Origin of the sequence: Brachybacterium sp. AOP3-A1-3, from assembly GCF_052378285.1 — a bacterium.
Classification (GTDB): Bacteria; Actinomycetota; Actinomycetes; order Actinomycetales; family Dermabacteraceae; genus Brachybacterium.
Genome location: NZ_JBQSXM010000007.1, coordinates 56362 through 113334, shown reverse-complemented (window position 1 = coordinate 113334; position 56973 = coordinate 56362). Strand labels below are relative to the sequence as shown.

Genomic DNA, 56973 nt, shown 5'->3' with positions numbered 1-56973 from the left:
ACCCCGGAGAGGTCACGGGCCTTGACGATGTGCAGCTCGCTGGTGCTGGTGCTGGTGCCGGCACCCTGCTTGCTCTGCTGCTTCTTCTCGCCGACGACCTCGACCTTCGTGCCGGCGGTGAGGTACAGGCCCGCCTCGACCACGCTGTCGTCACCGAGCGCGATGCCGATGCCTGCCTCGGCGCCCACGAGGGCGCGCTTGCCGATGCGCACGCGCTCGGTGCCGCCGCCGGAGAGGGTGCCCATGGTGGAGGCGCCGCCGCCCACGTCGGACCCGTCCTCGACGATGACGCCCTGGGAGATGCGGCCCTCGACCATCGAGGTGCCCAGCGTGCCGGCGTTGAAGTTCACGAAGCCCTCGTGCATGACGGTGGTGCCCTCGGCGAGGTGGGCGCCCAGGCGCACCCGGTCCGCATCGCCGATGCGCACCCCGGAGGGCAGGACGTAGTCGACCATGCGCGGGAACTTGTCGACGCTGAACACGGTGGGGGTGCGGCCGGCGGCGATCAGGCGCAGACGGGTCTCCTCGAAGCCGACCACGGCGCACGGGCCCTCGGAGGTCCACACGACGTTGGTGAGCTTCGCGAAGAGCCCGTCGAGGTTCTGGACGTTGGGCTGCACGAGACGATGGGAGAGCAGGTGCAGGCGCAGGTAGGCATCGGGGGCGTCCTCCGGGGCGGAGGCGAGGTCGATCGTGCGCACCACGACCTCCTGGGTGGTGGCGCGCAGGTCGTCGGCGCGGGCGGAGACGGCCAGCTGCGCGTGGAGCGGCTCGGACTCCGGGTCGCTAGGGGCCTTCCCGAGATGCGGGGCGGGGTACCAGGTGTCCAGCGTGGAGCCGTCGGCGGCGAGCGTGGCTAGGCCGATGCCCCAGGCGTGGGTGGCGGGAGAGGGCGTCGTCGAGGTCATGGGGTCAGTTTACGAAGCACGAGCGGGGGAATGCCCGTTCTGCCCTACGGTCAGCGGGGAACAGCACATCGTGGGTGCGGCCCGGGATGAGACGCGGGCCGGGTGGGGCCGCTCTCTCCCCGGGATCGCGGACTGTCCGGAACGGCTCGGATCAGCCGTCGTCCTGGCCGGTGGGCTCACCTGCGGTCGACCGATGCGGGACAGCCGCCCAGAGGACCTGGTAGTGGAAGGCGGCGTCCTCGGAGTCCGGGTCGCCGGGGATCTCGACTCCCTGCCCATCGCGGTTGAGCGTGTTGTAGTCCGCGAGCGTGGTCTGGATGAGCGAGTTCAACTCCCTCGCCTGCTTCACCGAGAGGCGGAGATCCGTCGTGTAGAGCGAGGTGAGGTCCTCGCCGCCCGGAGCCGCGGACTGCCGGGCGATCTCGGCGCTCCAGGCCGAACGCATCCGCTCGAAGGCCGCGAGAGACGTGGCTCCCGAGGCGGCGAGATAGTCGGCATCGGTGCTGTGCGGATCGTTGGCCGAGCGCTTGCCGTCGTGGAAGTGGAACGAGCTCTGGGTCAGCTTCCACACCCGGTCCCGACGGTCCCGTGCTGCTTCGGGAGCCTCCTCGATCACTCCACCGCGGGCCAAAATGCGCAGGTGGTAGCTCACCGAGTTCGCCGGGACGGAGAGGTCTGCGGCGATATCCGCCGCACGGGCGGTCCCGTGGCGGCCCACTCGCTCGACGATGTCCAGGCGCAGGGGATGGGCGAGCGCTCGCAGCTGCTCCTGGCTGGCATGTCGTGGGGGAGTGGTCGCGTCGTCGTCCGGGGTGGTGCTGCTCATGGGATGAGTGTACGGAGATCGGCGATGCGTGCACCATTCGATGCGCACGGGATGCTGCGCACGGATTCCTGCACGATATCGAGTTCGCGCCATCTGATGCGCACTATGTGTTGCGCATGATGTGTTGCTGGACTACGGTTCTCGACATGACGACCATCGCCCCCGCTCCTCAGCCCTTGCGGCGCAACGCCGAATACCGCCGCTGGCTGCTCGGCGACATCAGCCTCTCCCTCGGCACCGGGATCGGCACGTTCGCCTTCCCGCTCGTGACCTACGCCGTGACCGGCTCGCTGGGAGCGACGGGCCTGGTGGGCATGATCCAGGGGATCGGCGGCCTGCTGGGGATGATCCCCGGCGGGCTGCTCGCCGACCGCTTCGGCAGGCGCCGCCTGCGCCTCCTGGCCGGAACGACCGGCGCGATCCTGCAGGCCGTTCTGATCGCGGTGCTCCTGGCGGGCTGGGGGAGCGTCGCGGTGCTCGCGACGATCGCGTTCCTGGATCGATTCCGCGCCGCCCTGCTGGGCGCCGCCTCGGACGCGATGCTCAAGCAGCTGGTCCCGCCGGCCCAGCTGGCGCGTGCCGCCGCCGTCAACGAAGGTCGCGACGCCGCGGTCGAGATGGCCTCCGGCCCGCTCGGCGGGTTGCTCGTCGGCCTCGCCGTGGTGTTCCCTCCGCTCGCCCAGCTGCTGGGGAATCTCGGTTCCGTGCTCGCCACCTGGACGATGCGCGGCCACTATCTCCCGCGCGTCGAGGATTCCGCGCCCACCAGGATCCGGGACGATCTGCGCGAGGCCGTGGCCTGGACCCTCTCGCAACGCGTGCGGCTGCAGCTGCTCGGCGTGGCCACGCTGGTGAACCTGGGCATGAACGGCATCCTGCTGACGGTGCTGCTGCACCTCACGGCGAGCGGGATTCCGACCGGACGCATCGGCCTGCTGAACACGGTGCTGGCGGCATCGATCCTGCTCGGAGCCGTCCTTGCGCCGCGCCTGGTGGATCGGGTGTCCACCGGAGTGCTGGTGACGGTTCCGATCCTGCTCATGACGGCGGCCGGAGTGTTCATCCCGTTCGCGCCGGGACTGCTGGCGATCGCCGCGGCCTATGTGGTGATGGGGATCGGTCTCGCCCCGCTGAACGCCGCTGCGCAGGGCTTCTTCATGCACATCACCCCGGTCTCCATGCAGGGACGGATCGGTGCGCTGATGGGGATGGTCGCGATGGGGCTCATGCCGCTCGCCCCGGCTCTCGCCGGGTGGGGGCTCGAGCTGGCCGGTCCACGTCCCACCATGCTTCTCTTCGCCGTCATCATCGGGCTCGGTGCCCTCGTGGTGTTCGTCGGGAAGGACCTGCGCCGCGTCCCGGTCGCCTCACGATGGGAGTCCTATGCCCGTGAGCACGGGCTGGCCGCGGAGGACCGAGAGCCTGCGGAGGACTGAGAGCCGGCGGAGGACTGGGAGCCTGCGGAGGACTGGGGGCTCGCGGAGGATCGGGCCCCAGTGCCGGGTGCGGGGACTGCTCGGTGGGGGCGGGGGCTCATGACTCCGCGAGCCCGGTGTCGTCGAGCAGGTCCGGGTCCTGCTCTGCGTCCAGCTCCGCGCCCTGGGCGCCGAACCACTCCGCGGCGCGGGCCCGGCGCACGATCTGCTCGAGCCGTCGGCCGCGCAGCTGCACCGCGATCACGGCCAGGAGCAGGGCGAGCACCCCGCCGCCCAGCAGCCACAGGGCGAGCGTGGTGGCGTCGGAGTCGGCGTCGCTGAGCAGCGTGATCAGGAGGATGGCGGCGCCCACGCAGATCGCGATGATCCCGCTCGCGACGAGGACGGCGGGGCCCACCCCGCGCAGGAGAGCGGGTCCCACGGAGCCGCCCTGCAGCGGTCGGCGCAGCGGGAGGCCGCGACCCAGCTGACCGGGCCGGGAGACCGCCCAGTCCAGCAGCAGGCTGTCGCGCCGGCGGGTCGCGACAGCGCCCACCACGGCCGCCGCGATCAGGCACAGCCCGGTGCCCACGAGGAGCGGGACGAGGCCGGCGGGCAGGGCGTCACGGCTCATTCCGGCGCCGTACTCGGTGCGCAGGGCCGCGACCGCGAAGAAGGCCAGGGCGCCGAGCGCCAGGAGCGTCTCGAGGATCCGCAGGGGGAGCTGCCGTGCGGTGCGCTCCGCTCGGGATGCGGAGTCCAGCTCGTCGGCGTGCGGATCGGCGCCCTCCTCGAGCACCACTCGGCGCTCATCGGCCAGATGTTCCACGAAGTCCTCGCCCCGCCCCTCGGCGCGCAGGGAGGGCGCGTACCGGGCACGCTGGGTCGTGGTCAGCCATGCCGTCATGACGATCGCATCGGCCCGCGCACGCTCCGTGGGCAGCTGGCTCGAGCTCGCGATCGCCCGGATCCGTGCAGCGTGCTTCCCGCCGAACGGGCCCGCGGGAACGGCAGGAGCACCGTGCTGGAGGTGCTTCGGCGGCGGCAGCGGGATGTTCGTCATGCCACATATTCTCCCAGACAGGGACCGTCCAGGAGCGGATCTGCTCGCGCCATACTGGTCCAATGACCGCCGCCACCGACCCCGCCCGCACCGTCGCCGTGATCGGTGCCGGTCCGCGGGGGACAGCGATCATCGAGCGCCTGGTCGCGGCCTCCCATCGGGAGGACTGGCACGGCGGGCTCACCGTGCACCTCATCGATCCCTACGTCGGCCGCGGCGGCGCCGTCTGGCGGCACGACCAGCCCGACGTGCTGCTGATGAACACCACCACCTGCCAGACCACGATGTATCCCGATGCCTCCTGCCACCCGCTGGTGCCCGCGCCGCGCACCGAGACCCTGGCCGATCATCTCGCCGCGGAGGGCCTCGGCCCGAGCGACTTCGCCTCCCGCGCGGCCCACGGCCGCTATCTCGCCCACGTGCTGGCGACCGCCGAGGCCGACGCCGACCCCGCTCGCCTGCGGATCGTGCAGCACGCCGCCGAGGCCGTCGACGTCACCGGACCGGCCGACGGGATCCAGCGGGTGCGGCTGGACGACGGGCGCGTGCTGCGCGCCGACGCCGTCGCGCTCGCCCTGGGCCACCTGCCCACCGCGCTGGGGCCCCGCTCCCAGCAGCTCGCGGATGCCGCCGAGCGCCACGGCCTGGTGCACCTCGCGCCCGCCAACCCCCTGGACGTGGACTACGCCGCTCTGCTGGGCCGGGAGACGGTCGCCGTGCAGGGGATGGGACTGAACTTCTACGACGCGGTCGGCATGCTCACCGCCGTCGCCGGCGGCCGGTTCGTCCCCGATGACACGACGCCGTCGGGCCTGCGCTACCTCCCGGGCGGGCAGGAACCGGTGCTGATCGTCGGCTCGCGCTCCGGCATGGTCTACCGGCCCAAGCCCGACCTCGGGGCGGAGGTGCCCGCGCCCTACACGCCGCAGATCCTCACCGGTGAGCGGGTGCTCGAGATCGCGGTGCGCTCCGCCGGCGTGGACCACGAACGCGACGTCATGCCGCTCATGCTCGCCGAGCTGCGGCGCGCGCTGGACGAGGCGGGCCACAGCGAGCTCGCCACCGACGACGCCCTGCTGCACCTGCTGTTCCCCTTCGGCCGGCGCGGCGGGGGCAGCGCCGATCCGCACCGGCACACGCGCGACGTGCTGCGGCGGGCTCTGGACGATGCGACGCGGCCGGACCCTGCCTGGCTGCTCGTGTACCGGGTGCTGATCGCCCTGCGCGTCCAGGTCAACCGCCTGGTCGACCTCGGCGCTTACACCACGGAATCGGTGCGCGGCGACATCGACAAGCACCTGCGCAACGCCTTCGCCTCCTGGGCCTCGGGGCCTCCGGTGCTGCGAGCCCGGCAGGTGCTCGCCCTCGAGGAGACCGGGCTGGTCCGGTTCGCCGGCCCGCGGATGCACCTGGACATCGATGACGAGGCGGGGCGCTTCGTGGTGCGCTCGGCCGACGGGGAGACCACGCTGTGCGACGGCGTGCTCGAGGCCCACCTGCCGCCGGTGGACCTGCCCGCCTATCGCAGCCCGCTCCTAGGCGCCTGGCGCGAGCGCGGCGAGGTCCAGAAGGACTCCTGGGCCTCCCGCGGCAGCCGGCGCCGGATGCTCACCGGGTCGATCGCGGTGGACGGACTGTACGCGCCCGTCGGCCTCGACGACACCGTCTACGAGCGTCGGCTCCTGGTGGGCGTGCCCGTGAGCACCGCGCAGCCCGGCTCGGCGATCAGCGCGGAGCCGGGAACGTCCGCCCAGCTCCTGCGCCATGCCGAGGCGGTCGCCCTGCGGCTCGCCCGTGCCGGAGGGGCGCTGGGCGCGGACTGAGCCCCACCTTCCCGAAGCCCGCGCTCGCGAGACCCGCGACCGGTGGGGCACACCCGGAGGGGTGCGACGGAGGGGTGCAACCGGAGGGGCGAAACGGGAGGGGCGCAACGGGAGGGGCACAATGGCCGCATGCACAACAGCGTCGCCCCTGCCCTGGACCCCCACGCCGACATCGTCGAGCTCACCGCCGCGATCGTCGACATCGAATCCGTCTCCGGGAACGAGGGGGCGCTCGCCGACGCGGTCGAGGCCGCGCTGCGTGAGCACGCGGACCATCTCGAGGTGATCCGCGACGGCGACACCGTCATCGCCCGCACCGATCGCGGCCTCGAGCGCCGCGTGCTGCTGGCCGGTCACCTGGACACCGTCCCCGTCGCCGACAACCTCCCCTCCTCCCGCCGCACCCGCGACGGCCGCGAGGAGCTCGTGGGGCGCGGGACGTGCGACATGAAGGGCGGCGACGCGGTGTTCCTCAAGCTCGCCGTGGAGGCCGACGCCGCCCCGGTGGACCTCACCTGGATCTTCTACGACCACGAGGAGGTCGCCGCGGCGGACAACTCCCTGACCCGCATCGCCGCCGAGCATCCCGAGCATCTCGAGGCGGACTTCGCGATCCTCGGCGAGCCCACCTCGGCGGGCGTCGAGGGCGGCTGCAAGGGCACCATGAAGCTCGAGGTCACCGCCCGTGGGACCGCCGCGCATTCGGCGCGGGACTGGGTGGGGGACAACGCGATCCACCACCTCGCCCCCGTGCTCGAGCGGCTCGCGGCCTACGAGGCGCGCCGCGCCGTGATCGACGGCCTCGAGTACCGCGAGTGCCTCAACGCCGTCGCGATCTCCGGGGGCATCGCCGGGAACGTCATCCCCGATCTCGCCCGCATGACCCTGAACTACCGCTTCGCCCCGGACACCACCCCGGAGCAGGCCGAGGCGCATGTGCGCGAGGTGCTCACCGGACTCGACCTCGACATCGTGGTCACCGACTCCGCCGCGGGCGCCCTGCCCGGCCTCGGCGACGACGCGGCCCGCGAGTTCCTCGCCGCCCTCGGCGACGTGCCCGTCTCCGCCAAGCAGGGCTGGACCGACGTGGCCCGCTTCTCGGCGCTCGGGACCCCGGCGGTGAACTACGGGCCCGGCGACCCGCTGCTCGCCCACACCGATGACGAGCACGTGCCGCTCGAGGATCTCCGGGTGGCGCTCGCCGCGCTGCGTCGGTGGCTGGGTGTGACCGCACGGTGAGCGGACAGCGCGCGAACGGTCGCGACGCTGCCAGCGGCTCCGGCCCCGCCACCGGTTCCGGACCCTCGACGGAGATCTCCGACTCCGGCCTGCGGCGCAGCATCAGCCTGCCGCAGCTGCTCGCCTACGGCCTCGTGTTCATCGGCCCGGCGGCCGCCGTGGGGGTCTGGGGCACGCTGGACGCGAAGTCCGGCGGCGTGGTGCCGGTGGTCTATCTGGTCGCCACGCTCGTGATGGCCCTGACCGCCTCGAGCTACGCGCTGATGTCCGCCGCGGTGCCGCGTGCCGGCAGCGTCTTCGCCTACGCCTCCGAGGGCATCAGCCGCTCTGTGGGGCATATGGGCGGCTGGATGATGCTCCTGGACTACCTGCTGATCCCGTCGGTCGCCTATCTCTTCAGCGGCATCGCCCTGCACTCGCTGTTCCCGCAGATCCCGGTCTGGGTGCTGGTGCTGGTCGCGGTCGTCGTCTCCACGGGACTCAACCTCGCCGGGGTCACCGTCACCGCGTGGGTCTCGACCGTGGTCGTGCTGGTGGAGGTGGTCGTGCTCGCTGCGGTCGTCGTCGCCGGGACCGTGGTGCTCGCGACCAGCGGGCCGGTGCGCGGCTGGCTGGATCCCTTCACCGGGGGAACGGCCGGGCTCGATCCGCGGCTCGTGCTCGGCGCCGTGAGCGTCGCCGTGCTGTCCTACCTCGGCTTCGACGCCCTCGCGACCTTCGCGGAGGAGACCCGCGGCCGGGTCTCGATCGTGGGCCGGGCGACGCTGATCTGCCTGATCGTCGCCGGTTCGCTGTTCATGATCCAGACCTACCTCGGCGCCCTGCTCTCCCCGGTGACCACGGCCGAGCTGCAGGCCGACCCCTCCCTCCAGGGCGATGCCTACTACGCGATGGTCGACTCCTCGATCTCCCCGCTGCTGCACTGGCTGCTCGCGCTCGCGAAGGCGATCGGCGCGATCTTCAGCGCCCTCGTGGGCCAGGCGGCCGCGAGCCGCATCATCTGGGACATGGGCCGCTCCGGGTCCCTCCCGTCCATCTTCTCCCGGGTCTCGGCCCGCACCGGGGTGCCGATCGTCGGCCTGCTCGTGGCCGCCACCGGCAACGTCCTGATCGCCGTGTGGGCCGCGAGCCGGGGCGACGGGCTGGACATCGTGTCCTCGATGGTCGACGTCGGCGCGATCACCGGATTCGTGCTCGTGCACGCCTCGGTGATCGGCTACTTCGTGGTGCGACGCCGCGGTGGCCCGGTGCGCCCGCTGCGTCACGTCATCGTTCCCATCGTCGGCGCCGGACTGCTGATCGCCGTGCTCACCGCCTCGAGCCCTCTCGCGCTGATCGTGGGGGCGATCTGGGCGGTGCTCGGCGCGGTGGTGCTGCTGCTGCGCCGCCGCCGGATCGCCGCGGCAGCGGTTACGCTCGCCCCATGACTCCCGAGGAACGAGAACGGCACCGCAAAGGGCCCGTGACCCTGCGCGGCACCCAGCGCCCCACCCGCACCACGGACCAGCGGCTGCTGGAGGAGAACGCACCCGGTGAGTGGGTGCATTCGGACCCGTGGCGGGTGATGCGCATCCAGTCGGAGTTCGTGGAGGGCTTCGGGGCCCTCGCCGAGCTGGGGCCGGCCATCTCGATCTTCGGCTCCGCGAGGCTGCGCGAGGACGACCCGTCCTACCAGTGCGCGCTCGAGATCGCCCGGGGCGTCGTGGATCTCGGCTACGCCGTGATCACCGGCGGAGGCCCCGGCATCATGGAGGCGGGAAACCGGGGCGCCCAGGAGGCGGGCGGGATCTCCGTGGGCCTCGGGATCGAGCTGCCCCATGAACAGGGGATGAACGAGTATGTCGACCTCGGCGTCGACTTCCGGTACTTCTTCGCCCGCAAGACGATGTTCGTGAAGTACTCCAGCGGCTTCGTGGTGATGCCCGGCGGCTTCGGCACCTTCGACGAGCTGTTCGAGGCGCTGTGCCTCATGCAGACCCACAAGATCGACATGTTCCCCGTGGTGCTCGTGGGCCGCGCCTACTGGCAGGGCCTGATCGACTGGCTGACCAGCGCTGTTCTCGACGGTGGCACGATCAACCCCGGCGACATCGACCTGCTGCGCGTGGTCGACACCGCGCAGGAAGCTCTCGACGTGCTGCGCGACGCGGCTCGGAGATGACCGCAGCCACCCCCATCGTGCTGCTGCTCCTGCTGGTCGCAGCGGTGGTCGCCGTGCTCATGGTGCTGCTCGCGACAGGCCGGATCGGGGCCGGAATCGAGGCTCCGCGGAGGCGTCGGCGGGCAAGGCGCTCGATCCGGTCGAAGAACCTGAGATAATAGCCACCGTACGCGCGCTGCCGGAGGCCCCGTCCGGGGGAGCCACTCTGGGCAGCGACACCATCAAGGAGGCACGCCATGGCTGCTATGAAGCCGCGCACCGGGGACGGTCCGCTCGAGGTCGTGGAAGAGGGACGCAGCATCATCATGCGGGTTCCGCTCGAGGGAGGCGGCCGTCTGGTCGTCGAGATCGCCGCGTCGGAAGCCGTGGAGCTTCGTGACGCCCTGCAGGGCGTCATCCCGTCCTGACAGCCGGGCCAGGCCGCCGTCGACAGCCCCGCACCTACCAGGTGCGGGGCTGTCGTCGTCCGTGCTGGGCCAGCTGGGTGGCCCGATCCCATCAGGTCCGATCTGAACAGCCGTGTTCCATCAGGCCCGAAATGATCAGGTCGCGTCGGTCCCCGTCCGAGCTGATCGCCTCAGACCGGACGACAACGGCTCAGACTGGAGGGCGGCCGCTCAGGCCGAGACGGGACGCAGGACCGCGGCGAGCACTCCGTCGCCGCTGCCCGCGAGCGCGGGCACCAGGTCCTCGGAGTCGGCGACGGCCTTGAGCAGGGCGCGCACGGAACGGGTGTCCGCATCACGCGCGGCCGGATCCGCGACCCGGTCGTGGAACAGCGCGTGGGGGATCACCAGGACGCCGCCCGGGCGCAGCAGCCGACGGGCATGGGCGAGCAGATCCAGCGCGTGCGGGGCCTGCGCGGGGAAGCTCACCAGGTCATAGGCGTGATCGGTGAGGCGACCGACGACATCGCGAGGGTTGCCCGCGATCGTGCGCACCCGCGGTGAACGGATCTTCGCCTCGGTGAACGACTGACGCGCCGCCCGCTGGTTCTCCACCTCGGGGTCGATCGTGGTCAGCACGCCGTCCGGATGCATACCGGAGAGCAGATAGAGGGAGCCGACGCCGCTGCCGGTGCCGATCTCGACGGCCGACTTCGCCTGCACGGCCGCGGCGAGCACGCGCATCAGCGCACCGGCCCCGGGGAGCACGGGAGTCGCTCCGAGCTCGTTGCCCCTCTCCCTGGCACGGGCGAGGACGCCGTCGTCGGCGAAGAGGATCGCCTCGTCGACGAACTCCTCACCATGGGCCCAGCTGGCCACCTTTCCCGACGACATGACTGCATCCTTTCCGTGGGCCCGTACGATCTGGCCCAGACTATGTCAGGAACCTGGCGAGGCTGGGAACCCGCAGCCGTGTGCGATGCCATAATGGCACTGCATACCAGCGGACGACACGTACAGGTGGGACATGGGCGGCACCGGATTCATGGGACTCGGCGGGTGGGAGTTCGTCATTCTCATCATCGTGTTCCTCGTGATCGTCGGCCCGCAGCGGCTCCCGGACGTCACGCGCCAGCTCGTGCAGTGGGTCCGTCAGGCGCGTCGCTGGGTCGATGATTCCCGGGCGACCGTCGAGGACGAGATGGGCATCGCCATGGAGGATCTCAAGAAGTACGATCCTCGCCAGTACGATCCCCGTCGCATCATCCGTGAAGCCTGGGGCGACACGGACATCGAGGAGCTGCTGCCCAGCAAGGAGTCGCTCTCCGTCGCCGCCGGGGCCGGAGCGGCAGGTGCGGCGTCGAAGTCCAAGTCCAAGTCCTCCAAGGGCTCGAAGGATGACGGCCCCAAGCGGGCCCCCTTCGACCCCGAGGCCACCTGAGCCTCAGCACCCTGCACCCTGCACCCTGCACCCAGCACCCAGCACTCAGGACCCGGCCCTCTGCACCACCCGGCAGTCAGCACCTCGTGCCTGCACCGGGTGACCCCGCGTGCGGCGTGATGCTCAGTGCCGCGCCACGGTCAGCGGCAGCTTCATCCCCTCCAGGCCGCGCGGCTTGCGCACCAGCGCCCGGGCGACGCCCTTGAGCGCCATCGACGTGGGGGAGTCCGGGGAGGAGAGCACCAGCGGGATCCCCTGATCGGCGCCCTCGCGCAGAGCAGGATCCAGGCCGATACGGCCCAGCACGGGCACGTCATGACCGACTGCCCCCGCCAGGGTCTCGGCGACCCGGTCGCCGCCACCGGAGCCGAAGACGTCCATCACCGTGCCGTCGGGCAGGGTGAGGCCGGCCATGTTCTCGACCACCCCGGCGATCTCCTGCTCCGTGGAGCTCGCGAGCGAGCCGACCCGCTCCGCGACCGAGGCGGCGGACTGCTGCGGAGTGGTCACCACGACCATCTGGGCCCCGGGCAGCAGCTGCGCGACCGAGATCGCCACATCGCCGGTGCCCGGCGGCAGGTCCAGCAGCAGCACGTCCAGGTCACCCCAGAACACGTCGGAGGCGAACTGCTCGATCGCCCGATGCATCTTCGGGCCGCGCCACACTACGGCCTGGCCCTCCGGCACGAACATCCCGATGCTCATGACGGCCACGCCGTGCGCCTCGGGCGGCATCAGCAGATCGGAGACCTTGGTGGGCTGGTCGGTGATGCCGAACATGCCGGGCATCGAGAAACCGTGGATGTCGGCGTCGATGACCCCGACCCGCATCCCGTCGGCGGCCATCGCGGCGGCGAGGTTCGCGGTCACCGTCGACTTGCCGACACCGCCCTTGCCGGAGGAGATCGCGTAGATCCGGGTGAGCGAACCGGGCTGGTTGAAGGGGATCTGGCGGCGCCCCTGGCGCAGCCGGTCCGTGAGCTCGCGCCGCTGCTCCTCGGTCATGGCGCTCGTGCTCACCTCGACCCGGCTGAGCCCGGGGACCGTCGCGGTCGCCTCGGCGGTGTCCCGCTCGATGCGATCGCGCATGGGGCAGCCCTCGATGGTGAGCAGCACCTGCACGCGGGCGATGCCCTCGTCATCCACGGTCACCGAGTCGACCATCCCGAGCTCGGTGATGGGCCGATGGATCTCGGGGTCGATCACCCCGGCCAGCGCCTCATGGATCTGGGCGACACGGTCGTCGGCGGGCACGGAATCAGCGGTGGTCACAGAGTGTTCTGCTCCTTCGGGAGTTCGATCGGGAGGCCGGCGGTGCCGGAACTGTCGGAGGCGTCGGAAGAGCCGGTGCGTTCGCGCTCGCTCAGCACGGCATCGATCTCCTCACGCAGGATGGTGCGCAGCGAGTCCGCGTCCAGCGGGCCAGCGGCGCCGCGGTCCCCCCGGGAGCCGCGCCCGCCGACCGCGTTGCGGCCCTCGGTCCCCGACTGGTCCGCTTCGAGGTCCTCGAGCAGATCGCGCAGCTCGCCGCGCACGAAGTCGCGCGTGGCGACGTCGTTGAGCGCGAGACGCAGCGAGGCGATCTCGCGGGTGATGAAGTCCGTGGTCGCATGGTTGCGATCGTTGGACTGGCGGTCCTGCTCGGCCTGCACCCGGTCGCGGTCGTCCTGGCGGTTCTGCGCGAGCAGCAGCAGGGGCGCGGCGTAGGAGGCCTGCAGGGACAGGATCAGCGTGAGCAGGGTGAAGTTCAGCGCGCGCGGATCGAACTGCGCGGAGACCGGGGCCAGGGAGTTCCAGGTCAGCCAGATCGCGCAGAACAGCGTCATCCCGACCAGGAAGGCCGGGGTGCCCATCATGCGGGCGAACCCTTCGGCGCCGCGGCCGAAGGCATCTCCGCGGAACGGGTTGCGCAGGAGGGCGGTGCGGCGGGGCGACGGATCATCGAGCGGTGCAGGGTTGTGCTCGGCCATCATCAGCCCTCCTTCGCGGTATCACGGGCGGTGGCCCGGGCGATCTCGGACAGGTCGATCTGTCCGGTGGTGGGAACGGGTTCGTCCTGCTCGCGCCAGTCATCGGGGAGCATGTGGTCCAGCACGTCATCGACGGTGACCGCCCCCAGCAGGCGGCCCTCCTCGTCGATCACCGGGATCGAGACGAGGTTGTAGGTGGCCATCTCGCGGGTCACCGCGGACAGCGGTGCGGTGGGGCGGACGGCGACCTTGTCGTTGTCGAGGATCTCGCCCACGGGCCGGTCGGGACGCTCCCGCAGCAGCTGCTGGAAATGGACGATGCCCAGCAGCTTCCCGCTCGGGGTCTCCAGCGGGGAGCGGCACACGTGCACGGTCGAGGCCAGGGCGGCGTGCAGCGCCTCTCGGCTGATCATGGCCAGGCAGTGCGCGACCGGGGTCTCCGGGGCCACGATGAGCGGTTCCGTGGTCATCATGCCGCCGGCGGTGTACTCGTCATAGGCCAGGAGCCGACGGACGTCCTCGGCCTCCTCCGGCTCCATGAGGTTCAGCAGCTGGGAGGCGACCTGCTCGGGAAGCTCCTGGACGAGGTCCGCGGCGTCGTCGGGGTCCATCGCGTCGAGGATGTCCGCCGCACGGGTGGCGTCCAGCCCGGTGACGACCTCGACCCGGATGTCCTCGGGCAGCTCCTCGAGCACGTTCGCCAGGCGCTCGTCGGCCAGCTCCCCGGCCAGTTCGATGCGGCGCTTCGCGTCGAGCTCCTGGAGGATCTCGGCGAGGTCGGCGGGGTTGAGGTCCTGGTAGGACGCGGCCAGCAGATGCGCGGACTGCTCCTCCTGGGTGCCGTAGAGGCCGGTGACCTCGTTCAGCTCCACCGTGAGTGTCTCGCCGCGGGACACGAGACGGCTCAAGGAGCTGCCACGGCGAGGGCGCCGGAGGTGCAGCCGGGAGACCTCCCAGTCCTTGTGCCGGTTCTGGTCCAGCGCGATGTCCAGCACCGTCGCCCCGCCGGTGCCGTCGGTCAGGGTCACCGCACGATCGAGCAGGTCGCCCACCACCAGGAGCTCACCGGAGCGCTTCTCGAAACGGCGCACGTTGAGCACCCCGGTGGAGATCACCTGGCCCGGGGAGATGGCGGTGACACGGGTGATCGGGAGGAACACGCGTCGCTTGCCGGCGACCTCGACCACGAGGCCGACGGCGCGCGCCGCGCCGCGCGACTGCGGGAGCACGACGATGTCCCGCACCCGTGCGACGGCATCCCCGAGGGGATCGAAGACGGTGGTGCCGACCAGACGTGCCGCGTAGAAGCGCGGCGGCGACGTGGTGCTCACCGCCGGAGCTCTGCGATCCAGCGCTCGACGTCCTCGACCCGGCGCGGGGCGGCGGCGGAGAGGTTCTCCACGCCGTCCTCGGTCACCAGGACGTCGTCCTCGATACGCACGCCGATGCCCCGCAGCTCCTCGGGGACCAGCAGGTCGTTCTCCTTGAAGTACAGCCCCGGCTCGATGGTGAAGACCATGCCGGGCTCGAGCTCGGCGTCGAGGTACATCTCGCGGCGGGCCTGGGCGCAGTCGTGCACGTCCATGCCCAGGTGGTGGCTGGTGCCATGGGGCATCCAGCGACGGTGCCACTGGCCCTCGGGGGAGAGCGACTCCGCGGCGGTGCCGGGCAGCAGGTCCCACTCCTCGAGGCGGGCGGCGAGGACCGTCATCGCCGCGGTGTGCAGATCACGGAAGTGCAGACCCGGGCGGGCGACGGCGAAGGCGGCGTCGGCGGCCTCGAGCACGGCCTCGTAGACTCTGCGCTGGACGGGGGAGAAGCTCCCCGAGACCGGGAGGGTACGGGTGACGTCCGCCGTGTACAGCGAATCGATCTCGACGCCGGCGTCGATCAGCACCAGCTCGTCCCCGCGCACCGCCCCGGTGTTGCGGGTCCAGTGCAGGGTGCAGGCGTGGTCGCCGGCGGCGGCGATGGTGTCATAGCCGACGCCGTTGCCCTCGGCGCGCGCGGCGGCCGCGAAGACGCCCTCGATGACGCGCTCGCCGCGTTCATGGCCGACGGCCTCGGGCAGGCGGGTGATGACGTCCTCGAAGCCGCGGATGGTCGCATCGACCGCCGCGCGCATCTGGCGCACCTCGTACTCGTCCTTGACCAGCCGCAGCTCGCTCGCGGCTTCCTTCAGACGGTCGAACTCCGCCGTGGCGTCGGCTCCGTCGGTGAGGCCGTTCTGGGTGCGGATCTCCTGGACCATCGCCTCGACGGCGGCATCGACCGAGGGCATGACCGACAGCGACAGCTGGGCCCCGACGTCCTTGGCGAGATGGTCGCGCAGCTCGTCGATGTGGCGCACCTCGATGCCCAGACGCTGGGAGGCCTCGGCGACGGTGGGGCGCCGCCCCACCCACATCTCGCCGTAGCGGGAATCGGCGTAGAACTCCGAGGTGTCGAAACCGGCGCGCGGGCGGAAGAAGTACGTCGCCACCGCACGCTCGGGATCCTCGGCCGACGGCTCGACGACGAGCACGCTGTCGGGCTCCTCGTCGGTGCCGAGCCCCGTGAAGTAGGCGAAGGCCGTCTCCGGGCGGAAGGGGTAGTCGGTGTCGTTCGAACGGACCTTCAGCACACCGGCGGGCAGCACCAGCCGGGTCGCGGGCAGACGGCGCACCAGGGCATCGCGGCGCGCGGGCGTGAAATCCGCGGCCTCGCGGCGCTCCGCATCAGGGACCGTCTCGTCCCACCCGGAGGAGATGAACTCACGGAAGGCCTCGTTGGTGGGTCGCTGGCTGCGGGTGTCACCGCGGCTCGCGAGGTCCTTCGTGTCGTCCGTGCGATCTGTGCTGGTTTCGATGCTCTCGGTGCTCACCCCCCGATGGTCTCATGACGCGGACTACGCTGGGCGTATGAGTGAGCGGTCCAACCAGCCCCGCGCGGCGCGCATCGACCTGCATGCCCACACGTCCTGGTCCGACGGCACCTGCGATGTGCGGGAGCTCTTCTCCCGTGCGCGGAAGGCTGATCTGGATGTCCTCGCCCTCACCGACCACGACACGGTCGCCGGGTGGCAGGAGCTGCCCGCCGCGGTCGCCGCGAGCGGCGTCGCCGCGGTGCCGGGCATCGAGGTCTCTGCGGAGCACGGGAGTCTGAGCATCCATGTCCTGGCCCTCCTGGTGGATCCGTCGCCGGAGACCGAGCTGGCCGCCGAGATGGCCCGGGCCCGCGCCTCCCGCGTCGATCGTGCCCGTGCGATGGTCGAACTGATCTCCCAGGACTATCCGATCACCTGGGACGACGTGCGAGCGCAGGCCGCCGGGGAGTCGACCGTGATCGGACGGCCCCATATCGCCGACGCCCTCGTCGCCTATGGAACCGTCCCGGACCGCTCCGCCGCGTTCCAGGAGATCCTCAAGCCGTCCGGGCCCTATTACGTGCCGTACTACGCGCCGTCACCGGTCGCCGCGGTGCGAGCGATCCGGAATGCCGGGGGAGTGGCGATCGTGGCCCATCCCGGCTCCGTGACCCGTGATGCGGACCTGCCCGTGGAGCTGCTGGAGGAGCTGGTGGAAGCGGGTCTCGCGGGCGTCGAGGTCGACCACCGGGAGCACGATGAGGCAGAACGCGCGCGGCTGCGGGACTTCGCGGCCGCCCACGACCTCCTGATCACCGGCGGCAGCGATTATCATGGCGCGGGAAAACCCAACCGGCTCGGAGAGAACCTCACGCAGCCGGACGTCCTGGACGCGATCACCCGCCGCGCCACGAGCAGCACCGAGGTCATACGCTAAGTGAACCTGGTCGACCTGAGCTTCCTCACGGGAGTGTTCGTCACCCTCTTCGTCATCATCGATCCCCCGGGCACCGTCCCGATCTTCCTCTCCCTGACCAGCACCATGACCGCGAAGCAGCGGTCCCGTGCGGCTCTCGTCGCCGTCGCGGTGGCGATGCTGATCATCACTGTGTTCGCGGTGTTCGGGCGCTTCATCCTCGACTACATGCACATCTCGCTGCCGGCGCTGCAGTTCTCCGGCGGCCTGCTGCTGCTGATCGTCGCGCTCCAGCTGCTCGCCGGCAAGGAGGGCGAGATGGCGGCGAGCGACGGGGTGAACGTGGCCCTGGTGCCGCTGGGCACTCCGCTGCTGGGCGGTCCGGGAGCGATCGTGGCCGTCATGCTCTTCGTGCAGCAGACGGGCGGTGAGGCCCCGCGGATCATCTCGCTCGCGATCGCCATGGTGGCCCTCGCGCTGTCGATGTACCTCGCGATGCGTTTCGCGGGGGTGATCGCCCGGGTGCTGGGTGACGGCGGCGTCACACTCGTCACCCGGATCTCCGGCGTGCTGCTGGCGGCGATCAGCACGCAGATGATCTTCGACGCGATCCGGTCGTTCCTGGTCGCGTGGGGCGTCATCGCCGACTGATCCTCGCGAGTCGGCTGATGCCCGCGAGCCGGGTGATTCCCGCGAGTCAGCCGGCGCCCGCGAGGAGCTGCGCAGGCTGGAACAGGACGACGGCCCTGCCGCGAGCTGGTGCTCGCTGCAGGGCCGTCGTGATGTCCGGGTGGGTCAGGCGTCGGAACCGGAGCTCTGCGCCTGCTGGCCCTCGCCGCCGCGGCTGCGACTGCGGCCTCCGCGGGAACGACGCCGACGAGTACGGTCCTCGCCGCTTCCCTCGGACGGCTTCTCGCTCCGGGGGCCGGAGCTGCTGGCCGGTGCGCTGCTCGATGCGGAGCTGGTGGCCGGTGCGCTGCTGGGCGCGGAGTCGCCCGAGCCGGCCACGACATCACCGTTCACCCGGCGGGTGCGCGAGCGGGTGCGACGGGGACGATCGCTCGTGCCGTCGGCCGCCTGCTCACGAGGTGCCCGGTCCTCACGAGGCGCCCGGTCCTCACGAGGTGCCCGGTCCTCACGCGGCGCGGAGCTGCGTTCGCCGCGCCCGCCCTCGCGGCCACCACGGCCGCCGTCACGTCCACCACGGCCGCCGTCGCGGCCTCCACGGCCCCCGTCACGTCCACCGCGTCCGCCGTCACGTCCGCCACGGCCGCTGTCGCGGCCACCGCGTCCGCTCTCGGGACCGCCGAGATCCTCGAGCGTCTCGGCCTCGAGACCGTCGCGGGTGCGCTTGTTCTTGGGCAGGGTGCCCTTGGCCTCGGTGGGGATGTCGAGCTCGGCGAAGAGGTGATCCGACGTCGAGTACGTCTCGACCGCTTCGGCAGAATCCAGCCCCAGCTGACGGGCGATGAGCCCCCAGCGCGCCAGGTCCTCCCAGTCGACGAAGGTCACCGCAGTGCCCTTCTTGCCCGCGCGGCCCGTACGGCCGGTGCGGTGCAGGTAGGTCTTGTCGTCGTCCGGGCAGTTCCAGTTCACGACGTGGGTCACGTCGGTGACATCGATGCCGCGGGCGGCGACGTCGGTCGCGACCAGCACGTCGATCTTGCCGTTGCGGAACGCGCGCAGGGCCTGCTCGCGGGCGCCCTGGCCGAGGTCGCCGTGCAGCGGGGCGGCGGCGAAGCCACGATCGGCGAGATCGCCGGCCACCCGGTCCGCCTGGCGCTTCGTGCGCATGAAGATGATCGTCAGGCCTCGCCCACGAGCCTGCAGGATCCGGGCCATGACCTCGATCTTGTCGAGCTGGTGCGCACGGTAGACGACCTGCTTGATGTCGGCCTTGGTGCGCGCACCGTCATCGGGGTCCTGGGCACGGATGTGCGTGGGACGGTTCATGAAGCGACGGGCCAGGGCCATGATCGGGCCGGGCATCGTCGCGGAGAAGAGCATGGTCTGGCGCGTGGTGGGCACAGCCTGCAGGAGCTTCTCGATGTCCTCGAGGAAGCCGAGGTCGAGCATCTCGTCGGCCTCGTCGAGCACCGCGGTGCGCACCTGGGACAGGTCCAGGTACTTCTGGCGCATGAGGTCGATCAGACGACCCGGGGTGCCGACGACCACCTCGACGCCGCGCTCGAGCGCCTCGATCTGGGGCTCGTAGGCGCGACCGCCGTAGACGGTGAGGATGCGCACCGGCCGCTTGGCCGACGCGGCGATGAGATCCTCGGCCACCTGCACCGCGAGCTCGCGCGTGGGCAGCACGATGAGGGCCTGCGGCTTGCCGATGGGTCGGTCGTCCGGGTTGTCCTCGCCGGGGGCGATCGCCGCCTGCAGCAGGGGGATGCCGAAGCCGAGGGTCTTGCCGGTGCCCGTCTTCGCCTGGCCGATGATGTCGCGACCGCGCAGGGCGATCGGCAGGGTCATCGACTGGATCGGGAAGGGATGGATGATCCCCTTCGCCGCGAGGGCATCGACGATGTCGGAGCGGACGTCGAAGTCCGCGAAGGTCTGCTGAGGCTCGACGGCGACAGGAGCCTCGTTCGTGTTCGGGGTGCCGGAGCTCAGCTCGACGGCGGGGGAGGCCGACACGGCCTCATCGATGTGCGGGATGGATTCAGGCACCATTCAACTCTCTGGTCATGGGTAAGCACTGCCATGGTAGCCCCCGGGGCCGCCGTGCATCCGTCATCAGCCCTCGCCGGCGTCGCTGACCTCGGGGAGCGGACTGACCGGATCCGTCGGGGTGACGCGTTCCTCGTCCGGCAGGCCCTTGCCCGGCTCGACCTCCTGGTCCTCGGGGATCGGGGCCTCGGGCGTCTCGGCGCCGTCGGGGACCTCGAGCTCCGGGACCTCCGTGGGCATCTGGGTGCGTTGGATGGATACCGAGACGAGGCCCAGGCCGCCCATGACGATGTCGTCGTACGCGACGAGGCGCCGGGTGTCCTTGTCGAAGTAGAGCATCCTGGCGGTGAGGTCGAGCGGGGCGTCACCCTTCAGCACGGGCAGCACGCCGCCTGAGGCGAGCGCGCCGCCGGTGGAGCCGACGGTGAACCAGTCCGTGCCCGAGCCATCCCGGTCCAGCTCCACCTTCGAGGTGTGCATGTGGCCCGAGAGCACCATCGGCACGCGACCCTCGAGTCCCTGGGGCTGCGTCGGATCATGCATCAGGGCGAGGTCGACCGGAGCATCGGGGTGCGCCTCGTCGTAGGCAGTGATGGTGTCCCCGAGCTGGAATCCGCTCGCGGCCATCGCCTCGGTGCCCTCGCGCCAGCCGCCGGCGTCGGAGTCGTCGTCCGCGGCGAAGCGGGGATCGCCGATCCCGGCGATCCGCAGGCCGGCGACCTCGACGACCTCGTTGTCCACGACGGTCGCATTGGGCTGCTCGGCGATCTTCGCCGCGGACGCCGCACCGTCGTGGTTGCCGCTGACGTAGACATAGGGGATCCCGAGCCCGCCGATCACGCTCAGCTGCTGGGTCTCCACCGGGGTGCCCCAGGAGACGATGTCGCCGGTGTCGATGACCATGTCGATCGCGAACTGCGTGTGCAGCTGTTCGATGACGTCGTAGGCCTGGGGGTTGTCGTGGATGTCGGAGACATGGAGGACCGAGATCAGGTTGTCCTCGTCGAGTCCCACGGGCAGGGAGTCCGCGGCGATGTACAGGGCGGAGACCTGACCCACGAACTCCGCGAGGGTGCTGCGATAGTTCTGGTAGTCGGCGGCCGTGGCCTGGCCGATGTCTGCGATGTAGGTCGCCTGCGAGAGCAGGCCGTCGAACTTCGGCTGGTACAGCGAATCGGGTCGGAACGTCACGGAGGTCATCGCGACCGAGACGCCCACCAGCGCCACGGCGCTGCCGCCGGCGATGAGCGCACGCCGCACCCGACGGAAGGTGAGGCCGACGATGAGACCGGCGCCGGCGGCCGCGAACAGGGCGTTCAGGACGGCATTGAGGGCGGCCGCGCGGATGATCGCCTCCGGCGCGGTGCGGGTGAGCTCGGTGAAGCCCGTGCTGGAGTAGAAGAGCGCCTCGGCCTTGGCGATGTCGACGCCCTGCACACGCGCCTCGATGCGCACGGGGGCCGTGTGGGTGTCGAAGGAGACCTCGCCGACCGGCGGCAGCAGGAGCACGGTCTCCGAGGTCAGCGACGGGCGCAGGTGCACGCTCGCGGTCAGCGGGCCGATGTCGACCCGGGTCGCGGGGACCAGCATGAGGCCCACGATCGCTCCCAGCAGGGCCACGACCGTCGTGGTCGAGACGTGCAGGGCTCGGAGGGTGCGCACCCGGCGACGGCGATGCCGCGCCGCGGCCTCCGCTGCCGTTTCCGGGTCAGCGGCGGTGTCCTCCGACGTCGGGACGGCAGGATCCGTGCCTGTGGGGGATTCTGCGCCCCCAGGAGTACCCGCCGAGCCCGCCGATCCCGACGGACCGTTCCCCGTTGACGACGAGGTCATGGATGCTCAGCCGAGGAAGCCGACGCGGCGGGGCTCCTCGGTGGAGAGCTCCGCGTACGCGACCTTGGCGCCGGGGACGAGCACGGTGCGGCCCTTGTCGTCGACCAGGGTGACGGGGGAGCCCTCGGCGACGGCGGTGTTCAGACGCTCGAGCAGTTCCTCCGCCTTCTCCGTGGACTCGATGACGATCTCGCGGGGCGAGTGCTGGATGCCGATGCGGATCTCCATGGCGATGTCCTTCCCTCCGCCTCTGAGGCGGGGACGTCCGATGCTGAATGTCAGAAAGCCTACCCGGCGGATCAGGACGAGGCGGGGGCGTCCGCTCCCAGCGCAGAGCCGGTGGCCGCCGTGCCCTCCCGAGGCGTGAAACCGGCCAGTCCGTGCACCATGAAGGTGGACATGACCTCGAGGATCTCCTCGCGCTCGACATCATCCTGCGCGTCGTGCAGCAGCAGCGCCGTGGTCTGGGTGGCGGCGATGAGCCCCCGTCCGATGATCCTCGACTGCGCCGTGCTCATCTCGCGGAATGCCGTGAGCACCTCGGCCAGGTCGATCGCCATCTGGTCGAGCACCGCGCTCGCCCGCTCCTGCACCTCGTCGGAGATCGACTCGTTGCCGGTGAACAGCCTCAAGGCGTTCTGGACGGAGATCAGCTCGTAGAAACGGGTGATCCCGTAGCGCACCCGCTGCGTGGTGTCGCCCTCGAAGGCGCCGATCTCCCTCACCTCCGCCAGGAGGCCCACGGCGATGATGTCGATGACTTCCAGGTACAGCGTGACCTTCGAGTCGAAGTGCTGGTAGAGAACGGGCTTGGTGACCCCGGCGGCCGCCGCGATGTCGTCCATCGACGTGCCGTGATAGCCCTTCCGGGTGAACACCTGTGTGGCGAGCTCCAGGAGCTGGGTGCGACGCTGGGCGCGAGGCATCCGTGTGGTGGGTGACGGAGACATGCTCATCGACCTCCGGAGGGGATGACGGGGTCCGAGTGATGCGTGACACTCTACCGCCCCGTCACCGCCCGCCGGGACGGTTCGAACGTCCTCCGCGTGAGGTGGAATAGGGGAATGACGATGAGCAGGACGACGAGCGGTGCGGGGCGGAGCCCGAGCGAGGGGATCCGTCTGCTCGGACCCGACCTGGCCGCCCTCCCGGCGGTCCTCCCCGCCGGGGAGCTCGACGGCCCGCAGCAGGACGCGCTGGAGCTGCTGCTCGGTGGGGCCGACGTCATGGTGCACGGCGGGCCCGCGAGCGGGCGCACGACGCTCGCCCTCGCGGCCGCGGCGCAGGCCGGGGAGAGGACTCTGCTGCTGGCGCCGCGACGCCAGGCCGCCGGGCGCCTGCGCGACGCCCTCGCCGTGCACGGGGCCGGCGAGGTGCGGGCGATGACGCCGCCCGCCCTCGGCCACGCCCTCCTGAGGGCCGACGCCCTCTCCCGCGGTCTCGGCGAGCCGACCCTGGTCACCGGGGCGGAGCAGGACTCCCTGCTGGCGGAGCTGATCGCCGGACGGGAGAGCTGGAACCTCGACGTCGATCCGGGAGCCCGCACCCTGCCCGGCTTCCGCACCGAGCTGCGCGACCTCATCACCCGCGCCACGGAGCTCGGGCTGGCGCCGGGCGATCTGGACCGCCTCGGTCGTGAGCGCGGCAGGCCCGCCTGGTGCGACGCCGCGGCGATCCTGCGCGACTACCTCGGTGTGCTCGACCTCGAGGCCTCTGCTGCTCTGGATGCCGGGCCCCGCCTGGACTCCGGGGGCCTGGTGCGCCGCGCCGTCCGCCTGCTCGAGGACCCCCGGACCGCGGCCCCCTTCGACACCGTGGTGGTCGACGACGCCCAGGACCTCACCACCGCCGGCGTCGCCCTCGTGGCGGCGCTCGCCGCGGCCGGGTCGAGCGTGATGATCTGCAGCAGCCCGGACTCCGCGGTGGATACCTTCCGCGGCGCCCTGCCGGATGCCGCGGACCGACTGCGCGATCTCCTGCGTCGGCCGCTGTCCGAGATCACCCTCACCGGTTCCCCGGGGATCGCCCCGGGCATCGTGGCCGGGGTCGACTCCCTGCGCGGCCGGCTCCCGCTGGCCGGCGCCACGGCGGACTCCCGCCGCCCCCGAGCGGCCGACGGCCCCGGGATCGCCGTGCTCCAGGCCGACGACCCGCTCGATGAGGCGCGCCTGATCGGCTCCGCCCTGCGCGATCTGCACCACCGCGAGCAGATCGACTACGACGACATGGCCGTGGTGTGCCGCTCCGGCTCCGCCGTCGCCGACGTCGCCGATCTGCTCTCCCGCACCGGTCTGCCCGTGCGCGTGCCGCGCCGACCCCAGCCCCTGCGGGAGGTGCCGGTCATCGCGGACCTCCTCACAGTCCTGGAGGTCGGACTCGCTCCGGAGGGGACTCCCGTGGACCCCCAGGTGGCCGGTGACCTGCTGCGCGGTCCCTTCGGCGACGCGGACACGCTGCGGCTGCGGCGCATCCGGCGCCTCCTGCTGAGCGCGCAGCGCTCCCTGGACCCCGCCTCGGAGATCCCCAGCGACCAGTTGCTCGCGCGGGCGCTCGTGGAGCCGGAGGTCCCCGGCCTCCCGGACCCCGAGGACCGGGACCGCGCCGCCGCCCCGGTGCATCGGGTGCGCGCGATGATCCGGGCCGTGCGCGACCATCGCACGGCCGATGCCGAACAGATCATCTGGGCGGCCTGGGACGCCGCAGCGCTCGCCGGTGGCTGGCGCCGGGCGGCGCTCGGGGCCCCGGGCGATGTCGACGGGGCCCGTGCACGGCTCGCCGGTTCCCGACTGGATGCGCTGCTCGAGCTGTTCGCCGCGGCCGAGCGGCTCACCGCGCGCCGCCCCGGTGCGGGGGCCCTCGACCTCGTCGAGCAGATCCGCTCGCAGGCCGTCGTCGAGGACACGCTGGCCCCCGCCGCTGCCCCGCGCGGCCGGATCGCGGTGCTCACCCCCGCACAGATCGCCGGCGAGCATCGCGACACCGTCGTGCTCGCCCGGCTCCAGGAGGGGGCCTGGCCCGACCTGCGCCTGCGCTCGACGCTGTTCGGGGCGGCCGAGCTCTCCCTGCTGGCCGCCGCCCGGCCGGGCGCGGAGCTGCCCTCGGATCCCGAGTCGCTGCGGGCCATCCAGCGCAGCCAGGTGATCGCCGACGAGCTGCGGCTCGCGATCAGCGCCATGGCCCGGGCCAGCACCCGGGTGCTGGTCACCGCCGTCCAGGACGAGCAGCTCGAGCCGTCGGCCCTGCACGAGGCGATCGCGTCGCTCGCGGCGCGCGCCGGCGAGCCCTGGATCGACCTCGACCGGCTCCGTCAGGACCCGGGCCCGGCCCCTGATGCCCGACAGCTGGTCGCGGCGCTGCGCCGCAGGCTCCATGACGAGGACCCGCAGCGTGCGCACGATGCGGCGCTGGCCCTGCACGCCCTCTCGCGCGCTGGCGCGCCCGGGACGGATCCGAGCAGCTGGTACCACCAGGATCCCAGCAGCACCGCGCCGTTGCACGACGAGGGCTCCGTCATCGGCCTGTCCCCGTCGGCCCTCGAACGGGCGGTGGACTGCCCGCAGTCGTGGCTCATGGAGCGCGCCGGCGGCACCCGCTCCGGCGGGCCCGCGCAGCTCATCGGCACCGCACTGCACCATCTCGCGCAGATCCATCCGCAGGGCCCCGAGGGCGGGGCCGAGGACCTGCTCGAGGAGCTGCACACCCTGCTGCGATCGGTGCCCGGCACCGAGACCTGGTCCGGGCGCCGCCGGGTGCGCCGGGCCGAGGACGCCGCGCGCCTGCTCGCCGAGCATCTGCGCACCGCGCCCGAGGCGCTCGCCGTCGAGGTCCCCTTCGAGGTGGACCTCGGGCGGGTACGGCTGCGCGGCAGCATCGACCGGATCGAGGGGGATGCGACCGGACTGCGGGTCGTGGACCTGAAATCGGGGAAGAACGCGAAGTCCGCGGCCGCTGCGCAGGACGACCTCCAGCTGGCCGCCTACCAGGCCGCGGTACGTGACGGCGCGCTCGCCGAGCAGCTCGGGGACGACGCCCCGGAGCGGCTGAACGGGGCCCAGCTGGTCTACGTCGGCACCGGCGGGAAGAAGGCCGCCGTGCGCACCCAGATCGCGTTGGGCCAGGCGGAGGACCCTGCCTGGTTCGACTCCCTCGTCGCCCAGGTCTCCGAGGACGTCGCCGGCCGCGCGGTCACCGCACGCCTGAACTCCCATTGCTCCCACTGCGCCGTGCGCAGCAGCTGCCCGCTGCAGCCCGAAGGAGGCCAGCTATGACAGAGCACATCGGCCCCGAGCCCACCAGCCCCGGGCGGCTCAGCGCAGGGACCCTCGCCGCCCTGCTGGACCAGCCCCCGCCCACGCCCGAGCAGGTCGCCGTCATCGAAGCCCCGCTGGCACCGATGCTGGTCGTGGCCGGCGCCGGCTCCGGGAAGACGGAGACGATGGCCTCGCGGGTGGTGTGGCTGATCGCCAACGCGATCGTCGAGCCGCGCCAGGTGCTCGGGCTGACGTTCACCCGCAAGGCCGCCCACGAGCTCTCCGCCCGGATCTCCGCCCGGCTGACCGCCCTGGCCGCCGCGATGCGCGCCGAGGGCCTCACGCTGCCGCCCGGGCTCGAACGCGGCCACGACGAGCTGGTGGGGCAGCGCCCCCTGGTGCACACCTACAACGGCTTCGCCCTGGACCTGGTGCGCGAGCACGCCCTCGCCGTCGGCATCGACCCCGAGCTGACCATGATGTCGACCTCGGCGTCCTGGCAGCTCGCGCACTCGATCGTCGAGGGCTGGGACGACTCGCTGGACCTCGAGGCCTCGCCGGCCACGCTCACCGCCGCCCTGCTGTCGCTGACCTCCTCGATCGCCGACCACCTCGTGACCCCCGAGCAGCTGCGCGAGCATCTCCAGGAGATCCACGACCACCTCGGCGGGATCCCGCTCCAGGTCGAAGGACGCCGACGCACCACACCCAAGGCCGTCGCCTCCGTGCTCACCTCCCTCGAGTCCCGCCTCGCCCTGATCCCGCTGCTCGAGCGCTTCGCCCAGCTGCGGACCGACAGCTCCGCCCTGGACTTCGCCGACCAGGTCTCCCTCGCGGCCCGGGTGGCGCGCGAGGTGCCCGCCGCGAGCGCGCTCGCCCGACGCATGCACCGCGTGGTCCTGCTCGACGAGTTCCAGGACACCTCCGTCGCCCAGCTGCAGATGCTCACGGACCTGTTCGGCCCCGGGCATGCCGCGTGCGCGGTCGGGGATCCCCAGCAGGCCATCTACGGGTGGCGCGGCGCGTCGGCGGCCTCCCTCGCCGGCTTCGCGACGACGTTCGCCACCCCGGAGCAGCCCGTGCTGCAGCGCACCCTGTCCACCTCCTGGCGCAACGACCAGGCCGTGCTCGCCGTGGCGAACACTCTGGCCGCGCCGTTGCGCTCGGCCGACGCCGGACTCACCATCCCCGAGCTCCAGGCCCGCCCCGGCGCCGGTGAGGGCGCCGCGGAGATCCTCGAGGCCTCCGACGAACGGGCGGAGGCGCGCGCCATCGCCGACTGGATCCTCGCCCGCCGCGCCGAGATCTCCGAGGCGGTGCCCGCCGGGGCGGACGGGGCAGACCGCGCAGGGGGCTCGGCAGAGGCTGCGGAGCAGGCGTCGGCCGCCGTGCTGGTGCGCGCCCGCCGCCAGATCCCCGCCCTCGTCGAGGGGCTCGAGGAGCGCGGCCTCGCGGTCCACGTGGTCGGCCTCGGCGGGCTCCTGCATCGCCCCGAGGTGGCCGACGTGCGCGCCGTGCTGCAGTGCGCGCACGACCCGGGGCGCGGTGACGCCCTCATGCGCCTGCTCACCGGGCCGCGCTTCCGGCTAGGAGCCCGTGACCTCTCCGTGCTGGGCCGGTGGCGGGACCGGATGGGCTCACGCCTGCGCCGCACGGCCGACGCCCCCGGCGGCGAGGACGAGGCCGAGTCCGTCTCGCTCGTCGACGCCGTCGACGATCTCCCGCCCGACGGCTGGACCGACCCGTCGGGGCGCTCCCTGTCCACGTCCGGCCGGGACCGGCTCCGGCAGATCCAGCAGCTCCTGAGGGAGATGCGGCGTCTGCTGCCCCTGCCCCTGCCGGACCTCGTGACGGCCGCCGTGCGGGTCCTGGACGTGGACCTCACCCTGCTCGCCGCCGACCCCGGCTCGAGCGTCCTGGCGGACCTCGAAGCGCTGCGCGACCACGCCGCCGCCTTCGACCGCACCGCCCAGCGCGGCGGGCTCGGCGCCTATCTCGACCTGCTCGAGATCAGCGAGGACGAGGAAGCAGGGCTCGCCGTGTCCGCCTCACCCGAGCACACCGAGGAGGAGGGAGACGCCGGCGCGGTGACCATCGTGACCATGCACTCCGCGAAGGGCCTGGAGTGGGACCTGGTGGCCGTGGCCGGTCTCACCGAGGGCTCCGTGCCCTCCTACGACCTGCGCCGAGCGAAGACCGACGAGACGGGCCGGGTGCGGGTTCCGGACAACGGGTGGCTGGACAAGCTCGCGTCGGCGTCGGTCCCCACCGCGCTGCGCGGCGACGCGGACACCCTGCCCGAGCTGGCCTGGGCCGAGGCGGACACCCAGGTCGATGCCGAGGGGCTCATCGAGGACTACCGCTTCGCCCAGGGCGAGGAGTCCCTGCGCGAGGACCGACGGCTCATGTACGTCTCGGTCACCCGGGCCCGCCGGCGCCTGCTGCTGACCTCCGCCGCCTGGCGCGCAGGGCTGACCACCGCGCGCCCCCGCTCGCGCTACCTGGTCGAGATCCACGACCTGGTCCCCGAGCAGTTCCGCTCCGTCCAGGAGGTGCCCGAGACCAACCCGCTGGAGTCGGAGCGGCCTCAGGCGCAGTGGCCGCCACCGCCGGGGGAGCCCGAGCGGCGTCGTGCCCGCGCCGCCGGGATGATCGAGGGGATCACGGAGGATCTGGTGCCAGGGAGGTCGGCGCCGGAGGTCACGGACCCGGCTCTCGCCGAGACCGTGCGGCGGGCGATCGACGATCTCGAGCAGCAGGCCGCGCCTGCGCTCGTGCACTCCCCGCCGCGGCTGTCCGCCTCCCAGGTCGTGCACCAGGCCCAGGACCCGCGGGGCGCGGCGATCGACCTGCTGCGGCCCCTGCCGCGCCGGCCGTCACCGGCAGCCGCCCGGGGGACCGCCTTCCACGCCTGGCTCGAGTCCCGCTACGACAGCACCGCGCTGCTGGATCTGGAGGACGTCCTGGACTTCGGGGAGGACGAAGGGCCGCACCGTGATGACCTCGCCCTGCGGGAGGCCTTCGACGCCTCGCAGTGGGCGCATCGCACCCCGATCGCCGTCGAATATCCGGTCCAGACCAGAGTGGGGGAGATCGCCGTGCGGGGCGTCATCGACGCGGTGTTCGAGGACCCTGACAGCCCTGACAGCCCTGACAACGAGGCTCCCGACGCTCGGGGCGTCATCATCGTGGACTGGAAGACGGGCCGGGTGCCGCGGCCCGCTCAGCTGCGGGAACGAGCCCTCCAGCTGTCGCTGTACCGGCTGGCCTGGCACGAGCGCACGGGCCTCCCGCTGGAGCGGATCCGCACGGCATTCCACTTCGTGGCCGACGACGTCACCCACGAGGTGCAGCGCCATCCGTCCCGCGAACGGATCGCGGAGATGCTCACCGGGGGCTGATCGCGCCCGGGTGCGTCGTGCTCAGGCGTGCTCTTCGCGGGAGCCCGTGTCCTCGCGGGAGCGCATCTCCTCGTAGGCGCGCTCGGCCTCGTCGCGTGCGAGCTGCGCGAGATCGGCATCGAGGTCGGCGATCATGCCGCGGGCATCGGAGACGATCGAGTCGTCGCCGGTCTCCAGCCCGTGGGTGAGCCACTCGGCGACCGCGAACTCGCCGAGCGCCTGGGCCCTCTCCACCAGACGCGGGTGCGGCGCGGTGGGAAGCTCGTCGCGGTAGGCGGCGTAGAGGTCGTCGAAACGCTCGGGGTCCAGGGAGGAGATCAGCCAGGCCAGGTCCGAGGCGGCATCCGCGACCCGGGAGGAGGACCAGTCGCGCACGGCGCTGACGTCGTCACCGGAGGCGAAGAGGCTCTCCTCGGAGAGGTCGCCGTGGATGAACTGTGCCGTGATGTCCCACAGCTCCTGGTCGTCCAGCAGGGCCTCCCAGCGCTGGGAGACGGCCGCCGGGAGATGTCCGCTCTCTGCGGCCGTGGCGATGCGGGTGCGGTGCTCGGCATGGAGCACCTCGGGAGTGAAGGACTCCACACCAGCGGCTTCGGCCGCATAGCGCGGGACGGTGTGGATGCGGGCCAGGACCCGGCCCAGCGAGCGGGCGAGCTCGGGGGATCGCTGGAGATCCTCGAGCATCAGCGGCCGGCCCACCGGGGCCTCGGTGACCGCGGCGCGGCCTCCCTCGGAGAGCTTCACGAATCCCAGCACCGGAGGGATGATGCCGTGCAGCGGGGTCCCGGACAGGGCGTCCGCCACCTTCAGATCGCGTTCGAGGCGCACGCCGGAGGCGGTCGAGGCGGGGGAGAGGACCATGACCCGGCGACCCTGCTCGCCGATGACCCCGGCGACGTCGAGATCATCGATCGGGGTCGCGATCGGGGTGGTCCTGACCGGGATCAGACCGGGGACCGTCGCCGCGGCGAGAGCAGCCAGGGAATACGAGTTGCGATGCACGCGTCCACCGTACCCGGGTGGTCGGCCCGATCCACGTAGGCTTCCGGGTATGGCGAATCTCCGCGGCCCGCATCTGCACACCCCACTGACCCTCCTCAGCTCCGACCGGGACGCGCTCAGCCGCGTCGACCCGGCGATGGTCGCCCCCGGCGACGACGCCAGGTACCTGGTCTCGCGGGCGGGCGAGACGGCCTTCCAGGAAGGGGCGGACGGCTCTCTCCAGCTCGCCCTGGAGACCGCGGACCCCCGGGCCGGCGGCACCCAGCCGCTCGTGCTGCTGGGCGTACGGGACGGGCTGCGGATCCTCGCCGTCGAGATCCTCGAGACCAGTGCCGAGATCGACGATCCCGGCCGTGATCTCCGCGACCTCCGGCGCATCGCCGACCAGCTCGATCCGGCGGACGCCGACCTCGCCCTGACCGCGGTGGCCATGGGTGCCTGGCACCGGTCGATGCGGCACTGCCCCCTGTGCGGCGCTCTGCTCGAGGCCGAGGTGGGCGGCTGGGTGCTGCGCTGCCGCGACGACGGCTCCGAGCATTTCCCGCGCACCGACGCGGCCGTCATCATGGCGGTGCGCGACAGCGAGGACCGACTGCTCCTGGCCCGCAACGCGAACTTCCGCAGCCGCTTCTACTCGGTCCTGGCGGGCTTCGTCGAGCCGGGTGAGAGCCTCGAGAACGCCGTGGCCCGCGAGGTCGCCGAGGAGGTCGGGGTCACGGTCGAGGAGGTCGAGTACGTCGGCAGCCAGCCCTGGCCCTTCCCCCGCTCCCTCATGCTCGGCTACCGGGCCTGGGTCCCCGGAGCGGTGGAGCTCACACTCCAGGAGGACGAGATCGCCGAGGCGCGCTGGTTCACCCGCGAGGAGCTCGCCGCGGCGCTCGAGGCCGAGGAGATCGAGCTCCCGGGCAATGCCTCCCTCGGCCGTGCGCTGATCGACGACTGGTACGGCCGCTCCGCCCAGGCGTGAGGGACTCGCCATCCACAGCGGTGCCCGGAACGTCGGCCGCCGCTGGCAGGATGGCACCGATGACCGAACCAGCCCTGCCCCTCACCCCGACGACCCCCACCCCGGGCGACGCCGAGAGCATCCTCGCGGCGCTCGACCCGGAGCAGCGTGAGGTCGCCAGCACCTTCGGTGTGCCCCTGTGCGTCCTCGCCGGTGCGGGCACGGGCAAGACCCGCGCCATCACCCACCGCATCGCGTACGGGGTGGCCACGGGGCAGCTGAACCCGCGCCACGTGCTCGCGGTGACCTTCACCGCGAAGGCCGCCGCGGAGATGCGCTCGCGGCTGCGGGACCTCGGGGTGCCTGCCGTGCAGGCGCGCACCTTCCATTCCGCCGCCCTGCGCCAGCTGCGCCACTTCTGGCCTCGAGTGGTCGGCGGGCCCGTCCCGGAGATCATGGCGAACAAGTTCGCCGGCGTCGGCGAGGCCTGCCAGCGCCTGCATCTGAGCGTGGATCGGGCGGCGCTGCGGGACATCGTCTCCGAGGTGGAGTGGTCCCGGGTCACGATGCTCACCCCGGAGTCGTACCCCGAGGCGGCCGCCGCGGCGAAGCGTCCCGGCGTCGCGGGCTTCGACTCGCGGTCCATCTCCCGGATCCTCACCCAGTACGAGGAGGTCAAGAAGGAGCGCGGGGTCATCGACTTCGAGGACGTCCTGCTGCACCTCGTGGGCTTCCTCTCCGAACGGGCCGACGTCGCCCGCGAGATCCGCGGCCAGTACAAGCACTTCGTCGTCGACGAGTACCAGGACGTCTCCGCGCTCCAGCACACCCTGCTGCGGCTCTGGCTCGGGACCGGCGACGACCTCTGCGTCGTCGGCGACGCGGCCCAGACGATCTACACCTTCGCCGGCGCGCGCGCCTCCTACCTGCTGGGGTTCCGCAGCGAGTTCAAACGGGCCCGCACCATCCGGCTCGAGCGCAACTACCGCTCCACCCCGCAGATCGTGCGCCTGGCCAACACCGTCCTGGACGGCGCCCGCGGGCGCACCCGCGACAACCGGCTCACCCTGGTCGCCCAGCGGGAGGACGGCCCTCCACCGCTGGTGGAGTCCTTCCCCGACGACCCGGCGGAGGCCGACGGCATCGCCGACCGCATCGGGGCCCTGATCGCGGAGGGCCGCTCCGCCGCGGAGATCGCGATCCTGTTCCGCACCAACAGCCAGTCCGAGGCGTTCGAGCAGGCGCTCACGGCCCGGGGCATCGGCTACCTGGTGCGCGGCGGCGACCGCTTCTTCGAGCGCCAGGAGGTGCGGCGCGCCATGGTGTCGCTGCGGGCCGCCACCCGGGTCGAGCAGCTCGACCCGGGCCGCGCCGTGCGCGACATCCTCTCGCAGCAGGGTTGGTCCGAGACGGCCCCGGAGACCACCGGAGCGGTCCGGGACCGCTGGGACTCCCTGAACGCCCTCGTGGGGCTCGCGGACACCGTCACCGCCCGGCCCGGCGCCACGATGACCGATCTGGTCCGCGAGCTCGAGGAGCGCGCCGAGGCACAGTCGGCGCCGGTGGTCGACGGCGTGGCCCTCGCCTCCGTGCACGCCGCGAAGGGTCTCGAGTGGCCCGTCGTGTTCCTGGTGGGAGCGAGCGACGGGCTGATGCCGATCTCGATGGCGTCGACCCCGGCAGAGATCGAGGAGGAACGGCGACTGTTCTACGTGGCCCTCACCCGGGCCCGCGACCTGCTCACCGTGAGCTGGTCCGCGGCCCGCACGCCGGGGGCCCGGGGGAGTCGCCGAGCGTCCCGCTTCCTGGACGGCGCACTCGATCATCCCGACGCCGCCGGGAAGCGTCCGGGGGCCGACGCCCGCCGCACCGGGCGCCGCAGCGCGACCGTCTACTCCGAGTGCCGGGTGTGCTCCCAGGGGCTGATCTCCGCTCGCGAGCAGCGCCTGGGCCGGCACGAAGGGTGCCCTCCCACCGCGGATCCGGCGCTGCTGGAGGCGCTGCGGGCCTGGCGGCTTGATCGGGCGCGAGAGAACGGCGCCCCGGCCTATTCCGTCCTCACCGACGCCGCCCTCGAGGCGCTGGCCGAGCGCCGACCAGGCAGCGAGCGCGAGCTGCTCGCCGTCCCGGGTATCGGCCCCGGCAAGGCGGAGAGGTTCGGCCCAGCGCTCCTCGCGCTCCTCGCCGAGCACCCGGCCTAGAGTTCCGTCGGGCTCTCCCGGGCTCTCCCGGGCTCCTCGCAGAGCCGCGCCGGAAGCACTGAAACCGCAGGTCAAAAAATAGATGTGACTTCTGACGAACGTGTGTAGACTCATGCTCGTCAATCGTCCACGTCGTGGTCCGGGACACCGGGACGCGCGCATTCGAAAGGGGGTGGCCTCAGTGAACATCATCAGGAATCTTGCAGGAGATGGACTGCGCCCCCTCGGCGCGCCCTCCCTTCTGCAGCGCGAACGGGGCTATGCCCCCGCGGTGCCCAGCCTGAGCTGACGAGGCCTCCCCTCGCTGCCGGTGCGGCACCGCCGCCGCACCTCCGCCCGAAAGGGCTCGTCCCCCCGACGATCTTCAAAGCAGCGAGACGATGACTTCTCTACTCACCACATTCCTGAACCCCGCCGACACCGCAGCACATCTGCTGCCGTGCCACGACACGACCGCCGCGGACCTCTTCTTCTCCGAGCGTCCGGCTGATCTGGAGCAGGCCAAGAGCCTGTGCGCCGACTGCCCGCTCCTCCAGGAGTGCCGTCAGGGCGCCCTCGAGCGCGAAGAGCCCTGGGGCGTCTGGGGCGGGTCGATCTTCGATTCCGGCCGCATCATCGCCGTCAAGCGCGGCCGCGGTCGCCCGCGGAAGAACCCCGACCAGAACGCGGCATGAGCACCGTGACGGTCGCAGACCGCCACAGTGATCGCCCGAGCGGTCTCCCACCGCTCGGGACCGCATGCACGAGGGGCGAGACACCGTCATGGTGCCTCGCCCCTCGTCGTGCATCAGGCCGGTCGGATCAGGCTGTCTCCAGTCCCTGATCTCCTACCGCTCGTACCTCGCGGTACGTCGATCAGGAGCTGCAGGACTGCCTGGTCTCCTACCGCTCGTACCTCGCGGTACGTCGATCAGGCCTTGCCCAGGATGCGGTTGAGCTTGGTGCCGCACTCCGGGCACACGGCCTTCGCCATGCGGCGACCGTTGGAGACGACGACGTTGCCCTCGGCCTCCCGCTTCTCGCGGCACTTGACGCAGTAGAACTCTCCGGCATAGGTCTCGTCGGCCATATCCGCTCCTTGTGGGAATCGATGGTGGTGTTCGGTTCCCCGGACGCGCAGCTCTCGCCGCGAGGCCGGGATCGATCCACTGTAACGGGGGGCGGCGGAGGCGCACGAATCGAGAAGGTCCGAACGGGGCGGCCCGTCGCGCGCTTCGGGATCAGGAGGCTCAACGGGGAGCCGAGGAAGTGCGCGCGACGAACCGACATCGGAGGCCCCGTAGGCACGAAGAGGCCTGAAGGGCCGTGGGACCCCGGGGGCGCTCAGCACCACGCGCACCTTCCCCGTGTGCGTCCTGCTAGTTATCCCGGGGTCCCACGTGCAGGGAAACCTAGCCCCTGGGAGCGGCACCGGTCAAAGGGCCGTCGGGGACCGACTGTGGACAACCCCGCAATGGGTGTGGACAGGTTCGGGATGGCGCGGTGGCTACTGTGGAGGAAAGATTGTCTCTGCAGGTCACAGGCTCGAAAGGTTACCGCCTGTGGCGTCGGCTGTGGATGAATATTTTTCGTCCCAGATCGTGCCAGGCTTGTCCCCATGAGTGATCTCGTCCTTCAGGAGAATGTCGCCGGCCCCCGCGGGGAGCGGGTGATGGTGCGTCGTTCGGCGCGACGACGCCGCACGGTGTCGATCAACCGGCGCGACGGGGACCTCGTGATCGCGATCCCCGCGACGTTCAGCGCACGGCAGGAACGGGACTGGGTCACGAAGATGGTCGACCAGCTGGTCAGGAAAGAGGCCCGGACCACGACCACCCGGCGCGGTGATGAGGCTCTCGCCCGGATGGCCCGGGAGGTCAGTGAGGCATATCTCGGGGGCCGGGCGCACCCGGCCTCGGTCACCTGGTCCACCCGCCAGAACCAGCGATGGGGGTCCTGCACGCCGGCCGACGGCACGATCCGGCTCTCGCATCAGCTGCAGGACATGCCCGAGTACGTCGTGCGCTCGGTGATGATGCACGAGCTCGTCCATCTCCTCGTGCCGGGCCACGGCAAGGAGTTCCAACAGCTGATGGCGCTGTACCCGCAGGCGCAGAGGGCGCAGGGCTTCCTGGACGGGTTCTCGTGGGCGAAGAGCCTGCCGTCCCCGGCGCTGGACGACGATCTGGAGCGTGATCCGGAGGGACGAGCGGAGGGTCAGGCCGAGTAGCGGGCCAGGACCGGGGCGAGCGCGTCGAGCTTCGCCGCCATATCGGGCACCGTGCCTGCGGGCAGGTGGGCAGTCGAGCGGGACGGGCCGCCATCCAGGACCGGCCAGGGGACCCAGCGCACCTCGGGGGACTCGTCGCTCGTGGTCAGCGGCGTTGCGGAGGCCGGGGCTGGAGTGCGCAGGAGATACTGCACGTCCCAATGCTCTGCGCAGGCACCGAAGGCCGCATCGAGATGATGGCTGTGCAGGATCGCCGGGCCAGGCCCCACGCGCTCGAGCGTGGACAGACCGATCTCTTCAGCGACCTCGCGACGCGCGGCGAGCTCGAAGCTCCTCTCGCCCGCTTCGAGGTGCCCGCCGGGCTGCACCCAGAAGCCGCCCTTGCGATGCCACACCAGGGCGATGTGCTCGCCGGGGGCGTCGATCACCACGGCGCTCGCCGTGAGATGGCGGGGGCCGCCCTCGCGATAGAGGGCGTTCGGGGAGCTGTGCAGCAGTGCCGCGTACTCCTGGGCCAGCTCGGGGCCGGAGGCGGCGTCGCGGGCGAGCTGCAGCTCCGCGAACGCCGCCTCGAGGGGATCAGCGCTCATCGGGGGAGTCAGGCTCCTCGTCATCGCCGGGGTTCTCCTCATCGGAGGTCCCTTCACCGGAGTTCTCGCCGCCGTGAGGGCTGCCGCTGTCGTGAGGGCTTCCGCCGTCGGCGTCCGGGCGCAGACCGCCCTGCTCGTCCTCCCGGGGGACGGAACCGGAATCGGCCCCGCTGAGGAGCCGCTCGAGCTCCGCATCGAAGTCCGTGGGGATCTCCACGTCGGCCATGCCATCGGGAGCGTCCTCCGCAGCGCCCTGCGGGGGCTGCGGGGCCTGCGGCCGGCCGGAGAGCACCTCGGTGGTGGGCAGGAGATCAGGATGGTCCCAGGTCGCCTCGCGGCCCTGCTCACCCTCTGTGGCCAGCACGCTGTCCCACCAGGTGAGGGCTTCGCGCACGCGCCGGGGGCGCAGTTCGATACCGATCGTCCGGGCCAGCATCTGCTCGGCGGGGCCACCGGCGGCGCGGCGACGGCGCAGCACCTCGCGCATCGCCTCGAGCTCCGGGAGCTTCCCCTCGAGCGCCTTCGTCGTGACGTGGTCGACCCACGACTCGATCAGCGCCAAGGTCGTCGCGAGCTCCTCGAGCGCGCGCTCCTGGGAGGCCCGACGGGTGAACACGAACATCTCCTCGGGGCGTCGGGCCTGCATGGCCTGGGGGTCGGAGAGGTCCAGGTCCCGCACCATCTCGTCGAGGGCGTCGAGATCCAGGGTGATGCCGCGGGCGAAGTCCTCGATCGCGGAGAACAGCGCCTTGCCCAGCCACGGGGCCGCGCTGAACAGGGCGGTGTGGGCGATCTCGCGGGTGGCGAGGAAGATCCGTGCGGCGGAGGGATCCAGGGTGTGCGACGAGATCAGGTCGTCGACGTTCGCGGCGACCAGCGCCGGCTCGCCGTCACGGCCCAGGGGCAGCGACAGGTCGGTGGTGCCCGAGACCTCGCGGGCCAGGGAGCCGATCGCGTGGCCGAACTGGACGCCGAACATCGTGCCGCCGATGCGCTCCATCATGCCGGCGGGATCGCCGGGCAGCCCGGAGGCGTTCCCGCCCATCGCGGAGAGGTCTCCCATCTCGCCCATCTGCGAGGCGATGGCCTCACCGATCGCTCCGGCCATGTACTTCGCGACGGGCTCGACGATGGTCTTCCAATGCGGCAGCGTCCGATGCAGCCAAGTGCCGCGGCTGAACACGGCGAGATCGGCCGTGGGCACGTCGAAGGCGATCACGGGGTCCAGCCACAGCCGCGCGACCTGGGCGGCCTGGCGCAGATCGTGGATCTGGGCGTCGGTCGGATTGGGGTCCCCGGGGGTGCCGGTGGGCTCCGGTGCGCCGGGGACGCCAGCCATGCCGGCGGCGGTCCGCCGGGCGATGTCCTCGGCCATCTGCCAGTTCACCGGGTTGTCGCCCTGGGCGGCGAACATGCTCTGCATCTGCGCGGCGGCGGCGCGCAACTGCGCAGGGTCCTGGGGCAGGTTCGCCTGTTCGGCGAGCGCCGACAGGTCCAGCCCGTCGAGGGCGCCTTCGGGGAGCGCGTCCCCGAAGGTCTCCTTGAGGAAGCGCTTGAGCGTCTCCTCGTCCATATCGCCGGGTCCACCCGGGATCGGATCAGTGTTCATGGCCACCTCCAGCAGTCCGTGGGCGCCCAGCGTACCGAGACCATCCGGGAACAGGGTGAAGGCTTCGCGTGAGGCACAATGTCGGGGTGATAGACGACCAGTCCCGGCCCTCCCGAACCCAGCGGGCCCGCGCACTGCTCTCGCGCCAGGTCGAGGACGCGCAGCTCGCCCGCCCGGTGGTGGCCCTGGTCTCGATGGTGGTGCTGTGCCTGATGATCCTGGGCGCCTCGCTGATGCCGGTGCCGTACGTGATCGAGCAGCCGGGCCCGGCGATCGACGTGCTGGGCTCCTATGACGATGAGCAGATCATCGTGATCGACGGCGCGAAGACGTACCCCACCGAGGGGACGCTGATGATGACCACCGTCTCCGTCGATGGGGGGCCCGGCTACCGGGTGACCCCGGTCGAGGTGGTCGCCTCCTGGTTCGATCCCACGAAGTCCGTGCTGCCCCGCGAGGCGGTCTTCCCCGAGGGGCAGACCCGTGAGCAGACCGTGCTGACGAACTCCGTCGCGATGAGCACGTCCCAGCAGGGCGCGGTCGCCGTCGCCCTCGAGGAGCTCGGCATCGACTTCGACCCCGTGGTGCTGATCGGTGGAGTCGAGGAGGGCGCTCCGGCGGAGGGCACCCTCGAAGCCGGTGACGTCATCGTCACCGTGGACGGCCAGAGCGCGAAGGACGTCGCCGGTTACCAGAAGCTGGCCCTGAACACGCCGGAGGGTGAGCCCGTGCCGATGACCGTTCGTCGCGGCGGCGAGGAGATCGATCTGGAGGTGCCCGCCGAGACGGTGGACGGCGCCCCGAAGATGGGTGTCGTGCTCGCCTCCGGGTACGACTTCCCGATCGACGTCGAGATCGCCGTGGGAGACATCGGCGGCCCCAGCGCCGGGATGATGTTCTCCCTGTCGGTCTACGACGAGCTGACCCCGGGCGCGCTGACCGGCGACCACCGTATTGCCGGAACGGGCACCATCGCGGCGGACGGCACGGTCGGCGGGATCGGCGGGATCCGCCAGAAGATGGTCGGTGCGCACGACTCCGAGGCCGATTACTTCCTCGCCCCTGCGGCGAACTGCGACGAGGTCGTCGGCTACGAGCCCGACGGATTGGACGTCGTCGCGGTCTCCGACTTCGACGAGGCCCTCACGGCCACCGAGACCATCGCCGAGACCGGCAGCACCGACGGTCTTCCCACCTGTGACGACGTCGCGAAGACGTCGCAGAACGAGGATTCATGAGCAAGCGCAACCGACGCCGCACCCCGCCGAGCCCCACCGTGGTCTTCGACTACGGGGGAGTGCTCAGCGCCGGGCACGACCCGGTGCCGAGCATCCACGACCTGCTCGGCGGTGATATCGAGGCGATCCGTGAGGCGCTCTGGTCCCACCGTGACGCCTACGACCGGGGTGTCAGCACGCCGGAGGAGTACTGGGGCGCCGTGGCCACGGCCGCGGGTGTCGAGCAGCTCTCCGAGACCGAGATCAGCGAGCTCCAGGCGGCGGACAACCGGTACTTCCTGCGGATGGATCCCGCATCCCGGGAGCTTCTCCACGACCTCGCCCGCAATGGCGTGCGCCTGGCGCTGCTGTCCAATGCGTCCGAGGCGTTCGGCGAGGCGGTGCGTCGCGCCGACTGGTTCGAGGCCTTCACCCTCGCTGTCATCTCGGGTGAGGAGCGAGCGGTCAAGCCCGGCCGGGAGATCTACGAGATCCTGCTGGACGTCCTGGCCCACGAGACCGGGGGCGTGTCGATCCCGTCGGCCATCATCTTCTTCGACGACCGCGAGGAGAACGTCGCCGCCGCCCGGGCGCTCGGGATCGATGCGCACCTGTGGCCGCGCAACGGCGAGGAGCAGGCCGACGGCGCCGACGAGACAGATGGTGCCGAGCACGGGACGGCGATCGCGCGCCGCGTGCTCGCCGAACGGGGCGTCCCGCTGGACTGAGCCCCGCCGAGACAGAGGTTCTCGCCGCCCATCAGCACGGCGCCGAGAACCCACCACGGCACGAACTGGGCGACGGCCGCCCGGCTCCCGGTCGCGGTCACGAGTACGAGCAACGGCCACGAGTGCGAGCAGACGGTTCCACCGCGCGGTGCGGTCTCGATCACGGCGGCACCATGGAGGAACCACAGCGGCTGTATCGGGGAGCGCCTAGGCTCGAGCCGTGGAAGAACCCGCGATGACATCCCCGAGCGACGCCCTGGGCTCCCGCGGTTTTCCGCTGCTGGTGGGCCTGCACCTGGTTGCGGCTGTGCTCGCGGCCTCGAGCGGCTATCTCGCCCGCTGGTCCTTCCACGAGAGCACCCAGTTCGAGGTCGATGCGGCCCGTCTCGAGCTGCTCGTGCTCGTCGCCGTGGTCGGCGGTCTGCTCTCCCTGGCCCTGCAGGTGACGGCGCTCCTGGTGCCGAGCATCGCCGCACGACCGGCACGGCTGCTCGCGCAGGGAATCGGGGTAGTGGTGAGTGCGGTGCCGGTCGCGGTCATCACCCTGGCAGGGTTCCTCACCTTGGGTTCACTGCTCCCGCAGGCCGGGGACGTGATGAGCCTCCTCGTGGGACTGGCGTTCCTGGCCTGCCTGTCCGGTTCCGGCTACCTCGTCCTCGCCCGCTCGCAGCGGTGCTGGGCGGTGCTGCTGCTCGCGGCGAGCTCGGCCCTCGTGGTGTCGTTCTTCGGTGCCTGGTGGTTCGTCAACGGTCTCGCCCTCGTGCTGAAGCTCCTGGGGCTCGATTCGGCGACGGCGGGGTAGAGTCGGACAGGCGACACATCCCGTGCGGCACCGCTTTGCGGCGCGCCGGTGAGAATCCACCAGACCCCTCTCCGAACAGGAACACGCGTTGGCTGAATTCATCTACTCCATGTACAAGGCCCGGAAGGCTGTGGGCGAGAAGGTCATCCTCGATGACGTCTCCATGAGCTTCTACCCGGGTGCGAAGATCGGCATGGTCGGCCCCAACGGCGCCGGCAAGTCGACGATCCTGAAGATCATGGCCGGGCTGGACACCCCCAGCAACGGAGAGGCGAAGCTCTCGCCCGGCTACAGCGTCGGCATCCTCCTCCAGGAGCCGCCGCTGGACGAGTCCAAGACCGTCCTGGAGAACGTCCAGGAGGGCATGGGCGAGCTGTTCAAGAAGGTGCAGCGCTTCAACGCCATCGGCGAGGAGATGGCCGAGCCCGACGCCGACTTCGACGCGCTGATGGCCGAGATGGGCACGCTCCAGACGGACATCGACGCCGCCAACGGCTGGGACCTCGACTCCCAGCTCGAGCAGGCGATGGACGCACTGCGCTGCCCGCCCGGCGACGAGAAGGTCACCCACCTCTCCGGTGGTGAGCGGCGCCGTGTGGCGCTGTGCAAGCTGCTCCTGGAGAAGCCCGACCTGCTGCTGCTGGACGAGCCCACCAACCACCTCGACGCCGAGAGCGTGCTGTGGCTCGAGCAGCACCTCACGCAGTACGAGGGCGCCGTCATCGCCGTCACCCACGACCGGTACTTCCTGGACCACGTGGCCCAGTGGATCGCCGAGGTCGACCGCGGTCACCTGTACCCCTACGAGGGCAACTACTCCACGTACCTGGAGAAGAAGGAGGAGCGCCTCAACGTCCAGGGCAAGAAGGACCAGAAGCTCGCCAAGCGCCTCAAGGAGGAGCTGGAGTGGGTGCGGTCCAACGCCAAGGGCCGCCAGGCGAAGTCGAAGTCCCGTCTCGCCCGCTACGAGGAGATGGCCGAGGAGGCCGAGCGCACGCGCAAGCTCGACTTCGAGGAGATCACGATCCCGCCGGGCCCGCGCCTGGGCAACCAGGTCATCGACGCCAAGAACCTCAAGAAGGGCTTCGGCGAGCGGGTGCTCATCGACGGGCTCTCCTTCACCCTGCCGCCCAACGGCATCGTGGGCGTCATCGGCCCCAACGGCGTCGGCAAGACCACGCTGTTCAAGACGATGGTGGGCCTCGAGCCGATCGACGACGGCGAGCTGAAGATCGGCAAGTCCGTGCAGATCAGCTATGTCGACCAGAACCGCGAGAACATCGACCCGGAGAAGAACCTCTGGGAGGTCGTCTCCGACGGGCTGGACTACATCCAGGTCGGCAAGGTCGAGATCCCTTCGCGGGCCTATGTCAGTCAGTTCGGCTTCAAGGGACCTGATCAGCAGAAGAAGGCGGGGATCCTCTCCGGTGGTGAGCGCAACCGCCTGAACCTCGCTCTGACCCTCAAGCAGGGCGGCAACGTGCTCCTGCTCGATGAGCCCACCAACGACCTCGACGTGCAGACGCTCGGCTCGCTCGAGAACGCCCTGCTGGAGTTCCCCGGCTGCGCCGTGGTCGTCTCCCACGACCGCTGGTTCCTGGACAGGGTCGCGACCCACATCCTGGCCTACGAGGGCACCGAGGAGGACCCGTCGAACTGGTACTGGTTCGAGGGCAACTTCGAGTCGTACCAGACCAACAAGGTCGATCGTCTCGGTGCGGAGGCCGCTCGTCCTCACCGCATGACCTATCGTCGCCTGACCCGCGACTGAGGTCCCGCTCCTAGCGGAGCGGTTCCGACGGCCGGCGCCCCGCGTCCGATCACCCGGTGATCGACGTGGGGCGCCCGCCGTCCGACGGAAGAGTCTTCAAGCCTTCGGGCCTTCGAGCCTTCGATCCGAGGGGCTGTCGAGTCGTCGAGCCCTCGGGACGACGTTCCGGATTCGGTCCTTTCCTGCAGGCAGGAGAGGTTCCGTCATCCCTCCAGAAAGATCTTGCAGAAGATGCCCGGACCGTGCTTCCGGGAGGAGTCACGTGGGCCGCATCGGTGCAGGCCATGGGTGAGGATCCACCAGTGCCGGCGACCTTCTGGCCCCGCGCAAGATCGGCGCAAGGGGAGCGGGGATCCCGGGTACTCTACGAGCATGAAGTCGCTCTCCACGATCACGGTGTCCTCGGAACTCCCCGGCGCCCTCGAGCCCCTGCGCGAGCTCGCCCTGAACCTGCGGTGGACCTGGCGGCGGCAGACCGTCGACCTGTTCCGCTCCCTCGATCCCGAGGCCTTCACCACGAGCGGCGAGAACCCCATCGCGATGCTCCCGCGCGTGCCGGCGGGACGACTCGCCGAAGCCGCCCGCGATGAGTCGTTCCTGGGCCGCATGCGCTCCGAGGTCGGCGACCTGCGCACCTACCTCGAATCCGGCCGCTGGTTCCAGCGCATGGTCCCCGGAGCCTCGGCCACCGGTGTCACCGGGGCCCCGTCGGTCGCCTACTTCTCGATGGAGTTCGGGATCAGCCCGACGCTGCCGATCTACTCCGGCGGTCTGGGCATCCTGGCCGGCGACCACCTGAAGTCCGCGTCGGACCTCGGGGTGCCGCTGGTCGCCATCGGCCTGCTCTATCAGTGGGGCTACTTCTCCCAGTCCCTGGACCGCTCGGGCTGGCAGCAGGAGAACTATCAGCACAACGACCCCGGCAAGCTCCCCGTCGAGCCCGTGCGCGGGGCCGAGGGGGAGCAGCTGACCGTCTCGGTCGTCCTCCCCGATGGCCGCGAGGTCGCCATCGCCCTGTGGAAGGCCCAGGTGGGCCGGATCCCTCTGCTCCTGCTGGACACCAACCTCGAGGTCAACGACGAGGAGGCTCGGCAGATCACCGATCGGCTCTACGGCGGCGATCATGAGCACCGCATCGTCCAGGAGATCGTGCTGGGCATCGGTGGTGTGCGCGCCGTGGAGGCCTTCACCGCCGCGACCGACTTCCCCGCCCCGACCGTCTTCCACCTCAACGAGGGCCACGCCGGCTTCTCGGGCCTCGAGCGCGTGGGCCGGCTCATGCAGGGCGGCGCCGCGTTCTCCGAGGCCGTCGCCGAGGTGCGCGCCGGGACCGTGTTCACGACCCACACGCCGGTCCCCGCGGGCATCGACCGCTTCGAGGCGGGTCGTCTGCGTCAGTACCTGGGCGCAGATGACTCCGGGATCTCTCGGCTGATCCCGGCGCTGCCGGTCGAGGCCGCGCTCGCCCTGGGCATCGAGGAGGGCGGGGACGTCTTCAACATGGCTCAGCTCGGCTTCCGCATCGCCCAGCGCTCCAACGGCGTCGCGAAGCTCCACGGCGCCGTGTCCCGTGCCATGTTCCAGGACCTGTACCCGGGCTTCGACGTGCCGGAGGTGCCGATCGGGTCGGTCACCAACGGCGTGCACCGTCGCACCTGGACCTCCTCGGTCATGGACGACCTGTTCAAGAAGGCGCTCGGCGATGTCGACGTCTCCTCGCTCAGCGACTGGAGCGCCCTGTCGACCCTCAGCGACCACGAGCTCACCGAGGCCCGGGACACGCTGCGCGAGGCCCTGGTGACGATGGCTCGTTCCCATGTCCGGGAGTCCTGGCTGCGCCGCGGCGCGGATGCGGCCGAGCTCGCCTGGACCGATCACATCCTCGACCCCAAGGCGCTGACCATCGGTTTCGCCCGTCGTGTGTCGACCTACAAGCGGCTCACCCTGATGCTCAGCGACCCCGAGCGGTTCAAGCGCATCCTGCTGGACCCGGAGCACCCGGTCCAGATCGTCATCGCCGGCAAATCGCATCCGGCGGATCGTCCCGGCAAGGAGTTCCTCCAGCAGCTGGTGCAGTTCGCCGACGACCACGGGGTGCGCCATCGGATCGCGTTCCTGCCCGACTACGACATCGCGATGGCCTCCGTGCTGATCGCCGGTTCCGACGTCTGGCTGAACAACCCGATCCGTCCCGAGGAGGCCTCCGGCACGTCCGGGATGAAGGCCGTGCTCAACGGCGGCCTCACGTTCTCCGTCTCCGACGGCTGGTGGGACGAGATGAAGGACGACGAGGCCGGCTGGACGATCCCCACGGCGGGCGTCGAAGACCAGTCCGAGCGCGACCGGCTCGAGGCCGAGGCGCTCTACGAGATCCTCGAGGGACAGATCGTGCCGCAGTTCTACGAGCGGGATGCCCGGGGCCTGCAGCACACCTGGATGACCACGGTCCGGTCCTCGCTGGTGGGGATCGCCCCGCAGATCACCGCGGCCCGCATGGTGCGCGACTATGTCACCGAGCTGTACCTCCCTGCCGCTCGCTCCGCCTCCGCGTTCCTCGCGGATCCGTCGCTCGCGTCCACGTTCACGGCCTGGAAGGCCGAGGTGCAGGCGGCCTGGTCCGGCGTGCGCGTCACGGCGGTGTCCCTCGAGGGCGCCGCGGACGGTGCGGTGTCCAGCGGCGCCGAGATCTCCCTCGTCGCCGAGGTGGACCTCGGCGGCCTGCGCGATGAGGACGTCCTCGTCGAGGCGGTCCTGGGTACGGTCGGCGTCGATGATGAGATCATCGACGCCCACCTGATCCCGCTGCAGCGTGAGGAGGACGGCCGTTGGACTGCTCGCCTTGCGCTCTCCGTCCCCGGCGAGGTGGGATACACCGTGCGGGTCACCCCGCAGCATCCGGTGCTCGCGCACCGTGCAGAGCTCGGGCTGGTCGCGACCGCCTGAGCAGTCCGCAGCACCCGAACGGAAGGTCCCGACCCCGTGCCGACTCGTCGTCAGCTCCTGCTCTCCTCCGCGGCGATGGGGGTGGCCGGGATCGGGGCCCTCACCGGGTGCTCCGAGGAGACGCCCCTGGACGTCGATGACGCCGACACCCTGCGGATGCGGGTGTGGGACGACGCCGCGGCCTCGGCCTACGAGACGTCCCTGGCGGCCTTCACGAAGGAGTCCGGCATCGACGTGCACGTCGAGGTGATCGGCTGGGACGACTACTGGAAGCAGCTCCCGCTGGATGTCGCGGGGGAGTCCCTGCCGGATGTGCTGTGGATGAACACGGCGAATCTCGCGGAGGCCCATGCCAGCGGGCAGCTGCTCGAGATCGGCGAGGTCGTGGGCGACGCCGCCGCGCAGTGGGAGAAGACCGCCACCGATCTCTACCGGATCGACGAGGCCCTGTGGGGCGTGCCCCAGATCTGGGACCAGAGCATCCTGGTCGCCCACCAGGAGCTCGTCGACGCCGCAGGAGGGGACGCCGCGGAGCTGAGTTTCGAGCCCGGCGCCGAGTCGGACGGCCTGCGCGACCTCGCGCGCGAGATCACCGTGGACGGTGAGGGCTTGCATCCCGGAGACGACGGGTTCGACGCCGCCGCCCGCGCGGCGTTCGGGTTCAGCGCGCACCCGGACCGCTCGGCGGTGCTGGGCCCCTTCATCGCCGGCCACGGAGGTGCATGGCAGGACGAGGAGGGCACCTTCACCTTCGCCTCGCCGGAGGGGATCGAGGCCGTGCAGTACCTCGCGGACCTCGCGGCGGGCCATCTCGCGCCCGACGGCGCCGAAGCGGTCGCCGACGAGGCCTTGTGCCAGAGCCAGTTCGTGGACGGCAAGCTCGGTCTGCTGCAGACGGGGACCTACGACCTCCATGTCCTCGCCGACGGGATCAAGGACGCGTTCCCCTGGTCCGTCAATCCGCCGGTCGCCGGGACGGAGGGATCCCACCCCCTGGTGCATGCGGTCGCGGCGGTCGGGATCACGCCCGACGACGACGATGAGCGCGAGGAGGCGATCGGGAAGCTGCTGAGCTGGCTGGGGAGCGTCGAGGGACAGCGACCGCTCGCGGAGAACCGCCTCGGCATCCCGGCCCACCGCGACCTGCACAGCGTCTGGCAGGAGGAATGGAAGGCCGGCGGCGTGGATGTCTCCCTCCTCGCGGAGGCGCCCGACGACGTGGCCCTCCCGGAGACCGGGAACCGGTCGGCAGAGGGCACAGGGGCCGCGCTCCCGCTCATCGCCGAGGTCTTCACCGGCAAGGCGACCGCCGCCGACGCGCTGCCGGAGGCCCAGGACGCGGCGACGGCCGCCTCGGGTTGATCCGCTCAGCCCATGGCAGGGCCGTCGCGGGCGGCAGGAACCTCGACGAAGAGCTCATCGGGCACTAGGCGGCCCGCGGTCTCGACGATCACGACGACCATGTCCGTGCCCGCCCAGGTCTGATGCACCTCTCCGGGCTCCCAGAATGCTGCCTGCGGCGCTGACGGACCCATTTCAGGGTGGACCGCCGGCCTGCCTATACTGGCCCGCGGACACGGGGTGCGCCGTCCGGCGCTGAGATCACACCCGTGGAACCTGATCTAGTTCGTACTAGCGAAGGGATGTCCTCAGTGGCTCCGTCGTACCCTGCCCGAATTCCCCGCGTGCTGTCGATCGCCGGCACCGACCCCTCCGGAGGAGCCGGCACCGCCGCGGACCTCAAATCCATCACCGCGGCCGGCGGCTACGGCATGAGCGTGGTGACCGCGCTGGTCGCCCAGAACACCCGCGGGGTGCGCGACATCCACGTGCCGCCGGTCGCGTTCCTCGACCAGCAGCTGCGCGCCGTGAGCGATGACGTGCAGATCGACGCGGTCAAGACCGGGATGCTCGGCACCGCCGCGATCATCGCGACCGTCTCCGCCTGGCTCGACGAGCACCCGCAGCAGATCCTGGTGGTGGATCCGGTGATGGTCGCGACCAGCGGGGACAGCCTCCTGGAGCCCGACGCGGAGCAGGCGATGATCGACTTCTGTGCCCGAGCCACCGCGGTCACCCCGAACATCGAGGAGCTCGCCCGACTGACGGGCGCAGAGCGCGCGGCCGACGAGCAGGAAGCCCTCGAGCAGGCCCGGCAGTGGGCCGCCCGGACCGGGGTCGCCGTGGTGGTGAAGACGGGTCATCTCCAGGCCCCGCTGGTGACGAACACGTGGGTGGAACCCGATGGCCTCGAGCATCGGGTCGACTCGGCGCGCCTGACCTCGACCAGCACCCACGGCACCGGATGCTCCTTGGCCTCGGCGCTCGCCACCCGGCTGGCAGGCGGCGACGCCCCGCAGGCGGCTCTCACCTGGGCCACGCAGTGGCTCCATGAGGCGATCGCCCACGGGGAGGCGCTGCGCGTCGGCACAGGCCACGGTCCCGTGGACCATTCCCACCGCGCCCGTCGGCTCCAGGCGGCGGGGGAGTCGACGCCCTGGCTCGTGCCTGGCCGGATCCCGGCGAGGCTCGTGAGCCCGGAGGGCATGCAGGCCCTCGTTGAAGTCGGTCTCCGCGCGGGCACCTCAGCCCCCTCCGAGGCCGGCGCATTCGAGTCCGCCGTCGAGCCGGCCGTCGCGCCGGCCGGTCCCTGGACGCGTGCCCTCTGGGCGGCGGGGGAGCCCCTTGCGCGTGCCGTCGCGGACTCGGACTTCGTGCGTGCCCTGGTCGACGGCAGCCTTCCCGACCGGGAGTTCTCCTTCTACCTCGCCCAGGACGCGCTGTATCTGCGCCGGTACTCCCGGGCGCTCGCAGCGTTGTCCGCAGCCTCGAGCGACCCCGGAGCCCAGGTGTTCTGGGCGCACGGCGCCGCGAACTGCCTCACGGTCGAGTCCGCCCTGCACCGCAGCTGGAACGGCGACCGCGAGGAACCCGAGATCTCGCCCGTGACCAGTGCCTATACCAACTTCCTGCTGGCCACGACGCGCGGCGAGGACCGGGTCGTCGCCGCGGCCGCCGTGCTGCCCTGCTACTGGCTCTACGCCCAGACCGGGGCCATGCTGCCGGCCGTCCCGAGCGACCACCCGTATGCGGACTGGCTCGATACCTACCGCGATCCCGACTTCGTCACCGCGACGCAGGGGGCACTCGACCTGGTCGAACAGGAGTTCGCCGCTGCCTCGCCGGTGGCCCGTTCCGCTGCTCTGCGCGCCTTTCTCGTCGCATGCCGTCACGAGCTGGAGTTCTTCGAGCAGGCGCTGCGCCTGGGGGAACCGGCTGCGCAGAGCCTCCGCGACCTCGCACTGGATGGGGCACGGTGAGCGCCCTCGCAGCGTCCCGATCCGATGTCGAGCGACTCCCTCCCCAGGGGCGGGCAGCACTGCGGGCCGGAGTGGTCGGCAACTGGATCGACAACATCCATGTGTTCCTCCCGCTCGCGGCGCTGGCCCCCGCGATGATCGTGCTCGCCGGTCCGGCGGCGGCGGCGGCCTCGACGGGCTCCCTGATCGTCGTCGCGATGCTGTTCGGTCGGCCGATCGGTGGCATCGTCTTCGGTCGCATCTCCGATCGGCTCGGGCGCACCCGCACCACCCGGGTCGCGATCGCCGGAACCGCCGCGTGCGCGCTCGCGATCGCCGCCATGCCCACCCACGAGGTGCTCGGGGCTGGCACGATCGGGCTGATCCTGGCCCTGCGGTTCCTCGGCGGCATCTTCGTGGCCGGCGAGTACTCCGCCGCGATCCCGCTGGCTATGGAGTGGTCGAGGCCGCGCCGCCGCGGGCTGATGAGCGGTCTCATCCTCTCGATGGCCCCCTGGGCGCAGGCGAGCATCGCCTTCGCCGTCGCGATGCTGCTGGTGATCCTCGGGCCGGATGCCTACGCCGCCTGGGGCTGGCGGCTGCTGTTCGTGCTCGGGGCGCTCGCCTCGCTCGGCATGCTGATCTACTACAGCCGGCAGGTGGCCGACGCCCCGGTCTTCCACCGGCAGGCCCGCAGGGAGCAGGACAGGACCGCCGCCGCGCGGCCGCGAGCCGGGCTGCGCGATCTGCTCACCGGCCGGTGGGCCAGGACGTTCTGGCAGGTCTTCGCGCTGATGACCGGGCTGTGGCTGCTCACGAACACCACCGTGCTGCTGCTGACCGGTCGCCTCGCGACGGATACCGGGCTGCCCGCCACCGGGGTCTCCCTCGCCATCGGGATCGCCTCGATCGCCCAGGCGATCGTGATGGCGTTCGCCGGGCACCTGTCGACCCGCATCGGCCGACGCCGGGTGTTCCTGGTCTGGGGCGTCGCCGCCGCCGTGCTTGGCCCGCTCCTGTGGTGGCTCGCGGTCACCGCGCCGAGCGTCGGCAGAGCGGCGGCATTCGCTGCCCTGCTGCAGGTCCTCACCGTCTCCGCCTACGGGCCCGTCGCTGCCTACCTCTCCGAGCGGTTCCCGACGGAGGTCCGGTCCACCGGCTACGGGATGGGCTACAGCCTCTCCCTCGTGATCCCGGCGCTGTATCCGTTCTATCTGCCGGGGATCGAGTCCCTTCTCGGCCGCGACGGGTCCGTGATGGCGCTGATCGCCCTCGGCGGCGTGCTCCTCACCCTCGGTGCCGCACTCGGGCCACGGCTCGGGCCGGGAGAGCTCGACGCCGACCTCGACACCGTCGCCAGCCTCGAACCTGCTGGCAGTGGAGATACCGCCGGGCGGGGCCCCGCCAGCGCCTCGCCGTCCCCGAAGGAGCCCGCCCGATGACAAGCCTGCAGCACGACCCCGATCTCGCCGAGGTCGCCCATGTCCTCGAGGCGGTCCGGCGGCGCGAACCGCTCGTGCACTGCCTGACCGCGACGGTCTCCATGGGCATCGTCGCGGACGGCCTGCTCGCCGCAGGCGCTCGGCCGATGATGACCGAGACCCTCCAGGAGGCTCCGACCCTCACCACCCTCGCCGACGCGCTCGTGGTGAACCTCGGAACTCTCTCCACGGACGCGATGGACGGCATACCGGCGACCGTCGAGTTGGCGGTGCGGGACGGGCGACCCTGGGTGCTGGACCCGACGGCGATCGGGATCGCCCCGGTGCGCACCCCGCTGGCCCGCGCCCTGCTCGCCTCCCGCCCGGCGGTGGTGCGGGGCAATGCCTCCGAGGTGCGCGCCCTGGCCGGCGAGGGGAACGGTGGTCGCGGAGCGGATTCCGGCGCGGAGACCGGGTGCGCGGAGCACGCCGCCTCCCGGATCGCGGCCCGCACCGGCGGCGCTGTCGCGGTCTCGGGTGCCGTCGACCTGATCGTGTCCGCCGAGCGTCGCTCCCGTCTCGAGCGCGGGACACCCCTGCTCACCATGGTGACCGGCACCGGATGCCTGCTCGCCGCGCTGACCGCGGCCTGCCGGGCTGTCGAGCCCGACGATCTCACCGCGGCGCTCGCCGCGAGCACCTGGATGGCCCTGGCGGGAGAGACGGCGCAGGAGCGCTCCTCCCGGCCTGGCTCCTTCCGCATGCACCTGCTCGACGCCCTGGACGAGGTGGGGAGATGACCCGGCAGGGAGCGCTGGACCTGCGCTGCTATCTGGTGACCTCCGGAACGGACCGGCGCACCGTGGAGGTCGCCGCCGCCGCAGCCGCAGGCGGTGCCGGGATGATCCAAGTCCGCGCCAAGGACGCCTCGACCGCTGAGCTGCTCGAGCTCACCTGCGCCATCGCGGCGGCCGTCCACGAGGCGAGGCCCACAACCCGGGTCGTCGTGGACGACCGCGCCGACGTGGCCTTCGCGGCGGGGCGTCGGGGCGCCGAGGTGCACGGCGTCCACCTGGGCCAGGACGACCTGCCCGTGGCCGAGGCCCGCGCGCTCCTCGGGCCGGAGGCGATCATCGGCCTGACCACGGGGACCCCGGCGACCGTGCGCGGGGCCGAGGAGATCCACCACCTGCTCGACTACGTCGGCGCCGGCCCGTTCCGTCCCACCCCGACGAAGGACTCCGGTCGCGAGCCCCTCGGCGTGGACGGCTGCGCGGCCCTCGTCGCGGCGACGCGGCTCCCGGTCGTCGCGATCGGCGGCATCACCCCCGCTGACGTCCCGGCGCTCGCCGGGACCGGGATCGCCGGGGTGGCCCTCGTGCGCGCGATCATGGACGCCGAGGACCCCGCGGGTGTGGCTCGGGGTGTCGTCGCGGCTCTGCCCTGACGGCTCTGCCCTGACGGCTCCGCCCTGACGGCTCCGCCCTGACGGCTCAGGCGCCGTCCTTCACCCGGATCATGCCCTCCTGGGTGACGGTCGCGACGAGGTCGCCGGCGCGGTCGAACAGCTGGCCGTGGGTCAGGCCGCGCCCGCCGGAGGCCGAGGGGGAGCGCTGCACGTACAGCAGCCACTCGTTCGCATCCACATGCCGGTGCCACCAGATCGCGTGGTCGATCGTGGCCATGCGCAGCCCGGGCGTCATCCAGCTCAGGCCCTGGCGGCGCAGGATCGGCTCGAAGGGCGTGTAGTCGCTCGCGAAGGCGAGGATCGCGTCGTGGAGCAGCGGCTCCGCCTGGACCGGGGCGAGCATGCGCATCCACACCATCTGCGTCTCGGTGGCGTCCGTGGACTCCGAGGTGGGATCCGGGCGCAGATAGATCGGGTCGGTGACGTGGCGGATGTCGATCGGTCGCTGTGTGGCCCAGTAGCGGGCCACCGGATGGTCGATCCCCTCGAGCACCTGGGCGGTGGTCGGCAGCCCCTCGGGGTCCGGTGCCTCCGGAGCGCGCTCCTGGTGCTCGAGCCCTTCTTGCTGCTCCTGGAACGAGGCGGTCATCGCGAGGATGGTGCGCTCGCCCTCGCTGGTCCCGTCGGCCCGGGTCCGGCCCGGCTGGGTGGCCAGCACGCGACGCACCGAGAAGGAGTTCCCGTCGCGCAGCGCATCGACCTGGAAGCGGATCGGATGCGCCGGATCGCCCGGGGCGAGGAAGTACGAGTACATGGAATGGATGCGGCGCCCCTCGGGCACCGTGCGGCCCACGGCGGTGACGGCCTGGCCCATCACCTGCCCGCCGAACACATGGCCGCCGGGCTGGGGGGAGGAGTCCGCCTCGAAGGCGGCCACGGTCGCGGGCGTGGCGAAGTCCGGGGCGATCTCGATCGCGCGCGGGTCCAGCAGCTCGATCAGGCCGGCCGCGACGGCCGCCGGGTCATGGAGGGGTTCGCTCATGGCACTGATCGTACTGGTCCATCCCGAGGCTGGACGGCATGGGCCGACGCAGGCAATACGATGCTGACCATGGCCGACACCTCACCGACGAACCATCGTGATCATCCTGCCGCGGCTCCCCGGGACGAGCAGGTCCAGGATGCGGCGCATGTCGACATCGCCGTCCCCGTGCGCTGGACGGACCTGGACGCCTACGGGCACGTGAACAACGCCGCCATGGTGCGGCTGCTGGAGGAGGCCCGCATCGGGGCCTTCTGGCCGGCGCCCGAGGAGCAGATCGCGCTCGGCGCCCCGGCGCCGGCTGCCGCGCTGCCCGGCGGCGGGGTCGGCTCGTCGATCAGCACCGTGATCGCCTCGCAGCGGATCGAGTACGTGCGATCGATGGGCCACCGGCGCGACGGGGCCGTGGTGCGCCTGTGGATCTCCCGCCTCGGCGGGGCGAGCCTGAGCGTGGACTACCTCGTGCTCACGCGCGATGATCCCGAGGGCGCTGCGCCCTACGCCCGCGCCCGCACGGTGGTGGTGATGGTCGATGCCGAGGCCGGCACCCCGGTACGGCTGGACCCCGAGACCCGCGCGCAGCTCGAGCGGTTCCAGGGCGAGGGGCTCACCTTCCGCGACTGACGGGCTCGCCCCGGTGGATCCGCATGCCGGGTCCATCTGCAGGCCCGCCCGGTCGGCATGCCCGGGCGCCGGATCCCCTCAGGTCAGGTGATCCGGGATGGTCCGCCCCGCCGCGGGGGCCTCGCCGCCGTCGACGGTGTTCACCATCGAGTGCGCCGCGCGGTCCATGTAATCCCACAGGGTGTCGGCGTGCAGAGGCGGCAGGTCGAGGGAGTCGATCGCGTCGCGCATGTGCCGCAGCCAGGCGTCCCGGGCCGACGGCGAGACCGGGAACGGGGCGTGGCGCATGCGCAGCCGCGGGTGGCCGCGCTGCTCGCCATAGGTCTTGGGCCCGCCCCAGTACTGCTCGAGGAACGTGCGGAAGCGGTCCTTCGCCCCGGTGAGGTCCTCCTCCGGGTACATCGGGCGCAGCAGGGGATCCTCGGCGACGCCCTCGTAGAAGCGGTCGATGAGCGCCTCGAACGTGGGGTGGCCGCCGACGGCCTCGTAGAAGCTGATCTGAGCGGGCGGGGTCGTCATGGGAGCTCCTGGGGGTGGGAACAGATCACGGCTGGGCAGATCACGGCTGGGCGATGTCGGCGAAGCGGGGCTGGGCGAAAGAGACGTCGGCCGCGGCGAAGGCGGCCCGGATGCGGCCGCGCAGCTCGCGCTCCACGCCCCACTGCTCGCCGGGCGAGGTCTGGATGATCACGCGGCGCTGGTAGCGATTGCCGTCCACGTCGAGCATGCCGCTGATGTTCGCGCCGGACTGGACCAGGTGCGACCAGTCCTTGTCCTGCTTCAGCTCGTCCGTGACGGAGGTGAGCACCTCGGTGACGATGTCGTCGTCGGCGTCCGCATCGATGTCCAGCACCACCACGGCGTTGGAGTAGCCGCGCGAGTAGTTGCCGACCCGGATGATCTCGCCGTTGCGCACGGTCCACAGCACGCCGTCGATCCCGCGCACCTGGGTCACGCGCAGGTTGATCCCCACCACGGTGCCCTCGGCGTACTCGAGGTCCACGTAGTCGCCCACGGCGACGATGTCCTCGAACAGCATGACGATGCCGGCGACGACATCCTTGATGATCGTCTGGGCGCCGATACCGGCGGCCAGGCCGATCACCCCGAGCGAGGCGATGACCGGGGCGATGTTCACCCCGATCTTGTCCAGGATCATGACCAGTGCCACAGCCCAGATCATGAGGTGCGCGACATTGCGGGCCACGCTGGAGAGGGTCTCGGCCCGCTGTTCGCGTCGTGCCTGCGCGGCCTTCTGGGCGCGCGCGTCGCGCTTGACGACCGAGCCGGCCACGCTCGAGAGCTTCGTGCCGGAATCGGCCATGGTGCGGAAGAAGCGTCGCAGCAGCCAGCTGGCGACCATGGTCGCGAGGGTCGCGACGACGAGGATCACCACGATCAGCAGGCCGCTGCTGGTCACCCACCGCACGAGCTGATCCATCACGGACAGCGCCTCGTCGGTGCCGGGGCTGGAGAGCAGGGTTCCGATGTCGAAGGGTTCATCAGGCATGGTCCTGACCATAACGCCCACCCGTGCGCAGAGTCTGGAGAGCAGGGGCGAGCAGGAGCCCCACGAGATACAGACCACCGAGCACGATGGTCACCACGCCCACGGGCAGCGCGGTGGGCAGCACGTGCTGGGTGACGAGGTCGGCGCCGCTGAGCAGCACCGCCCCCATCGCAGCGCTCGCCGCGAGAGGGATACCGGTGCCGCGCACCAGGCGCTTGGCGAGCTGCGGGGCGGACAGCGCCACGAAGGCGATCGGCCCGGACAGGGCGGTGACCGCGGCCACCAGCACCACCGCGAGCAGCAGGATCCGGCGCCGGGTGCGCTCCACGGCGACCCCGTGCACGGAGGCGACGTCGTCGCCCAGCTCGAGCTGGCGCAGGAGGGGGACGCAGAGGACCAGCAGGGGCACGACGACGATCAGCAGGATCAGCACGGGGATCAGCCCGGCCCAGTCGATGAGGGACAGCGTGCCCGCGCCCCACATGCTCGCGGCCATGGCGACCTCGTCCTGAGCCTGCAGCAGGATCCACACGTTGACCGCGTTGAGCATGGCGGACATCGCGATGCCGACCACGATCAGCCGGAATCCCTGCACGCCGTCGCGGCGCGCCAGCAGGTACACGATCACGGCGGAGCCGATCCCGCCGACGAGGGCGCCGACGGTCGTGGCCGCACCGCCGAGCAGGCCGGCCGCCGCAGGGGGTGCGACGAGGGTCAGCAGCAGCACGCCGGTGTAGGCGCCGGTGGAGAAGCCCAGCACGTCGGGGGAGCCCAGCGGGTTGCGGGTGAGGGTCTGGAAGATCGCCCCGGACAGGGCCAGCGCAGCCCCGAACACCACGGCGACGAGGGCCCGGGGCAGCCGCCACTGCAGCACGATCGTGCTCGCGAAGCCGCCGCGGCCGGTGAGGGCCTCGAGCAGCTCGGGCAGGGTCAGCGGGAAATCGCCGCGGGACAGGGCGATCAGGGACAGGGCCAGGGTGATCAGCACCAGCACCGCGCAGACGACGGCGGCGCGGGTGCGGCGCGCGGTGATCGCCGTCCTCGCGATCCCCGCGGTCCTCGCGGCGCTCACAGCCCGCTCGCCCGTCGCCGTCGGACCAGCACGATCAGCACCGGGGCGCCGAGCAGGGCGCTGACGATGCCCACGGGCACCTCGCCCGGCCACATCACCACGCGGGCGATGACGTCGGCGAGCACCATGATCACCGCGGACAGCAGTGCGGCCAGGGGCAGCAGCCGGGTCTGGTCGGGGCCCACGATCCAGCGCGCCACGTGCGGGGCCATCAGGCCCAGGAACACGATCGGCCCGGCCAGGGCGGTCGCCGACCCGGCCAGGAGCGTGATCGCGAGGACCAGCAGGAAGCGGGTGCGTCGTACGTCCGCCCCGAGCGAGGCGGCCATGTCCTCGCCGAGCAGGAGCGCGTTCATCGGCCCGGCGAGCGCGAGGGCGAGCACGAGACCGGCCAGCACCACCGGCAGCGCAGGCAGTGCCGTCTCCCAGCCGCGCTGCGCGAGGTTCCCGCTCTCCCAGCTCAGCAGGATCGAGTACTCCTGCGGGTTCGATAGCCGGAAGGCGGAGGTGATGCCGGCGAGCACCGCCCCGATCGCCACCCCGGCGAGGGTGAGCCGTTCGGGGGTGATCACCCCGGCGCCCAGGGTGCCGATCAGGAACACGGCGAGGGTCGCCACGAAGGCGCCCACCAGGGACGCGGCGACGAAGACGACGGGGGAGGAGACACCCAGGAGCACGATCACGAGCACGATCGCGAAGGCCGCACCGGCGTTCACGCCGAGGATCCCCGGCTCGGCCAGCGGGTTGCGGGTCAGCACCTGCATCAGCGCGCCGGCCACCCCGAGGGCGGCGCCCGCGCTCAGGGCGATCACCGTGCGGGGCAGGCGGAGGTCGACCACGGCCGAATAGTCCTGGGCGACGACGCCGAGCGCCTGCGCGCGCTCCGGCGAGGACTGCCCGGACCCCAGATGTGTGAGCGAGTCGACGAGGATCCGGCTCACCGTCGCCGGGGGCACCAGGCGCGAGCCGACGTAGAGGCTCGCCGCGCAGAGCAGGACCAGCGCGACCAGCGCGAGGCCTGTCGCGACCAGGCGCCGCGGGCGCGGTCCGGCGCTCCCGAGGCGGGCGCGGCGCGGGGCCGTGAGGGGTGAGCGTCCGGTCACAATCTGCTTCCCGAGGGGCTGCGGGGCCTGTTGGCCCCCTGAAGGGTAAGGGTAACCTCGCCTACGGTTCACCCGGGACCATCCCACACCTCACGGAGCACCCACCATGATCTCTCGCCGTTCCTTCGCCGCTGTCCTCGCTGCCGGTTCCGGCCTGGTGCTCGCCGCGTGCAGCGATTCCACGGCGGAGACCTCCGCCGACGGCCCGACCCGCGCAGGATCCGAGGGCGGGGCGTTCCCGGCGACGATCGATACGGCCTTCGGCGAGATCACCGTCGAGGCCACTCCCCAGCGCATCGTCGCGCTGGGATGGGGCGACGCGG

50 protein-coding genes and 1 riboswitch (2 of these 51 cut by a window edge) are annotated in these 56973 nt (G+C 71.6%); of the genes, 28 read left to right on the top strand and 22 right to left on the bottom strand.

Annotated elements, in window-relative coordinates; translation table 11 throughout:
* Positions 1-908: the 5' portion of a 2,3,4,5-tetrahydropyridine-2,6-dicarboxylate N-succinyltransferase gene (gene dapD, locus ACT3T5_RS11430; RefSeq protein ID WP_444594382.1), read on the bottom strand. It extends 103 nt beyond the left edge of the window; 908 of the gene's 1011 nt are visible here — the first part of the coding sequence; it begins with the start codon at positions 906-908; its stop codon lies beyond the left edge, outside the window.
* Positions 909-1059: 151 nt separating this feature from the next.
* A complete protein-coding gene (locus tag ACT3T5_RS11425) occupies positions 1060-1734 on the bottom strand; it encodes a winged helix-turn-helix domain-containing protein (RefSeq protein WP_444594381.1) in 675 nt (224 codons plus the stop codon).
* A 146-nt stretch (positions 1735-1880) separates the two neighbouring features.
* Between ACT3T5_RS11425 and ACT3T5_RS11420 the strand changes: the two genes are divergently transcribed.
* Positions 1881-3170: an MFS transporter gene (locus ACT3T5_RS11420; RefSeq protein WP_444594380.1), complete on the top strand. Its 1290-nt coding sequence runs from the start codon at positions 1881-1883 to the stop codon at positions 3168-3170.
* A 97-nt stretch (positions 3171-3267) separates the two neighbouring features.
* Here ACT3T5_RS11420 and ACT3T5_RS11415 read toward each other — a convergent pair whose 3' ends face one another.
* On the bottom strand, positions 3268-4212 hold the full coding sequence (locus ACT3T5_RS11415) for a hypothetical protein (RefSeq protein WP_444594379.1): 945 nt from the start codon (positions 4210-4212) through the stop codon (positions 3268-3270).
* A gap of 62 nt (positions 4213-4274) precedes the next feature.
* On the opposite strand from ACT3T5_RS11415, the gene ACT3T5_RS11410 reads away from it, so the two are divergent.
* The 6 genes from ACT3T5_RS11410 to ACT3T5_RS11385 all read left to right on the top strand — a co-directional run bounded on the left by ACT3T5_RS11410 (position 4275) and on the right by ACT3T5_RS11385 (position 9842).
* Positions 4275-6035 carry an FAD/NAD(P)-binding protein gene (locus ACT3T5_RS11410; RefSeq protein ID WP_444594378.1) on the top strand — a complete coding sequence of 587 codons (1761 nt, stop codon included), beginning with the start codon at positions 4275-4277 and terminating at the stop codon, positions 6033-6035.
* A 129-nt stretch (positions 6036-6164) separates the two neighbouring features.
* Entirely contained in the window at positions 6165-7274 is a 1110-nt protein-coding gene (gene dapE, locus ACT3T5_RS11405; RefSeq protein ID WP_444594377.1) for a succinyl-diaminopimelate desuccinylase, read from the top strand.
* Positions 7271-8701 (top strand): APC family permease, encoded by a 1431-nt coding sequence (locus ACT3T5_RS11400; RefSeq protein WP_444594376.1) that lies wholly within the window; start codon positions 7271-7273, stop codon positions 8699-8701. Before dapE ends, ACT3T5_RS11400 begins: the two co-directional genes overlap by 4 nt.
* Entirely contained in the window at positions 8698-9435 is a 738-nt protein-coding gene (locus tag ACT3T5_RS11395; protein ID WP_444578709.1) for an LOG family protein, read from the top strand. Before ACT3T5_RS11400 ends, ACT3T5_RS11395 begins: the two co-directional genes overlap by 4 nt.
* On the top strand, positions 9432-9593 hold the full coding sequence (locus ACT3T5_RS11390) for a hypothetical protein (protein WP_444594375.1): 162 nt from the start codon (positions 9432-9434) through the stop codon (positions 9591-9593). Before ACT3T5_RS11395 ends, ACT3T5_RS11390 begins: the two co-directional genes overlap by 4 nt.
* 78 nt (positions 9594-9671) lie before the next feature.
* Positions 9672-9842 carry a DUF3117 domain-containing protein gene (locus ACT3T5_RS11385; protein ID WP_193116230.1) on the top strand — a complete coding sequence of 57 codons (171 nt, stop codon included), beginning with the start codon at positions 9672-9674 and terminating at the stop codon, positions 9840-9842.
* Positions 9843-10052: 210 nt separating this feature from the next.
* On the opposite strand, the gene ACT3T5_RS11380 is transcribed toward ACT3T5_RS11385, so the two are convergent.
* The gene (locus tag ACT3T5_RS11380; protein ID WP_444578711.1) at positions 10053-10715 is read right to left on the bottom strand and encodes an O-methyltransferase; all 663 of its coding nucleotides are present in this window, start codon (positions 10713-10715) and stop codon (positions 10053-10055) included.
* A 133-nt stretch (positions 10716-10848) separates the two neighbouring features.
* Between ACT3T5_RS11380 and ACT3T5_RS11375 the strand changes: the two genes are divergently transcribed.
* Positions 10849-11262, top strand: a complete 414-nt coding sequence (locus ACT3T5_RS11375; RefSeq protein WP_444578712.1) for a twin-arginine translocase TatA/TatE family subunit — start codon at positions 10849-10851, stop codon at positions 11260-11262.
* A gap of 123 nt (positions 11263-11385) precedes the next feature.
* Here ACT3T5_RS11375 and ACT3T5_RS11370 read toward each other — a convergent pair whose 3' ends face one another.
* Genes ACT3T5_RS11370 through ACT3T5_RS11355 form a run of 4 tightly spaced genes read right to left on the bottom strand, consistent with a single transcriptional unit; the run spans position 11386 to position 16095 of the window.
* Positions 11386-12534, bottom strand: a complete 1149-nt coding sequence (locus ACT3T5_RS11370; protein ID WP_193116227.1) for an Mrp/NBP35 family ATP-binding protein — start codon at positions 12532-12534, stop codon at positions 11386-11388.
* Positions 12531-13232 carry a DUF1003 domain-containing protein gene (locus tag ACT3T5_RS11365; RefSeq protein WP_444594426.1) on the bottom strand — a complete coding sequence of 234 codons (702 nt, stop codon included), beginning with the start codon at positions 13230-13232 and terminating at the stop codon, positions 12531-12533. Before ACT3T5_RS11365 ends, ACT3T5_RS11370 begins: the two co-directional genes overlap by 4 nt.
* A 2-nt stretch (positions 13233-13234) precedes the next feature.
* Positions 13235-14563 (bottom strand): magnesium transporter MgtE N-terminal domain-containing protein, encoded by a 1329-nt coding sequence (locus ACT3T5_RS11360; protein WP_319021490.1) that lies wholly within the window; start codon positions 14561-14563, stop codon positions 13235-13237.
* Positions 14560-16095 (bottom strand): aminopeptidase P family protein, encoded by a 1536-nt coding sequence (locus tag ACT3T5_RS11355; protein ID WP_193116226.1) that lies wholly within the window; start codon positions 16093-16095, stop codon positions 14560-14562. The genes ACT3T5_RS11360 and ACT3T5_RS11355 overlap by 4 nt, the downstream gene beginning before the upstream one ends.
* Positions 16096-16132: 37 nt before the next feature.
* On the opposite strand from ACT3T5_RS11355, the gene ACT3T5_RS11350 reads away from it, so the two are divergent.
* Positions 16133-17014: a PHP domain-containing protein gene (locus ACT3T5_RS11350; RefSeq protein WP_444594374.1), complete on the top strand. Its 882-nt coding sequence runs from the start codon at positions 16133-16135 to the stop codon at positions 17012-17014.
* Complete coding sequence (locus tag ACT3T5_RS11345; RefSeq protein ID WP_444578715.1) at positions 17015-17644, top strand: MarC family protein; 630 nt, start codon at positions 17015-17017, stop codon at positions 17642-17644.
* Positions 17645-17788: 144 nt separating this feature from the next.
* Here ACT3T5_RS11345 and ACT3T5_RS11340 read toward each other — a convergent pair whose 3' ends face one another.
* The 4 genes from ACT3T5_RS11340 to ACT3T5_RS11325 form a co-directional block, all read right to left on the bottom strand.
* Complete coding sequence (locus ACT3T5_RS11340) at positions 17789-19669, bottom strand: DEAD/DEAH box helicase (RefSeq protein ID WP_444594373.1); 1881 nt, start codon at positions 19667-19669, stop codon at positions 17789-17791.
* Between the two features lie 66 nt (positions 19670-19735).
* Positions 19736-21331 carry a metallophosphoesterase family protein gene (locus ACT3T5_RS11335; RefSeq protein WP_444594372.1) on the bottom strand — a complete coding sequence of 532 codons (1596 nt, stop codon included), beginning with the start codon at positions 21329-21331 and terminating at the stop codon, positions 19736-19738.
* 177 nt (positions 21332-21508) lie between these two features.
* On the bottom strand, positions 21509-21730 hold the full coding sequence (locus tag ACT3T5_RS11330; protein WP_193116221.1) for a DUF3107 domain-containing protein: 222 nt from the start codon (positions 21728-21730) through the stop codon (positions 21509-21511).
* 71 nt (positions 21731-21801) lie between these two features.
* A complete protein-coding gene (locus tag ACT3T5_RS11325) occupies positions 21802-22452 on the bottom strand; it encodes a TetR/AcrR family transcriptional regulator (RefSeq protein ID WP_193116220.1) in 651 nt (216 codons plus the stop codon).
* Between the two features lie 120 nt (positions 22453-22572).
* Between ACT3T5_RS11325 and ACT3T5_RS11320 the strand changes: the two genes are divergently transcribed.
* On the top strand, positions 22573-25770 hold the full coding sequence (locus tag ACT3T5_RS11320; RefSeq protein WP_444594371.1) for a PD-(D/E)XK nuclease family protein: 3198 nt from the start codon (positions 22573-22575) through the stop codon (positions 25768-25770).
* Positions 25767-29153, top strand: a complete 3387-nt coding sequence (locus tag ACT3T5_RS11315) for an ATP-dependent helicase (RefSeq protein WP_444594370.1) — start codon at positions 25767-25769, stop codon at positions 29151-29153. The genes ACT3T5_RS11320 and ACT3T5_RS11315 overlap by 4 nt, the downstream gene beginning before the upstream one ends.
* A 21-nt stretch (positions 29154-29174) precedes the next feature.
* On the opposite strand, the gene ACT3T5_RS11310 is transcribed toward ACT3T5_RS11315, so the two are convergent.
* Positions 29175-30155, bottom strand: coding sequence for a phosphotransferase (locus ACT3T5_RS11310; RefSeq protein ID WP_444578720.1), 981 nt, complete (start codon positions 30153-30155; stop codon positions 29175-29177).
* A 49-nt stretch (positions 30156-30204) separates the two neighbouring features.
* Between ACT3T5_RS11310 and nudC the strand changes: the two genes are divergently transcribed.
* From nudC to ACT3T5_RS11295, 3 genes are all read left to right on the top strand, one after another.
* The gene (gene nudC / locus ACT3T5_RS11305) at positions 30205-31122 is read left to right on the top strand and encodes an NAD(+) diphosphatase (RefSeq protein ID WP_444578721.1); all 918 of its coding nucleotides are present in this window, start codon (positions 30205-30207) and stop codon (positions 31120-31122) included.
* 59 nt (positions 31123-31181) lie between these two features.
* Positions 31182-33302, top strand: a complete 2121-nt coding sequence (locus ACT3T5_RS11300; RefSeq protein ID WP_444578722.1) for an ATP-dependent DNA helicase UvrD2 — start codon at positions 31182-31184, stop codon at positions 33300-33302.
* 380 nt (positions 33303-33682) lie between these two features.
* Positions 33683-33976 (top strand): WhiB family transcriptional regulator, encoded by a 294-nt coding sequence (locus ACT3T5_RS11295; RefSeq protein WP_444578723.1) that lies wholly within the window; start codon positions 33683-33685, stop codon positions 33974-33976.
* 236 nt (positions 33977-34212) lie between these two features.
* On the opposite strand, the gene ACT3T5_RS11290 is transcribed toward ACT3T5_RS11295, so the two are convergent.
* Positions 34213-34371, bottom strand: a complete 159-nt coding sequence (locus tag ACT3T5_RS11290; RefSeq protein ID WP_010551122.1) for a DUF5679 domain-containing protein — start codon at positions 34369-34371, stop codon at positions 34213-34215.
* Positions 34372-34899: 528 nt separating this feature from the next.
* Between ACT3T5_RS11290 and ACT3T5_RS11285 the strand changes: the two genes are divergently transcribed.
* Entirely contained in the window at positions 34900-35511 is a 612-nt protein-coding gene (locus ACT3T5_RS11285) for a M48 metallopeptidase family protein (RefSeq protein ID WP_444578724.1), read from the top strand.
* Here ACT3T5_RS11285 and ACT3T5_RS11280 read toward each other — a convergent pair.
* Together ACT3T5_RS11280 and ACT3T5_RS11275 are read right to left on the bottom strand one after the other, a co-directional pair.
* Positions 35499-36101, bottom strand: a complete 603-nt coding sequence (locus ACT3T5_RS11280) for an NUDIX hydrolase (protein ID WP_444578725.1) — start codon at positions 36099-36101, stop codon at positions 35499-35501. The two genes, ACT3T5_RS11285 and ACT3T5_RS11280, sit on opposite strands and share 13 nt — an antisense overlap.
* Positions 36091-37710 carry a zinc-dependent metalloprotease gene (locus ACT3T5_RS11275; protein WP_444594369.1) on the bottom strand — a complete coding sequence of 540 codons (1620 nt, stop codon included), beginning with the start codon at positions 37708-37710 and terminating at the stop codon, positions 36091-36093. Before ACT3T5_RS11275 ends, ACT3T5_RS11280 begins: the two co-directional genes overlap by 11 nt.
* A gap of 86 nt (positions 37711-37796) precedes the next feature.
* Between ACT3T5_RS11275 and ACT3T5_RS11270 the strand changes: the two genes are divergently transcribed.
* The 6 genes from ACT3T5_RS11270 to ACT3T5_RS11245 all read left to right on the top strand — a co-directional run bounded on the left by ACT3T5_RS11270 (position 37797) and on the right by ACT3T5_RS11245 (position 46533).
* Positions 37797-38948 (top strand): YlbL family protein, encoded by a 1152-nt coding sequence (locus tag ACT3T5_RS11270; protein WP_444578727.1) that lies wholly within the window; start codon positions 37797-37799, stop codon positions 38946-38948.
* Positions 38945-39655, top strand: coding sequence for an HAD family hydrolase (locus ACT3T5_RS11265; RefSeq protein ID WP_444578728.1), 711 nt, complete (start codon positions 38945-38947; stop codon positions 39653-39655). The genes ACT3T5_RS11270 and ACT3T5_RS11265 overlap by 4 nt, the downstream gene beginning before the upstream one ends.
* A 235-nt stretch (positions 39656-39890) precedes the next feature.
* Positions 39891-40457, top strand: coding sequence for a hypothetical protein (locus tag ACT3T5_RS11260; protein WP_444578729.1), 567 nt, complete (start codon positions 39891-39893; stop codon positions 40455-40457).
* A gap of 88 nt (positions 40458-40545) precedes the next feature.
* On the top strand, positions 40546-42228 hold the full coding sequence (gene ettA, locus ACT3T5_RS11255) for an energy-dependent translational throttle protein EttA (RefSeq protein WP_444578730.1): 1683 nt from the start codon (positions 40546-40548) through the stop codon (positions 42226-42228).
* A gap of 372 nt (positions 42229-42600) precedes the next feature.
* The gene (gene glgP, locus ACT3T5_RS11250; RefSeq protein ID WP_444578731.1) at positions 42601-45171 is read left to right on the top strand and encodes an alpha-glucan family phosphorylase; all 2571 of its coding nucleotides are present in this window, start codon (positions 42601-42603) and stop codon (positions 45169-45171) included.
* Positions 45172-45207: 36 nt separating this feature from the next.
* Complete coding sequence (locus tag ACT3T5_RS11245) at positions 45208-46533, top strand: ABC transporter substrate-binding protein (RefSeq protein ID WP_444578732.1); 1326 nt, start codon at positions 45208-45210, stop codon at positions 46531-46533.
* A 5-nt stretch (positions 46534-46538) separates the two neighbouring features.
* Here ACT3T5_RS11245 and ACT3T5_RS11240 read toward each other — a convergent pair whose 3' ends face one another.
* On the bottom strand, positions 46539-46661 hold the full coding sequence (locus tag ACT3T5_RS11240) for a hypothetical protein (protein WP_444578733.1): 123 nt from the start codon (positions 46659-46661) through the stop codon (positions 46539-46541).
* A gap of 77 nt (positions 46662-46738) precedes the next feature.
* Positions 46739-46832: riboswitch (TPP riboswitch) on the top strand.
* Between the two features lie 24 nt (positions 46833-46856).
* Here ACT3T5_RS11240 and ACT3T5_RS11235 point away from each other — a divergent pair.
* The 4 genes from ACT3T5_RS11235 to ACT3T5_RS11220 are packed head-to-tail and all read left to right on the top strand — an operon-like array spanning position 46857 to position 51338.
* A complete protein-coding gene (locus tag ACT3T5_RS11235; RefSeq protein ID WP_444578734.1) occupies positions 46857-48491 on the top strand; it encodes a bifunctional hydroxymethylpyrimidine kinase/phosphomethylpyrimidine kinase in 1635 nt (544 codons plus the stop codon).
* Entirely contained in the window at positions 48488-49912 is a 1425-nt protein-coding gene (locus ACT3T5_RS11230; RefSeq protein ID WP_444578735.1) for an MFS transporter, read from the top strand. Before ACT3T5_RS11235 ends, ACT3T5_RS11230 begins: the two co-directional genes overlap by 4 nt.
* Positions 49909-50691, top strand: coding sequence for a hydroxyethylthiazole kinase (gene thiM, locus ACT3T5_RS11225; protein WP_444578736.1), 783 nt, complete (start codon positions 49909-49911; stop codon positions 50689-50691). Before ACT3T5_RS11230 ends, thiM begins: the two co-directional genes overlap by 4 nt.
* Positions 50688-51338, top strand: coding sequence for a thiamine phosphate synthase (locus ACT3T5_RS11220; RefSeq protein ID WP_444578737.1), 651 nt, complete (start codon positions 50688-50690; stop codon positions 51336-51338). Before thiM ends, ACT3T5_RS11220 begins: the two co-directional genes overlap by 4 nt.
* Positions 51339-51384: 46 nt before the next feature.
* Here ACT3T5_RS11220 and ACT3T5_RS11215 read toward each other — a convergent pair whose 3' ends face one another.
* Entirely contained in the window at positions 51385-52341 is a 957-nt protein-coding gene (locus ACT3T5_RS11215) for an acyl-CoA thioesterase (protein ID WP_444594368.1), read from the bottom strand.
* 69 nt (positions 52342-52410) lie between these two features.
* On the opposite strand from ACT3T5_RS11215, the gene ACT3T5_RS11210 reads away from it, so the two are divergent.
* On the top strand, positions 52411-52965 hold the full coding sequence (locus ACT3T5_RS11210; RefSeq protein ID WP_444578739.1) for an acyl-CoA thioesterase: 555 nt from the start codon (positions 52411-52413) through the stop codon (positions 52963-52965).
* 78 nt (positions 52966-53043) lie between these two features.
* Here ACT3T5_RS11210 and ACT3T5_RS11205 read toward each other — a convergent pair whose 3' ends face one another.
* The 4 genes from ACT3T5_RS11205 to ACT3T5_RS11190 are packed head-to-tail and all read right to left on the bottom strand — an operon-like array spanning position 53044 to position 56650.
* Positions 53044-53484 (bottom strand): globin, encoded by a 441-nt coding sequence (locus tag ACT3T5_RS11205; protein ID WP_444594367.1) that lies wholly within the window; start codon positions 53482-53484, stop codon positions 53044-53046.
* Between the two features lie 40 nt (positions 53485-53524).
* Entirely contained in the window at positions 53525-54475 is a 951-nt protein-coding gene (locus tag ACT3T5_RS11200) for a mechanosensitive ion channel family protein (protein ID WP_444594366.1), read from the bottom strand.
* The gene (locus ACT3T5_RS11195) at positions 54468-55547 is read right to left on the bottom strand and encodes a FecCD family ABC transporter permease (protein WP_444594365.1); all 1080 of its coding nucleotides are present in this window, start codon (positions 55545-55547) and stop codon (positions 54468-54470) included. Before ACT3T5_RS11195 ends, ACT3T5_RS11200 begins: the two co-directional genes overlap by 8 nt.
* Positions 55544-56650, bottom strand: coding sequence for a FecCD family ABC transporter permease (locus tag ACT3T5_RS11190; RefSeq protein ID WP_444578743.1), 1107 nt, complete (start codon positions 56648-56650; stop codon positions 55544-55546). Before ACT3T5_RS11190 ends, ACT3T5_RS11195 begins: the two co-directional genes overlap by 4 nt.
* A gap of 106 nt (positions 56651-56756) precedes the next feature.
* Here ACT3T5_RS11190 and ACT3T5_RS11185 point away from each other — a divergent pair, with 106 nt between their 5' ends.
* On the top strand, positions 56757-56973 hold the 5' end (the start) of the coding sequence (locus ACT3T5_RS11185) for an iron-siderophore ABC transporter substrate-binding protein (RefSeq protein WP_444594364.1). 785 nt of this gene lie beyond the right edge of the window; 217 of the gene's 1002 nt are visible here — the first part of the coding sequence; it begins with the start codon at positions 56757-56759; its stop codon lies off the right edge, out of view.

Coding starts and splice junctions, on each gene's coding strand:
- ACT3T5_RS11215 (WP_444594368.1), bottom strand. CDS start 52,341: ATGAGCGAACCCCTCCATGACCCGGCGGCCGTCGCGGCCGGCCTGATC.
- nudC (WP_444578721.1), top strand. CDS start 30,205: ATGGCGAATCTCCGCGGCCCGCATCTGCACACCCCACTGACCCTCCTC.
- ACT3T5_RS11420 (WP_444594380.1), top strand. CDS start 1,881: ATGACGACCATCGCCCCCGCTCCTCAGCCCTTGCGGCGCAACGCCGAA.
- ACT3T5_RS11365 (WP_444594426.1), bottom strand. CDS start 13,232: ATGGCCGAGCACAACCCTGCACCGCTCGATGATCCGTCGCCCCGCCGC.
- ACT3T5_RS11315 (WP_444594370.1), top strand. CDS start 25,767: ATGACAGAGCACATCGGCCCCGAGCCCACCAGCCCCGGGCGGCTCAGC.
- ACT3T5_RS11275 (WP_444594369.1), bottom strand. CDS start 37,710: ATGAACACTGATCCGATCCCGGGTGGACCCGGCGATATGGACGAGGAG.
- ACT3T5_RS11415 (WP_444594379.1), bottom strand. CDS start 4,212: ATGACGAACATCCCGCTGCCGCCGCCGAAGCACCTCCAGCACGGTGCT.
- ACT3T5_RS11410 (WP_444594378.1), top strand. CDS start 4,275: ATGACCGCCGCCACCGACCCCGCCCGCACCGTCGCCGTGATCGGTGCC.
- ACT3T5_RS11265 (WP_444578728.1), top strand. CDS start 38,945: ATGAGCAAGCGCAACCGACGCCGCACCCCGCCGAGCCCCACCGTGGTC.
- ACT3T5_RS11295 (WP_444578723.1), top strand. CDS start 33,683: ATGACTTCTCTACTCACCACATTCCTGAACCCCGCCGACACCGCAGCA.
- ACT3T5_RS11395 (WP_444578709.1), top strand. CDS start 8,698: ATGACTCCCGAGGAACGAGAACGGCACCGCAAAGGGCCCGTGACCCTG.
- ACT3T5_RS11375 (WP_444578712.1), top strand. CDS start 10,849: ATGGGCGGCACCGGATTCATGGGACTCGGCGGGTGGGAGTTCGTCATT.
- ACT3T5_RS11390 (WP_444594375.1), top strand. CDS start 9,432: ATGACCGCAGCCACCCCCATCGTGCTGCTGCTCCTGCTGGTCGCAGCG.
- ACT3T5_RS11325 (WP_193116220.1), bottom strand. CDS start 22,452: ATGTCTCCGTCACCCACCACACGGATGCCTCGCGCCCAGCGTCGCACC.
- ACT3T5_RS11280 (WP_444578725.1), bottom strand. CDS start 36,101: ATGAGCGCTGATCCCCTCGAGGCGGCGTTCGCGGAGCTGCAGCTCGCC.
- ACT3T5_RS11350 (WP_444594374.1), top strand. CDS start 16,133: ATGAGTGAGCGGTCCAACCAGCCCCGCGCGGCGCGCATCGACCTGCAT.
- ACT3T5_RS11260 (WP_444578729.1), top strand. CDS start 39,891: ATGACATCCCCGAGCGACGCCCTGGGCTCCCGCGGTTTTCCGCTGCTG.
- ACT3T5_RS11210 (WP_444578739.1), top strand. CDS start 52,411: ATGGCCGACACCTCACCGACGAACCATCGTGATCATCCTGCCGCGGCT.
- ACT3T5_RS11290 (WP_010551122.1), bottom strand. CDS start 34,371: ATGGCCGACGAGACCTATGCCGGAGAGTTCTACTGCGTCAAGTGCCGC.
- ACT3T5_RS11300 (WP_444578722.1), top strand. CDS start 31,182: ATGACCGAACCAGCCCTGCCCCTCACCCCGACGACCCCCACCCCGGGC.
- glgP (WP_444578731.1), top strand. CDS start 42,601: ATGAAGTCGCTCTCCACGATCACGGTGTCCTCGGAACTCCCCGGCGCC.
- ACT3T5_RS11425 (WP_444594381.1), bottom strand. CDS start 1,734: ATGAGCAGCACCACCCCGGACGACGACGCGACCACTCCCCCACGACAT.
- ACT3T5_RS11330 (WP_193116221.1), bottom strand. CDS start 21,730: ATGGAGATCCGCATCGGCATCCAGCACTCGCCCCGCGAGATCGTCATC.
- ACT3T5_RS11320 (WP_444594371.1), top strand. CDS start 22,573: ATGAGCAGGACGACGAGCGGTGCGGGGCGGAGCCCGAGCGAGGGGATC.
- thiM (WP_444578736.1), top strand. CDS start 49,909: ATGACAAGCCTGCAGCACGACCCCGATCTCGCCGAGGTCGCCCATGTC.
- ACT3T5_RS11205 (WP_444594367.1), bottom strand. CDS start 53,484: ATGACGACCCCGCCCGCTCAGATCAGCTTCTACGAGGCCGTCGGCGGC.
- ACT3T5_RS11380 (WP_444578711.1), bottom strand. CDS start 10,715: ATGTCGTCGGGAAAGGTGGCCAGCTGGGCCCATGGTGAGGAGTTCGTC.
- ACT3T5_RS11220 (WP_444578737.1), top strand. CDS start 50,688: ATGACCCGGCAGGGAGCGCTGGACCTGCGCTGCTATCTGGTGACCTCC.
- ACT3T5_RS11200 (WP_444594366.1), bottom strand. CDS start 54,475: ATGCCTGATGAACCCTTCGACATCGGAACCCTGCTCTCCAGCCCCGGC.
- ACT3T5_RS11285 (WP_444578724.1), top strand. CDS start 34,900: ATGAGTGATCTCGTCCTTCAGGAGAATGTCGCCGGCCCCCGCGGGGAG.
- dapE (WP_444594377.1), top strand. CDS start 6,165: ATGCACAACAGCGTCGCCCCTGCCCTGGACCCCCACGCCGACATCGTC.
- ACT3T5_RS11385 (WP_193116230.1), top strand. CDS start 9,672: ATGGCTGCTATGAAGCCGCGCACCGGGGACGGTCCGCTCGAGGTCGTG.